Annotated in this window: 55 protein-coding genes (1 of these 55 running past the window's edge); 18 read left to right on the top strand and 37 right to left on the bottom strand. The window is 67.9% G+C overall.

All coding sequences use genetic code 11. The features are described from left to right. Positions 1–85: 85 nt before the first annotated feature. Together L632_RS0103305 and rpsD are read right to left on the bottom strand one after the other, a co-directional pair. Positions 86–691, bottom strand: coding sequence for a hypothetical protein (locus tag L632_RS0103305; RefSeq protein WP_028712630.1), 606 nt, complete (start codon positions 689–691; stop codon positions 86–88). A gap of 203 nt (positions 692–894) precedes the next feature. Next, on the bottom strand, positions 895–1,515 hold the full coding sequence (gene rpsD / locus L632_RS0103300; protein ID WP_011750529.1) for a 30S ribosomal protein S4: 621 nt from the start codon (positions 1,513–1,515) through the stop codon (positions 895–897). Between the two features lie 195 nt (positions 1,516–1,710). Between rpsD and L632_RS0103295 the strand changes: the two genes are divergently transcribed. The 5 genes from L632_RS0103295 to L632_RS0103275 all read left to right on the top strand — a co-directional run bounded on the left by L632_RS0103295 (position 1,711) and on the right by L632_RS0103275 (position 5,560). Then, the gene (locus L632_RS0103295) at positions 1,711–2,082 is read left to right on the top strand and encodes an iron-sulfur cluster assembly accessory protein (protein ID WP_028712629.1); all 372 of its coding nucleotides are present in this window, start codon (positions 1,711–1,713) and stop codon (positions 2,080–2,082) included. 101 nt (positions 2,083–2,183) lie between these two features. After that, complete coding sequence (tpiA, locus tag L632_RS0103290) at positions 2,184–2,918, top strand: triose-phosphate isomerase (protein WP_028712628.1); 735 nt, start codon at positions 2,184–2,186, stop codon at positions 2,916–2,918. Positions 2,919–3,050: 132 nt separating this feature from the next. Beyond that, positions 3,051–4,097 (top strand): methionine ABC transporter ATP-binding protein, encoded by a 1,047-nt coding sequence (locus L632_RS0103285; RefSeq protein WP_028712627.1) that lies wholly within the window; start codon positions 3,051–3,053, stop codon positions 4,095–4,097. After that, positions 4,087–4,761 (top strand): methionine ABC transporter permease, encoded by a 675-nt coding sequence (locus L632_RS0103280; RefSeq protein WP_028712626.1) that lies wholly within the window; start codon positions 4,087–4,089, stop codon positions 4,759–4,761. The genes L632_RS0103285 and L632_RS0103280 overlap by 11 nt, the downstream gene beginning before the upstream one ends. Positions 4,762–4,777: 16 nt before the next feature. Further along, positions 4,778–5,560, top strand: coding sequence for a MetQ/NlpA family ABC transporter substrate-binding protein (locus tag L632_RS0103275; RefSeq protein WP_028712625.1), 783 nt, complete (start codon positions 4,778–4,780; stop codon positions 5,558–5,560). Positions 5,561–5,669: 109 nt separating this feature from the next. Here the strand turns inward: L632_RS0103275 and L632_RS0103270 are convergent, their stop codons facing one another. Both L632_RS0103270 and L632_RS0103265 read right to left on the bottom strand, forming a co-directional pair. Then, complete coding sequence (locus L632_RS0103270) at positions 5,670–7,172, bottom strand: acetyl-CoA hydrolase/transferase family protein (protein WP_028712624.1); 1,503 nt, start codon at positions 7,170–7,172, stop codon at positions 5,670–5,672. Positions 7,173–7,298: 126 nt separating this feature from the next. Beyond that, entirely contained in the window at positions 7,299–7,724 is a 426-nt protein-coding gene (locus tag L632_RS0103265; protein WP_051416193.1) for a DoxX family protein, read from the bottom strand. A 111-nt stretch (positions 7,725–7,835) separates the two neighbouring features. Here L632_RS0103265 and L632_RS0103260 point away from each other — a divergent pair, with 111 nt between their 5' ends. Continuing rightward, positions 7,836–8,747 carry a LysR family transcriptional regulator gene (locus L632_RS0103260; RefSeq protein ID WP_028716358.1) on the top strand — a complete coding sequence of 304 codons (912 nt, stop codon included), beginning with the start codon at positions 7,836–7,838 and terminating at the stop codon, positions 8,745–8,747. On the opposite strand, the gene L632_RS0103255 is transcribed toward L632_RS0103260, so the two are convergent. The 10 genes from L632_RS0103255 to coxB all read right to left on the bottom strand — a co-directional run bounded on the left by L632_RS0103255 (position 8,710) and on the right by coxB (position 17,593). Next, positions 8,710–10,110 carry an FAD-binding oxidoreductase gene (locus tag L632_RS0103255; protein WP_028716357.1) on the bottom strand — a complete coding sequence of 467 codons (1,401 nt, stop codon included), beginning with the start codon at positions 10,108–10,110 and terminating at the stop codon, positions 8,710–8,712. The genes L632_RS0103260 and L632_RS0103255 overlap by 38 nt on opposite strands. Beyond that, positions 10,110–10,691, bottom strand: coding sequence for a GNAT family N-acetyltransferase (locus L632_RS0103250; RefSeq protein ID WP_028716356.1), 582 nt, complete (start codon positions 10,689–10,691; stop codon positions 10,110–10,112). Before L632_RS0103250 ends, L632_RS0103255 begins: the two co-directional genes overlap by 1 nt. Further along, positions 10,691–11,956, bottom strand: a complete 1,266-nt coding sequence (locus tag L632_RS0103245) for a pitrilysin family protein (protein ID WP_028712619.1) — start codon at positions 11,954–11,956, stop codon at positions 10,691–10,693. Before L632_RS0103245 ends, L632_RS0103250 begins: the two co-directional genes overlap by 1 nt. Then, on the bottom strand, positions 11,953–13,341 hold the full coding sequence (gene thrC / locus L632_RS0103240) for a threonine synthase (protein WP_028712618.1): 1,389 nt from the start codon (positions 13,339–13,341) through the stop codon (positions 11,953–11,955). Before thrC ends, L632_RS0103245 begins: the two co-directional genes overlap by 4 nt. Positions 13,342–13,350: 9 nt before the next feature. Next, positions 13,351–14,022 (bottom strand): SURF1 family protein, encoded by a 672-nt coding sequence (locus tag L632_RS0103235; protein ID WP_028712617.1) that lies wholly within the window; start codon positions 14,020–14,022, stop codon positions 13,351–13,353. 65 nt (positions 14,023–14,087) lie between these two features. Further along, positions 14,088–14,888, bottom strand: coding sequence for a cytochrome c oxidase subunit 3 (locus tag L632_RS0103230; RefSeq protein ID WP_028712616.1), 801 nt, complete (start codon positions 14,886–14,888; stop codon positions 14,088–14,090). Between the two features lie 34 nt (positions 14,889–14,922). Beyond that, positions 14,923–15,507, bottom strand: coding sequence for a cytochrome c oxidase assembly protein (locus tag L632_RS0103225; RefSeq protein ID WP_028712615.1), 585 nt, complete (start codon positions 15,505–15,507; stop codon positions 14,923–14,925). Further along, entirely contained in the window at positions 15,504–15,773 is a 270-nt protein-coding gene (locus L632_RS0103220; RefSeq protein ID WP_036697227.1) for a hypothetical protein, read from the bottom strand. The genes L632_RS0103225 and L632_RS0103220 overlap by 4 nt, the downstream gene beginning before the upstream one ends. Then, positions 15,773–16,690, bottom strand: a complete 918-nt coding sequence (gene cyoE / locus L632_RS0103215) for a heme o synthase (RefSeq protein ID WP_028712613.1) — start codon at positions 16,688–16,690, stop codon at positions 15,773–15,775. The genes L632_RS0103220 and cyoE overlap by 1 nt, the downstream gene beginning before the upstream one ends. A 9-nt stretch (positions 16,691–16,699) precedes the next feature. Continuing rightward, positions 16,700–17,593 (bottom strand): cytochrome c oxidase subunit II, encoded by an 894-nt coding sequence (gene coxB / locus L632_RS0103210; protein WP_036697134.1) that lies wholly within the window; start codon positions 17,591–17,593, stop codon positions 16,700–16,702. A gap of 164 nt (positions 17,594–17,757) precedes the next feature. Here coxB and tldD point away from each other — a divergent pair, with 164 nt between their 5' ends. From tldD to L632_RS0103195, 3 genes are all read left to right on the top strand, one after another. Further along, entirely contained in the window at positions 17,758–19,179 is a 1,422-nt protein-coding gene (gene tldD, locus L632_RS0103205; protein ID WP_028716355.1) for a metalloprotease TldD, read from the top strand. A gap of 106 nt (positions 19,180–19,285) precedes the next feature. After that, positions 19,286–20,566 carry a DNA-processing protein DprA gene (gene dprA, locus L632_RS0103200; RefSeq protein WP_028712610.1) on the top strand — a complete coding sequence of 427 codons (1,281 nt, stop codon included), beginning with the start codon at positions 19,286–19,288 and terminating at the stop codon, positions 20,564–20,566. Positions 20,567–20,697: 131 nt separating this feature from the next. After that, positions 20,698–22,935, top strand: a complete 2,238-nt coding sequence (locus L632_RS0103195) for an OmpA family protein (protein WP_028716354.1) — start codon at positions 20,698–20,700, stop codon at positions 22,933–22,935. A gap of 711 nt (positions 22,936–23,646) precedes the next feature. Here L632_RS0103195 and phoB read toward each other — a convergent pair. The 7 genes from phoB to aroC all read right to left on the bottom strand — a co-directional run bounded on the left by phoB (position 23,647) and on the right by aroC (position 30,868). Beyond that, entirely contained in the window at positions 23,647–24,336 is a 690-nt protein-coding gene (phoB, locus tag L632_RS0103190; RefSeq protein ID WP_028712608.1) for a phosphate regulon transcriptional regulator PhoB, read from the bottom strand. A gap of 3 nt (positions 24,337–24,339) precedes the next feature. Next, the gene (gene phoU, locus L632_RS0103185; RefSeq protein WP_028712607.1) at positions 24,340–25,050 is read right to left on the bottom strand and encodes a phosphate signaling complex protein PhoU; all 711 of its coding nucleotides are present in this window, start codon (positions 25,048–25,050) and stop codon (positions 24,340–24,342) included. A 17-nt stretch (positions 25,051–25,067) separates the two neighbouring features. Further along, entirely contained in the window at positions 25,068–25,865 is a 798-nt protein-coding gene (gene pstB, locus L632_RS0103180) for a phosphate ABC transporter ATP-binding protein PstB (protein ID WP_028712606.1), read from the bottom strand. 20 nt (positions 25,866–25,885) lie between these two features. Beyond that, positions 25,886–27,229 carry a phosphate ABC transporter permease PstA gene (pstA, locus tag L632_RS0103175; protein ID WP_028712605.1) on the bottom strand — a complete coding sequence of 448 codons (1,344 nt, stop codon included), beginning with the start codon at positions 27,227–27,229 and terminating at the stop codon, positions 25,886–25,888. Beyond that, on the bottom strand, positions 27,226–28,416 hold the full coding sequence (gene pstC / locus L632_RS0103170; RefSeq protein WP_028712604.1) for a phosphate ABC transporter permease subunit PstC: 1,191 nt from the start codon (positions 28,414–28,416) through the stop codon (positions 27,226–27,228). The genes pstA and pstC overlap by 4 nt, the downstream gene beginning before the upstream one ends. A gap of 61 nt (positions 28,417–28,477) precedes the next feature. Further along, the gene (locus tag L632_RS0103165; protein WP_028712603.1) at positions 28,478–29,506 is read right to left on the bottom strand and encodes a substrate-binding domain-containing protein; all 1,029 of its coding nucleotides are present in this window, start codon (positions 29,504–29,506) and stop codon (positions 28,478–28,480) included. Positions 29,507–29,767: 261 nt separating this feature from the next. Beyond that, positions 29,768–30,868 (bottom strand): chorismate synthase, encoded by a 1,101-nt coding sequence (aroC, locus tag L632_RS0103160; protein WP_028712602.1) that lies wholly within the window; start codon positions 30,866–30,868, stop codon positions 29,768–29,770. A 253-nt stretch (positions 30,869–31,121) separates the two neighbouring features. Here aroC and L632_RS22020 point away from each other — a divergent pair, with 253 nt between their 5' ends. Beyond that, positions 31,122–33,665: an S-layer family protein gene (locus tag L632_RS22020; protein WP_051416192.1), complete on the top strand. Its 2,544-nt coding sequence runs from the start codon at positions 31,122–31,124 to the stop codon at positions 33,663–33,665. 153 nt (positions 33,666–33,818) lie between these two features. Here the strand turns inward: L632_RS22020 and carB are convergent, their stop codons facing one another. The 8 genes from carB to L632_RS0103115 form a co-directional block, all read right to left on the bottom strand. Continuing rightward, positions 33,819–37,151: a carbamoyl-phosphate synthase large subunit gene (gene carB, locus L632_RS0103150; protein ID WP_028716353.1), complete on the bottom strand. Its 3,333-nt coding sequence runs from the start codon at positions 37,149–37,151 to the stop codon at positions 33,819–33,821. Positions 37,152–37,340: 189 nt separating this feature from the next. Continuing rightward, positions 37,341–37,865: a TIGR00645 family protein gene (locus L632_RS0103145; protein WP_028716352.1), complete on the bottom strand. Its 525-nt coding sequence runs from the start codon at positions 37,863–37,865 to the stop codon at positions 37,341–37,343. 126 nt (positions 37,866–37,991) lie between these two features. Next, positions 37,992–38,711, bottom strand: coding sequence for a sulfate/molybdate ABC transporter ATP-binding protein (locus L632_RS22015; protein ID WP_084648056.1), 720 nt, complete (start codon positions 38,709–38,711; stop codon positions 37,992–37,994). Positions 38,712–38,727: 16 nt separating this feature from the next. Beyond that, a complete protein-coding gene (gene cysW / locus L632_RS0103135; protein WP_028712599.1) occupies positions 38,728–39,615 on the bottom strand; it encodes a sulfate ABC transporter permease subunit CysW in 888 nt (295 codons plus the stop codon). Next, a complete protein-coding gene (gene cysT, locus L632_RS0103130) occupies positions 39,608–40,447 on the bottom strand; it encodes a sulfate ABC transporter permease subunit CysT (protein WP_028716351.1) in 840 nt (279 codons plus the stop codon). Before cysT ends, cysW begins: the two co-directional genes overlap by 8 nt. 3 nt (positions 40,448–40,450) lie before the next feature. Further along, the gene (locus L632_RS0103125; protein ID WP_028712597.1) at positions 40,451–41,593 is read right to left on the bottom strand and encodes a sulfate ABC transporter substrate-binding protein; all 1,143 of its coding nucleotides are present in this window, start codon (positions 41,591–41,593) and stop codon (positions 40,451–40,453) included. Between the two features lie 332 nt (positions 41,594–41,925). Continuing rightward, positions 41,926–42,288 (bottom strand): cell division protein ZapA, encoded by a 363-nt coding sequence (locus tag L632_RS0103120; RefSeq protein ID WP_028712596.1) that lies wholly within the window; start codon positions 42,286–42,288, stop codon positions 41,926–41,928. A 3-nt stretch (positions 42,289–42,291) separates the two neighbouring features. Further along, on the bottom strand, positions 42,292–42,915 hold the full coding sequence (locus tag L632_RS0103115; protein WP_028716350.1) for a hypothetical protein: 624 nt from the start codon (positions 42,913–42,915) through the stop codon (positions 42,292–42,294). Between the two features lie 179 nt (positions 42,916–43,094). On the opposite strand from L632_RS0103115, the gene hisB reads away from it, so the two are divergent. Both hisB and hisH read left to right on the top strand, forming a co-directional pair. After that, positions 43,095–43,682, top strand: a complete 588-nt coding sequence (hisB, locus tag L632_RS0103110) for an imidazoleglycerol-phosphate dehydratase HisB (protein WP_028716349.1) — start codon at positions 43,095–43,097, stop codon at positions 43,680–43,682. After that, positions 43,682–44,311 (top strand): imidazole glycerol phosphate synthase subunit HisH, encoded by a 630-nt coding sequence (hisH, locus tag L632_RS0103105; protein WP_028716348.1) that lies wholly within the window; start codon positions 43,682–43,684, stop codon positions 44,309–44,311. Before hisB ends, hisH begins: the two co-directional genes overlap by 1 nt. Positions 44,312–44,381: 70 nt before the next feature. Here hisH and L632_RS0103100 read toward each other — a convergent pair whose 3' ends face one another. Continuing rightward, the gene (locus L632_RS0103100) at positions 44,382–44,768 is read right to left on the bottom strand and encodes a DUF2147 domain-containing protein (protein WP_028712592.1); all 387 of its coding nucleotides are present in this window, start codon (positions 44,766–44,768) and stop codon (positions 44,382–44,384) included. Between the two features lie 171 nt (positions 44,769–44,939). Here L632_RS0103100 and hisA point away from each other — a divergent pair, with 171 nt between their 5' ends. The 4 genes from hisA to L632_RS0103080 are packed head-to-tail and all read left to right on the top strand — an operon-like array spanning position 44,940 to position 47,272. Further along, on the top strand, positions 44,940–45,656 hold the full coding sequence (gene hisA / locus L632_RS0103095; RefSeq protein WP_028712591.1) for a 1-(5-phosphoribosyl)-5-[(5-phosphoribosylamino)methylideneamino]imidazole-4-carboxamide isomerase: 717 nt from the start codon (positions 44,940–44,942) through the stop codon (positions 45,654–45,656). A 26-nt stretch (positions 45,657–45,682) separates the two neighbouring features. After that, on the top strand, positions 45,683–46,444 hold the full coding sequence (gene hisF / locus L632_RS0103090; RefSeq protein WP_028716347.1) for an imidazole glycerol phosphate synthase subunit HisF: 762 nt from the start codon (positions 45,683–45,685) through the stop codon (positions 46,442–46,444). Continuing rightward, positions 46,441–46,767 carry a phosphoribosyl-ATP diphosphatase gene (locus L632_RS0103085; protein ID WP_028716346.1) on the top strand — a complete coding sequence of 109 codons (327 nt, stop codon included), beginning with the start codon at positions 46,441–46,443 and terminating at the stop codon, positions 46,765–46,767. The genes hisF and L632_RS0103085 overlap by 4 nt, the downstream gene beginning before the upstream one ends. Positions 46,768–46,771: 4 nt before the next feature. Further along, complete coding sequence (locus L632_RS0103080; protein ID WP_028712588.1) at positions 46,772–47,272, top strand: MgtC/SapB family protein; 501 nt, start codon at positions 46,772–46,774, stop codon at positions 47,270–47,272. A gap of 55 nt (positions 47,273–47,327) precedes the next feature. On the opposite strand, the gene L632_RS0103075 is transcribed toward L632_RS0103080, so the two are convergent. From L632_RS0103075 to L632_RS0103060, 4 genes are all read right to left on the bottom strand, one after another. Continuing rightward, the gene (locus tag L632_RS0103075) at positions 47,328–48,140 is read right to left on the bottom strand and encodes a hypothetical protein (RefSeq protein WP_028712587.1); all 813 of its coding nucleotides are present in this window, start codon (positions 48,138–48,140) and stop codon (positions 47,328–47,330) included. A 51-nt stretch (positions 48,141–48,191) separates the two neighbouring features. Continuing rightward, positions 48,192–49,364, bottom strand: a complete 1,173-nt coding sequence (gene rnd, locus L632_RS0103070; protein WP_028712586.1) for a ribonuclease D — start codon at positions 49,362–49,364, stop codon at positions 48,192–48,194. Between the two features lie 128 nt (positions 49,365–49,492). Further along, positions 49,493–50,623, bottom strand: a complete 1,131-nt coding sequence (tgt, locus tag L632_RS0103065) for a tRNA guanosine(34) transglycosylase Tgt (RefSeq protein ID WP_028712585.1) — start codon at positions 50,621–50,623, stop codon at positions 49,493–49,495. A 43-nt stretch (positions 50,624–50,666) separates the two neighbouring features. Beyond that, positions 50,667–51,422 (bottom strand): GNAT family N-acetyltransferase, encoded by a 756-nt coding sequence (locus tag L632_RS0103060; RefSeq protein WP_028712584.1) that lies wholly within the window; start codon positions 51,420–51,422, stop codon positions 50,667–50,669. A gap of 98 nt (positions 51,423–51,520) precedes the next feature. Here L632_RS0103060 and msrB point away from each other — a divergent pair, with 98 nt between their 5' ends. Then, entirely contained in the window at positions 51,521–51,913 is a 393-nt protein-coding gene (gene msrB, locus L632_RS0103055; RefSeq protein ID WP_028712583.1) for a peptide-methionine (R)-S-oxide reductase MsrB, read from the top strand. Positions 51,914–51,936: 23 nt separating this feature from the next. Here the strand turns inward: msrB and L632_RS0103050 are convergent, their stop codons facing one another. After that, positions 51,937–52,392, bottom strand: coding sequence for an outer membrane protein assembly factor BamE (locus tag L632_RS0103050; protein WP_051416190.1), 456 nt, complete (start codon positions 52,390–52,392; stop codon positions 51,937–51,939). Positions 52,393–52,506: 114 nt separating this feature from the next. Between L632_RS0103050 and L632_RS0103045 the strand changes: the two genes are divergently transcribed. Next, entirely contained in the window at positions 52,507–53,034 is a 528-nt protein-coding gene (locus tag L632_RS0103045) for a DUF177 domain-containing protein (protein WP_028712581.1), read from the top strand. A 1-nt stretch (position 53,035) separates the two neighbouring features. Here L632_RS0103045 and betA read toward each other — a convergent pair whose 3' ends face one another. Continuing rightward, a complete protein-coding gene (betA, locus tag L632_RS0103040) occupies positions 53,036–54,688 on the bottom strand; it encodes a choline dehydrogenase (RefSeq protein ID WP_028712580.1) in 1,653 nt (550 codons plus the stop codon). 81 nt (positions 54,689–54,769) lie between these two features. Beyond that, positions 54,770–55,017, bottom strand: partial view of a betaine-aldehyde dehydrogenase gene (betB, locus tag L632_RS0103035; RefSeq protein WP_028712579.1) — the end only. It continues 1,198 nt past the right edge of the window; only the last 248 of its 1,446 coding nucleotides appear in the window; its start codon lies off the right edge, out of view; the stop codon is at positions 54,770–54,772.

The following is a 55,017-nucleotide window of genomic DNA, read 5'->3' as shown; positions in this document are numbered from 1 at the left end:
GGCGGCCTTTTCGCTTGTGGGGCCGCTGCGGGAGTATTTGGAAAACGGTGAAGCGCCACGGGGCAGCGAGCATGGCTGCGCGGCACTATTCCTCGGCGCAATACCACATGGTTCCGCCCACGGCGGCCGAGCCGATGACCAGCGAGCCGACCGCCACCGGAGAGGCCGCCATGCCCATGGCCGCCGCCCCCGCTGCCTCCAGCGTGCCGACCATCTGGCCCGAGCCCGCCGCCAGGATCGCGGCGCCGGGCCGCTGCGTCACCGCGTCGTAGCCCGCCACCGCCAGCGCGTTGGCATTGCGGAAGGTCGCCTGCCGCGCCGAATTCACCCGCTCGCAGAAGGTCTTGCGGCACAGGGCGTTGCCCTTGCGCGGGCCTTTCTGCGCGCCGATATAGGTGTCGTTCTGCTTGTCCCAGAGCAGGCAATAGCTGCCGTCATCACCCATGGCGTTGCGCCGCAGGATCTCGCGCAGGGTGACATAGCCGGGGCACGAGATCCGTCCCCAACCCGAAAAGTTCTTCTCGAGCCGCCCGACATTCTCGCGGAATTCGGCATCGCGGACATAGTTGATCTCGGTCTTTTCGCCGGCGATGGAGGTCTCGCAGGTCCAGAGCCGCTCGTCCCTGGCGGGCTTCTCCTGCGCCGCAACGGGCAGCGCCAGCACCACCATCAAAACCGCCACAAGCCGCATCGCATCCTCCGAGATTTGCCCGTAGAGCTCTCATTCCAGACCGCAGGCAGGCGCTGCAATCCACAGGATCGTTACCGGCCCCGGTTGTGGCCTTGGGGGCACGGCCCCGCCTTCTCTGTTTTCCAAATACCCCTGCGGCCGCGCCGCAAAGGAAAAGGCCGCCCCCGAAGGGACGACCCTGCAACCCGTCTGACCCGAAAGGATCAGTTCTTCGCGTAGAATTCGACGACCAGGTTCGGCTCCATCTGCACGGCATAGGGCACGTCGCCCAAGGCCGGGGTGCGCACGAAGGTCGCGGTCATCTTGTTGTGGTCCACTTCCAGGTAGTCCGGCACGTCGCGCTCGGCCAGGCCGACCGATTCCAGCACGATGGCCAGCTGGCGCGACCGCTCGCGGATCGAGACGACGTCGCCCTCTTTCACGCGATAGGAGGCGATGTTCACGCGCTTGCCGTTCACCTCGACATGGCCGTGGTTCACGAACTGGCGGGCGGCGAAGATGGTCGGCACGAACTTGGCGCGATAGATCACCGCGTCCAGGCGGCGCTCCAGCAGGCCGATCAGGTTCTCGCCGGTGTCGCCCTTGACGCGCTCGGCTTCCGCATAGATGCGGCGGAACTGCTTCTCGGTCAGGTCGCCGTAATAGCCCTTCAGCTTCTGCTTGGCGCGCAGCTGGGTGCCGAAATCCGACAGCTTGCCCTTGCGGCGCTGGCCGTGCTGACCGGGGCCGTATTCGCGGCGGTTGAGCGGCGACTTGGCGCGGCCCCAGATGTTCTCGCCCATGCGGCGGTCGATCTTGTACTTGGCAGCGGTGCGTTTGGTCATCGCTGATCTCCTTCTTTATGTTATGTTCTCGAAGGGCGTTGTCCTTTGGCGAAATGCCCGACAGGATTCCCCTTGCGGGGTCCACCAACACCAATGAAGCGGCGCTTATAGCCGCCCCGCGCCCGGTGTCAAGCACCCCTTGAGCGGCGGCCCCGTTGCTCCTAAATGAGAGACAGCGAACAGAAAAGGCCCGAGATGTTTTCGATCCCCGGCAAATCCCCCGTGACCATCACCCAGGCGGCCGAGCGGCAGATCGCCCGGCTGATGGCCCAGAAATCCGCCAGCGGCCTGCGCATCGGCCTGAAGAAGGGCGGCTGCGCCGGCATGGAATACACCATGGAGCTGGCCGAGACCGCCGCGCCCGGCGACGAGGTGGTCGAACAGGGCGAAGCGCGGGTGCTGATCGCCCCCACCGCGCAGATGTTCCTGTTCGGGACCGAGATCGACTATGAAACCGGCCTGCTGGAATCCGGCTTCAGGTTCCGCAACCCGAACGTCACCGACAGCTGCGGCTGCGGCGAATCGGTCAGCTTCGCGGCGCTCGAAGGGTCGCGCGCCAAGACCTGAGGGTTTTTCCGGCGCGTTAGCGCCCACATCGCCCTGCCCGTCTTGATCGCGGGAAAGCCCCGGCCTAATCCCCTGTCAGACCAAGAGAGAGGGAGAGGCTGATGGCCCCGCGCAAACTCGCCGCCGGCAACTGGAAGATGAACGGAACCCTGGCCTCGCTGGCCGAGATCGACCGGCTGCTGGCCGAACACCCGGCGCCCGGCTGCGACCTGCTGGTCTGCCCGCCCGCCACGCTGATCCATGCCATGGCAGCCAAGGGCATCGCCACCGGCGGCCAGGACTGCCATGCGAAAGCCTCGGGCGCCCATACCGGCGACATCGCTGCCGCGCAGCTCAGGGACGCCGGCGCCAGCCACGTCATCCTCGGCCATTCCGAGCGCCGCACCGATCATGCCGAAACCGACGCCCAGGTCGCCGCCAAATCCGTCGCCGCGCATGAGGCGGGGCTGGTCGCGGTGATCTGCGTCGGCGAGACCGAGGCGCAGCGCGATGCGGGCCAGACGCTGGACGTGATCGCGGCACAGCTGGCCGGCTCGGTCCCGGATGGCGCCACGGCCGCGAACACGGTGATCGCCTATGAGCCGGTCTGGGCCATCGGCACCGGCCGCACGCCCACCTCCGAGCAGATCGCCGAGGTGCATGCCCTGATGCGCGAGCGCCTCTCGGCGCGTTTCGCCGACGGGGCCGACTTCGCCCTGCTCTATGGCGGCTCGGTCAAGCCCGGCAATGCGGCCGAAATCTTCGCCATCCCGCATGTGAACGGCGCGCTGGTCGGCGGCGCCAGCCTCAAGGCGGCCGATTTCGGCCCGATCATCGCCGCGCTTTCCGCAGCGTAACGCCCACGAAAAGAACGCCATTCCATCCGGCCGGCCCGGTTTGGGATGGCATTGCCGTTTTGGCGAACGCCTGCCCCTTGCCAAGCCCGGCCCGGCAGGCATAGGTCTCGCCTGACATTCAAGGCAGGGGCGATGACAGGGCCGGCAATCTCATTCCAGGGCGTGACGCGCCGCTATCCGCAAAAGGGCGGCAGCGACGTGGTGGCGCTGCACGACATCTGGCTGGACGTGCCGCAGGGCGCGATCACCGGCATCATCGGCCGATCCGGCGCCGGCAAGTCGACGCTGCTGCGCATGGTGAACGGGCTGGAGCGCCCCAGCGCCGGCAAGGTGATCGTGAACGAGCGCGACGTGGGCGCCGCCTCGGATGCGAGCCTGCGCCGCATCCGCCGCGAGGTCGGCATGATCTTCCAGCATTTCAACCTGCTGGCCAGCCGCACCGTGGCCGAGAACATCGCCCTGCCGCTGGAGATCGCCGGAGAGGACCGCGCAAAGATCGCGCCCCGTGTCACGGAGCTGATCGAGCGCGTCGGCCTGACCGCCCAGGCCGGCCGCTACCCGGCCGAGCTTTCCGGCGGGCAGAAGCAGCGCGTCGGTATCGCCCGGGCCTTGGCCACCGGGCCGCGCGTGCTGCTGTCGGACGAGGCGACCTCGGCCCTCGACCCTGATACCACCCGGCAGGTGCTGGACCTGCTGCAAGCCATCAACCGCGAGCTTGGCCTGACCATCCTGCTCATCACCCATGAAATGGCGGTGGTGCGCGACATCTGCAGCCATGTCGCGGTGATCGAGGGCGGCCGCATCGTCGAGACGGGCGAGACCTATGCGGTGTTCTCGAAACCCGCCCATGCCACCACGCGCTCCTTCCTGACCGGGGTCACCGGCGTCGCCGTGCCGCAATTCGTCGCCGGCCAGATGCGGGACGCGCCGCAGGGCCCCGAGGCCGAGGCAGTGGTGCAGGTCACCTTCATCGGCAGCCATGCGACCGACCCGATGCTGGCGCGGCTGACCTCGGAACGCGGGGTCAGCGTCAACATCCTGGCCGGCGCCATCGAAGAGATCGGCACCCGGCCCTTCGGCAGCCTGATCGTCGCCCTGCCCGCCCAGCGGCTGGAGGAATCGCGCCGCTTCCTGGAAGAACACGGGCTTCTGACCGAGGTGCTTGGCTATGTCGGCTAACCTGATCCCGATCCTCTGGCAGGCGACGCTGCAGACGCTCTACATGGTCGCCATGTCCACGCTGCTCGGCACGCTGATCGGCGGACCGCTGGGCGTGTTCCTGGCCACCTCGCGCCGGGGCGAGCTGCTCTCGGCGCCCTGGCTGAACACCGTGCTGGGGCTGGTCGTGAACGCGGCGCGCTCGACGCCCTTCATCATCTTGGTGGTGGCGATCATCCCCTTCACGCGGCTGATCGCCGGCACCTCGATCGGCACCACCGCGGCCATCGTGCCGCTGACCATTGCGGCCGCCCCCTTCATCGCCCGCCTCATCGAGACCGCCATCCGCGAGGTCGATGCCGGCCTGATCGAAGCCGCCCGCGCCATGGGGGCGACACCCGGCCAGATCGTGCGCAAGGTGCTGATCCCCGAGGCGATGCCCGGCATCATCCTGGGCCTGACGCTCGCCGTGGTCAGCCTGATCGGCTATTCGGCCATGGTCGGCGCGGTCGGCGGCGAGGGCCTGGGCGATCTCGGCATCCGCTACGGCTACCAGCGCTTCATGCCCGAGGTGATGCTGGCCGTAGTCGTGATCCTGATCGTGCTGGTGCAACTGGTGCAATCGGCCGGCGAATGGATCGCCGCCCGTTTCGACAAGCGCGCGCCCCGCAACCGGGGCCGATAACCTGAAAGGACATCCCATGCGCAAATTCAGCCTTGCCGCCCTGACCTCGGCCCTCGCCCTCGCCGCCGGCATGGCCGCCGCCGAGGAAATCAAGGTCGGCGTCTCTCCGGGCGAACATGGCGAGATCATGGAAGAGGTCGCCAAGGTCGCCAAGGACAAGGGCCTGACCATCGACATCGTCGAATTCACCGATTACGTAGTGCCGAACCAGGCGCTGGCCGATGGCGACCTGCAGGCCAACAGCTTCCAGCACCAGCCCTATCTGGACAACCAGATCAAGGACCGCGGCTTCGCGCTGGTCAGCATCGCCAAGACCATCACCACCCCGATGGGCGTCTATTCGCAAAAGCTGAAATCGCTGGACGAGCTGCCCGAAGGCGCCAAAGTCGCGATTCCGAACGACCCGACCAATGGCGGCCGCGCGCTGCTGATCCTGCAGGACAAGGGCGTGATCACGCTGGCCGACGGCACCGGCCTCACCCCCTCGCCGCTGGACGTGACCGGGAATCCCAAGAACCTGCGCTTCCTCGAACTCGAGGCCGCGCAGCTGCCGCGCGCGCTGGCTGATGCCGACATCGCCATCATCAACACCAACTATGCGTTGGATGCCGGCCTCAACCCGAACGAGGACGCCATCGCCATGGAAAAGGCCGACAGCCCCTATGCCAACATCATCGTGGTGCGCCAGGGCGACGAGGACGCCCCCTGGGCCAAGCAACTGGTCGAGGCCTATCACGACCCGGCGGTGAAGCAGTTCATCGAGGAGAAATACCAGGGCGCCGTCATCCCGGCTTGGTGACCTTCTCGGTTTCCCAAATACCCCGGGGGAGTCGCGGCACGCGACGGGGGCAGAGCCCCCATCCCCCGCGCCACAAGGAAACGCCCCGCCGATACTGCGGGGCGTTTGCTCATTCCGGCCTCATGCTGCCGGTGCGGCGCAGCCGGTCGTGCCAGCTCAGCGCCTCCTCGATCAGATGCGGCGTATGCCCGCCCCGCGCCAGCGCCCGGTCGTGGTAATCCGCCAGCGCATCGCGCCATTCCGGGGCCACGCAGTTCTGCAGGACCACCCGCGCCCGCTCGCGCGGCGCAAGGCCGCGCAGGTCGGCCAGCCCCTGCTCTGTGACCAGGATGTCCACGTCATGCTCGGTATGGTCGACATGGCTGACCATCGGCACCACCGAGGAGATGGCCCCGGCCTTGGCCATGGACTTCGTCACGAAAACCGACAGATAGGCGTTCCTCGCGAAATCCCCCGAACCGCCGATGCCGTTCATCATCTGCGTGCCCATGACATGGGTCGAGTTCACGTTGCCGTAAAGGTCGAATTCCAGCGCCGTGTTGATGCAGATCAGCCCCAGCCGCCGCACCACCTCGGGGTGGTTCGAGATCTCCTGCGGACGCAGCACCAGCCGCGGCTTGAACTCGTGGAACCGCGCCATCACCTCGCGGTATTTCGGCGCCGAGAGCGTGATCGAGGAACCCGAGGCAAAGACCATCTTGCCCGCATCCATCAGGTCGAAGGTCGAATCCTGCAGGACTTCGGAATACATTGTCAGGTCGTGGAACGGGCTGTCGATGAACCCGTGCAGCACCGCGTTGGCGATGGTGCCGATGCCGGCCTGCAGCGGGTGCAGGTGGCCCGGCATCCGGGACTGCGCCACCTCGTGTTTCAGGAATTCGGTCAGGTGGCCGGCGATGGCGCGGGTCTCCTCGTCCGGATCCAGCACCGTCGAGGAGGAGTCGAGCTTGGTCGAGACGACGATGGCCGCGATGCGCTCGGGCGGCACCGGGATGAAGGGAAAGCCGACCCGGCTTTCCGGCGTCACCACCGGGATCGGCGTGCGGGTGGGGCGATAGGTGGGGATATAGATGTCGTGCAGCCCCTCCAGCGCCTCGGGCTGGCTCAGGTTGATCTCGACGATCACCTTCTCGGCCAGCAGCGCGAAGCTTGCCGAATTGCCGACCGAGGTGGTGGGGACGATGCCGCCGGTCTCGGTGATCGCCACCGCCTCGACGATGGCGATGTCCACCGGCGGCAGCTGGCAGGTGCGCAACTGCTCGACCGTCTCGGAGAGGTGCTGGTCGATATACATCACCTCGCCGGCGTTGATCGCACGGCGCAGCGCCGGGTCGGACATGAAGGGGATGCGGCGCGACAGCACCTGCGCCTCGGCCAGGGTCTTGTCGAGGTCGTTGCCGAGCGACGCCCCGGTCATCAGCGTCACCTTCAGCGGCTCGCGCCTGGCGCGCTCGGCCAGAGCCAGGGGCACCGCCTTGGCCTCGCCGGCGCGGGTAAAGCCCGACATGCCCAGCACCATGCCGTCGCGGATCAGGCTTGCGGCCTCTTCGGCGCTGACCACGCGCTCGCGCAGGGCCTTGTGGCGGATGCGGTGAAGGTGATCCTCGGTCATGGCAGCCTCCCTGATCTGGGCGGGATGATTAGGGCCTCTGCGCAGCAGTGACAAATCAACCCAGCCATGCACGCAAGGAAAGGCCGGCCCGAAGGCCGGCCCTGGCAAGATCGTTTCGCGCAGGGCTCAGCGGCGCCGGCCCAGCGACCAGGCCCCGTCGCCCAGCAGCGCCAGCGCCACCATGGTCACGGCCCAGAGCACCGGATACTCCCAGCCGCCGCCCGGATTGCTGAAGGTGAAGCCCGCGCCGCCATGGCCGAACCAGGCCGCGCCCAGCAGCACGGCGGCCAGCGCGAGCGCGACCTGGCGGGTAAAGATGCCGGCGATCAGCGCCAGCCCGCCCAGGATCTCGGCCAGCATGGTCAGCGGCCCCAGGATGCCCGGCAGGCCGATGGACTGGAAATAGCCGGCGGTTCCGGAAGGCGTGAAGACCAGCAGCTTGATCAGCCCGTGGACCAGGAACCAGATCCCGGTCGAGACCCGCAGGATGAAGGCGGCGATGTCGGCATTGCGCTCGGCCAGGGCCGGGGCGCTTGGGCTAAGGTCGGTCATGATGTGTTTCCTTGCAACTGTTCGCATGTCCGTTGCCCGACAGATAGCCCTTGGCGATTGTCGCGAAAATTGCCATATTCATGGAAATATTGTCGCCGATACGGGGATGGAATGGACAGGATCGACGGCATCCGCGCCTTTGTTGCCGTGGTCGATGCCGGCTCGTTCACCCGGGCGGGCGAGCGGCTGGGGATCTCGAACAAGCTGGTCAGCAAATATGTCGCGGCGCTGGAAGGGCAGCAGGGCGTCACGCTTCTGAACCGCACCACCCGCGCCCTGTCGCTGACCCCGGCGGGCGAGCGTTACCTTGCGGCGGCCCGCCGGGTGCTGGCGGCGGTCGAGGAACTGGACGCGCAGGCCCATGCCGAGGAGGGGATGCTGACCGGACGGCTGCGCATCAGCGCCCCGGTGGCCTTCGGCGAGATGTTCGCCACCACCCTGACCCGCGACTTCACCGCCGGCCATCCTGGGATCGAGATCGACCTGAACCTGACCGACCGCTATGTCGATCTGGCTGCCGAGGGCTTCGACCTGGCGCTGCGCATCGGCCAGCTGGCCGATTCCAGCCTGATCGCCCGCCGCATCGGCCAGGCCGAGGCCTGGGCGGTGGCGAGCCCCGCCTATCTGGACAGGCATCCGCGCCCCGCCCGTCCCGAGGACCTGCGCGAGCATGTGAACATCCGCGACAGCAATACGCAGAATCCCGGCCGGGCGATCTTCCTGATCGAGGGCAAGGCGGTCAGCATCCCCCTGCCCGGCCGCATCACCGTGAACAGCGCCCAGGCGGTGCGGAAACTGGTGCTGGAGGGCGAGGGCGTGGCGCTGATCCCCAGCTTCGTCGTGGCGCAGGACGTGGCCCAGGGCCGGCTGCAGCGGCTGCTGCCGGATTTCCTGCGGCCGCAGCTTGACATCCAGGCGCTCTACCTGCCGCAGCCCTTCATGCCGCCGCGGCTTTCGGCCTATCTGGACCACCTTCGGGCGCGGCTTACGCCGCTGCTGAAAGCACCGCGCCCGGATTCATGATGCCCAGCGGGTCCAGCGTGGCCTTGATCGCCCGCATGGCCGCCAGCCGCGCCGGATCGCCCCAGCGTTCCAGGTCGCCGACCTTCAGCCGCCCGACCCCGTGCTCGGCCGAGAAGGAGCCGCCGCGATCCACCACCATCTGATGCACCAGAAGCGACAGCGCCTTGCGGCGGTCGTCGTAATCCGCGCGATTGCGCCCCCGCGCCGGGAACAGGTTGTAGTGCAGGTTGCCGTCGCCCAGATGCCCGAAGCAGTTGATGCGCAGCCCCTCGCCCGCAAGCCGCGCGCCGGCGTCGCGGATGAAGCCGGCGATTTCCGACAGCGGCAGGCTGATGTCGTGGCTGGCGACGGCGCCGATGCGGCGGTTCGCCTCGGGGATATGTTCGCGCAGGTGCCAGAAACCGGCCGCCTGCGCCCCCGATTGCGCGATCACCCCGTCGGAGACCAGGCCGCGCTCCATGGCGTCGATCAGCAGCCCTTCCAGCGCCGCCTCGGGGGCCAGCCCCTCGGGCAGGCCGACCTCGATCAGCACCGACCATTCGGCGCCGGGCAGCGGCTGGCGGATCTCGGGCAGCACCTCGGCCAGGAAGGCCAGCCCCTGGCCGCCGATCAGCTCGAAGGCGGTGACGCCGCCGGCCATGCGCCCCTCGGCCAGCGACAAGAGCGTCAGCGCCGCCTCGGGCGAGGGCACCTGCAGCATGGCGGTGCCGATCCCCGGCGGTGGCACCACCAGCTTGAGGCTGGCGGCGGTGACGATGCCCAGCGTGCCCTCGGCCCCGATCAAGAGGTCGCGCAGGTCGTAGCCGGTATTGTCCTTGCGCAGCCGCTTCAGGTCGTGGACGATGGACCCGTCGGGCAGCACCGCCTCGACCCCCAGGCACAGCGCCCGCGCGGTGCCATAGCGCAGCGCGGTGACGCCGCCGGCATTGGTCGCAAGGCAGCCGCCGATGGCCGCGGTGCCCTGGCTGGCCAGCGACAGCGGGAACAGCCGCCCCGCCGCTTCCGCCGCATCGCGCACGGCCTGCAGGGTCATGCCGGCCTCGGCCACCAGCACATTCTCTTCGGGCCAGATGCCGCGCAGCGCGGTCATCCGCTCCAGCGACAGGATCAGCGGCACAGGGCCATCCGGCATGACCTGCCCCGAGACCAGGCCGGTGCCGCCGCCGCGCGGGACGATGGCGACGCGGGCCTCGGCGCAGGCACGGACCACGGCGGCGACCTCATCCGTGCTGCGCGGCGCGGCGACCAGCCCGGCCCGGCCCAGATAGCGGCCGCGCGGCTCCTCCAGATAGGCGGGCGTCACCTCGCGCAGCACGCCTTCGGGCAGGCGCGCGGCCAGCGTTTCGTCGGCGGGATTCAGCATCAGCGCACCTCGGTCTTGCCGCGCCGGTCGTGGCGCAGGTTGGCGTAAAGCACATGGTTGCGCCAGCGGCCGTTGATCTGCAGATAGCTTTGCGCCACGCCTTCATACTTGAAGCCGGAACGTTCCAGCACCCCGCGCGAGGGGGTGTTCTCGGGCAGGCAGGCGGCTTCGATGCGGCTCAGGTCCATCCCGGTGAAGGCGTGCTGCACCAGCGTGCCGATGGCCTCGCGCATATAGCCCTGCCGGGCGAAGGGCTGGCCGATCCAATAGCCGATGGTCGCCGATTGCGCCGGGCCGCGGCGGATGTTGTCCAGCGTGATCGCGCCCAAAAGCGTGCCATCGCGCCGGATCAGGAACAAGGGCAGCGCCGTGCCGTTGCGGCTGGCGCGCTGCGCCCAATAGACCCGGTTGGTGAAGCTGCGCTTGGTCAGGTGGTCGGGCGCCCAGACCGGCTCCCACGGGGTCAGGAAGGCGCGGCTTTCGATGCGCAGCGCCATCCAGGCCCCGAAATCCGCATGCGCCGGCAGGCGCAGCACCATCCGCTCGGTTTCCAGGCGCGGCGGACGGCGGCGCAAGAACATCAGGCGGCAAGCCTTTCGGCCAGCACCTCGCGCGAGGGCGCGCCCTCGACCGGCCCGTAAAGCGCCAGCGCCGGGCGGGCATGGGCGATCAGATGCTCGGCATGGGCGCGGATATCGGCGACGCTGACCGCGTCGATGCGCTCGGCCACCTCGGCGGGATCGGGCACCCGGCCCCAGATCGAGAGCGAGCGCGCCATGCGCTCGGCCTGCCCGGTCGGGCTTTCCAGCCCCATCAGCAGCCCGGCCTTGAGCTGCGCCCGCGCGCGGGCCACCTCGGCCTCGGTCATGTCCTCGGCCGACCGCTTCAGCTCGTCCACGGTCAGCGTCGCCAGGTCGGCGATCTGCTCGCCCGAGGTGCCGGCATAGATCGTCACCATGCCGGTATCGTCATGGAAGCCGCTTTGCGCGAAGATCGAATAGCACAGGCCCTTTTCCTCGCGCAGCTTCTGGAACAGGCGCGAGGACATGCCGCCCCCCACCGCCGAGGTCCAGATCTGCGCGGCGTAGAAATCCGGCGCCTGATAGCCCGGCCCCTCGAAGGCCAGCGCGAAATGCGCCTGCTCCAGCCCCTTGACGCGGCGGGCCTCGGCGCCTTGCCAGCGGGCGGGCTCGCGCGTGGTCAGCTTGCGGGCCGGCAGATGGCCGAAGATCGCCTCGACCTGGCGCAGGATGCGGTCATGGTCCACCGCGCCGGCGGCGGCGACGATCATGCGCTCGGGGCCGTAATGCTCGGTGATGAAGCCCGACAGGTCGGCGCGCTCGAAGCGGCTGACCCGCTCGGCCGGGCCTAGGATGGTGCGGCCCATGGGCTGGTCGGGATAGGCGGCCTCTTGCAGCCAGTCGAAGATCACGTCGTCGGGCGTGTCCAGCGCCTGGCCGATCTCTTGCAGGATCACGCCGCGCTCGACCTCGATCTCGCGCTGGTCGAAAACCGGATTCATCACGATGTCCGAGATGACGTCCAGGGCCAGCTCGACATCCCCCGCCAGCACCCGCGCGTAATAGGAGGTCACGTCGCGCGAGGTATAGGCGTTGATATAGCCGCCGACATTCTCGATCGACTCGACGATCTCCAGCGCGCTGCGCCGGGCGGTGCCCTTGAAGGCCATATGCTCCAGGAAATGGGCGATGCCGTTCTGCTCGGCGCGCTCGTCGCGGCAGCCGGCATTGACCCAGATGCCGATGGCGGCGGAGTGCAGGCCGGGCATGTCGCGGCTGACGACGCGCAGGCCGTTGGGCAAGGTGCTGATGCGGATCTGATTCAAGCTGTTCTCCGTTCAAGGATCAGCGATTTAATGGCCTCGGCGTCGTTTGCAATACGGGTGATGCGCTCGTCGCGGTCGAAAAGGTCGGCCATATGCGGCGGCAGAGGCGGGCGGATGCCCACGGCGGCCTCGACCGCATCGGGGAATTTCGCCGGATGCGCGGTCGAAAGCGAGATCATTGGCACGCCCGGCCGCAGATGCTCGCGCGCCACCTTCACGGCGACGGCGGTATGCGGGCAGATCACCTCGCCCGTCTCCGCGCGGATAGTGGCGATCATCGCGGTGGTTTCCTCCTCGGAGGCGCGGCCCGAGACATAGGTCTCGCGCAGCGCCTGCAGCGCGCCCTGGCTGATGGCGAAGCCGCCGGATTTCAGTTCCTCCATCAGCGCCGCCACGGCATTGCCGTCGTGGCCGTAGGCCAGCCACAGCGCGCGCTCGAAGTTCGAGCTGACCTGGATGTCCATCGAGGGGCTGATCGAGGGCGCGACCGTGCCCACCCGGTATTCGCCGCCGGTCAGCGCCCGGTGCAGGATGTCGTTCTGGTTGGTGGCCACGACCAGCCGGCCGATGGGCAGACCCATGGCCTTGGCGATGGAGCCGGCGAAGACATCGCCGAAATTCCCGGTCGGCACGGTGAAGTCCACCGCGCGGCCCGGCGCGCCCAGGCTGACGGCGGCGGTGAAGTAATAGACGATCTGCGCCAGCACCCGCGCCCAGTTGATCGAGTTCACGCCCGCAAGCCCGACGGCGTCGCGGAAGCCGTGGTCGTTGAACAGGTCCTTCAGCCGCGCCTGGCAGTCGTCGAATGTGCCGTCGACGGCCAGCGCGTGGACATTGGCCTCGGCGGGCGTGGACATCTGCCTGCGCTGCACCTCGCTGACGCGGCCATGCGGATACATGATGAACACGTCCACGTTGGGCAGGCCCTTGAACGCCTCGATGGCGGCCGAGCCGGTATCGCCCGAGGTCGCGCCCAGGATCGTGACCCGCTGCCCCGAGCGCGCCAGCGCCAGCTGGAACAGCTGGCCGATCAGCTGCATGGCGAAGTCCTTGAAGGCCAGCGTGGGGCCGTGGAACAGCTCTAGCAGGTGATGGCCGGGGGCAAGCTGGACCAGCGGCGCGCGGGCGATGTGGTCGAATGCCTGATAGGCGCGGGCGATGGCATCCCGCAGCTCGGCATCGCTGAAGCTTTCGCCGACGAAGGGGCTGGTGACGCGGCGCGCGACCTCCTCATAGGGCAGGCCCTCGAAGCGGGCGATCTCCTCGGCCGAGAACATCGGGATCGCCTCGGGCAGATACAGCCCGCCGTCCCGCGCCAGCCCGGTCATCATCGCCTGTTCGAAGTCCAGGACCGGAGCCCGCCCCCGAGTCGAAACGTAACGCATCGCGTCCCCCTAGAATTGCCGCTGCCTGATACGCCAGATCAGCGCCACTGTCATCCCTGCCCAGACCGCAGCGATCATGAACCATTGCACGGCATAGCTCAGGTGATTGTTCGGGATGCCCTCGACCGCCACCGGGATCGGCGCGACGCCCTGCGCATCGCCGCGGACCTCGGCCGCGACCACCAGGATCGGCTCGGTCCCCAGCTGCGCGGCCATGGCGGGCACGTCGCGGGCGAACCAGACATTCTCGGCCAGGTTGGGCGCGGGCGTGGCGCTGCCCTTCTCGTCGGGCCAGTGCAGGTTCCCCGCCACCTCCAGCCGCGTGGGCGGGCGCGGGTCGCGCTTATGGTCCTGGTCGACGAAGCCGCGGTCAAGCAGGATCTTGCGCCCGTCATCGGTGACGAAGCCCGAGACGACCTGATAGCCGCCGCCCGACTCGCGCGTGCCGGAGAGCACGTCGATCTCCTCGCCCGTGGTCTGGCCCGAGACCAGCACCGGCAGATATTTCATCGACGGGTCCACCGCCGCGGGCAAGGGCACGGGCCGGCCCTCGATCCGGCTCTGGATCTGGGCGATCATGCCCTCCTTCCAGTCCAGCCGCTTGAGCTGCCAGAGGCCAAGCGAGATCAGGATGGCGCAGCCCGCCACGCCGACGATCAGCGGGAACAGGTAACGGCGCATGGGCGGGCCTCCAAAGCAAACGGCGCGGGAACTCCTGCCCCGCGCCGTGGAAATGTCAGTCGGGATCAGCGGCCCCAGATATAGATCACGACGAAGAGGAACAGCCAGACCACGTCGACGAAGTGCCAGTACCAGGCGGCGGCCTCGAAGCCGACATGCTGCTGCTGGGTCATCTGGCCGCGCAGCAGGCGGATCAGGCAGACGAACAGGAAGATCGTGCCGATGATGACATGCGCGCCGTGGAAGCCGGTGGCCATGTAGAAGGTGCCGGCATAGACCGTGTCGGCCAGGCCGAAGGCGGCATGGCTGTATTCATAGGCCTGCAGGCCGGTGAAGCAGATGCCCAGGATCACCGCGACGATCAGGCCGTTGATCGTGGTCTTGCGGTCGCCCTCGTGCACGAAGGCGTGGTGGGCCCAGGTCACGGCGACGCCCGACAAGAGCAGGATCAACGTGTTGATCAGCGGCAGGTGCCAGGGGTCGAAGGTGACGATGCCTTCCGGCGGCCAGACGCCGTCCTTGATCGGGCTGTCCGGCCCCATCGGATACATGGCGTTCTTGATGAAGGCCCAGAACCAGGCGACGAAGAACATCACCTCGGACATGATGAACAGGATGAAGCCGTATTGCAGGCCGATGCGCACGACCGGGGTATGTTCGCCCGACTCGCCCTCGCGCACCACGTCCGCCCACCAGCCGAACATCACATAGAGCACGCCCACCAGACCGATCAGGAACAGCCAGGGCGCACCGCCCTTCATCCACATGACCGCCCCGGTCAGCATCACGAAGGCGCCGACCGCGCCGAGGAAGGGCCAGATCGATGGCGGCAGAATCTGATAGTCGTGGTTCTTTACATGGGCCATGGCTGCATTCCCGGCTGTTGCTGGTTCTTGTTGCTCAGTTTACGGTCGGTTCCGTCTTCCGGTCCAGCGCCGCCTGTTTCGGCGCCGGCGGATCGGTCCGGTGGAAGGTATAGGACAGGGTGATGTCGCGGATGCGGCCCGCGTCGCGGTCTTTGACCAGATCGGCATCGACGAAGAAGCTGACCGGCATCTCGACCCGCTCACCCGGTTGCAGCACCTGCTCGGTAAAGCAGAAGCATTCGATCTTGTTGAAGAAATAGCCTGCGGCATCCGGCGCCACGTTATAGCTGGCCGTGCCGGTGACGGGCTCGTCGGTATTGTTGATCGCCTCGTAGAAGGCGATGGCGTTCTCGCCGATCTTCAGTTCGATCTCGCGCTGCATCGGACGGAAGGTCCAGCCGAGATTGGGATCGACATTGGCGTCGAAGCGCACGCGGATCTTTTCGTCCAGCACGGTGTCCGAGGCCGCCTCGGCCACGTTGGTGGTGCCGCCGAAGCCGGTCACCTTGCAGAACCAGGAATAGAACGGCACCGCCGCCCAGCTGAGCGCGCCCATCAGCACCACGACGCCGGCCAGCATGGCCACGGTGCGGCCGTTCGATCTTGGCTTGTCGGTCATTGGCCTGCCTCCTGCGGCGCGCCCTGCCCGGCGGCCGGGACGCCCGGCGCCGCGACGGGCGCGGGGTTGCGCGCCGGCGGGTTCGGATCCTCGGGCAGCATCGAGGCGCGCGGGCGGTGGTCGTAGCCCTGCATCATGTCGCCCTGGGTGATCTTGACCACCGAGAGCCCGAAGACCAGCGCCACGAAGGCCAGCAGCACGACCAGAAGGCCGATGTTGCGGCTGCGCCGGCGCTTGTGCAATTCGTGTTCGACCTGGGGCAGCATCACCATCCCCCCACCCAATGCTGGATCAGCAGCGCCAGGAAATGCAGGAATGTGTAATAAAGCGACAGGCGGAAATAGCGCTTCTCGACCTTGTAGCCGTCGGCCCGGGCCTCGTCCTCGTTGCGGCGCAGGATGCGCCAGCCGCCGGCGATGAACAGCGCGTTCAGCACCACCGAGACCGCCAGGTAGAGCGGCCCGCCGACCGAGGTGAAGCCCAGCCAGATCGCGAAGGGCGCCAGCACCAGCGTATAGGCGAAGATGTGGCGGCGCGTCACCTTGCGGCCGTGGGTCACGGTCAGCATCGGCACGCCGGCCTTGGAGTAATCCTCCTTCATGAACAGCGCCAGGGCCCAGAAATGCGGCGGCGTCCAGAAGAAGATCAGCGCGAACATCAGAAGCGATTCCAGGCTGATGCCGCCGGTGGCGCAGGCCCAGCCGATCATCGGCGGGAAGGCCCCGGCCGCGCCGCCGATGACGATGTTCTGCGGCGTCGAGCGCTTCAGCCAGATCGTATAGACCACGGCATAGAAGAAGATGGTGAAGGCCAGGAACCCGGCCGCGAACCAGTTCGCCGCCAGCCCCAGCATCATCACCGACAGACCGGACAGGGCAATGCCGACCGCCAGCGCCTCCTGCGGGGCGACGCGGCCCGAAGGCACGGGACGGCCCGCGGTCCGCTTCATCACCGCGTCGATATCGGCGTCATACCACATGTTGAGGGCGCCCGAAGCGCCGCCCCCCAGCGCGATGAACAGCACCGCGCAGAAGGCGACGAAGGGGTTGACCGGCTGCGGGGCGATCCACAGCCCGACGAAGGCCGTGAACACCACCAGGGACATGACCCGCGGCTTCAGCAGCGCGACATAGTCGCCGAAGCCCGCCTCTGCGGGCCCCTCATATGCGTTGATATCGGCCACGGCCCGACCTTACTCCGCCGAAGCCAGCTGGACGGGCTTGGCCGGCAGGTAATCCGAGGCGTCGGCGGCGAATTCTTCCTTCGCGCCGGCCAGCCAGGCGTCGTATTTCTCCTGGCTGACGGCTTTGACCACGATGGGCATATAGGCGTGGTTGATGCCGCAAAGTTCCGAGCACTGGCCGAAATAGACGCCTTCCTCATCGACCGAGAACCACAGCTGCGCGATGCGGCCCGGCACGGCGTCCTGCTTGACGGCGAAGGCCGGGACGGTCCAGGCGTGGATCACGTCGGTCGCGGTCACCTGGACCAGCACCTTCTTGCCGACCGGCACCACGACCGGGTTGTCGGTGGCCAGCAGGTATTCGTCCTCGGAGTAACCGGCATCGGCCAGCGCGTCCTTCTCCAGCATCAGTGCGTCGAAGGCCACGCCGTCATTGGGATATTCATAGGACCAATACCACTGGTGGCCGATGGCCTTGATCACCAGGTCCGGGTCGTTGGGCATTTCCTGGCTGCGGAACAGGATCGGCAGCGAGAAGGCGCCGATGGCCACCAGGATCAGCACCGGAACCAGGGTCCAGATCACCTCGATCGGGGTGTTGTGGGTGAAGCGCGCCGGCACCGGATTCGCCCGGCGGTTGTAGCGGACGATGCAGATCAGCAGCAGAAGGCAGACGAAGATCGTCACGGCGGTGATGATGTAGAGCACGAAATGATCCAGCCATTGCTGGTCATGCGCCAGCGGGCTGGATGCCGGCTGGAAGCCCATGCCGCCGTTCACCGGCTTGCCGATCACGGGCAGGTCGCCCAGCACGTCCTGCGCCATGGCCGGAACGGCCGTCATCGTCGCAAGTCCAAGGCCCGTCACCGCCGCAAATCCGCGGCGCATCGTCGCAATCGCCATCTTCCCATCCCGTTGCCTACAGTGCCGCCGGCAGGCCATGGTCTTGCGGCCCGGCCGGCATCGGTGCTGCACCAGAACCATATCTTACCCCGGCGGGCAAGCCATACCTATCGACTTCCGACCAAAAAACCCCTAGGCGAGGCAGGAAGGCAAGGACAGGTTCCATGACAGACGCTTCGTTTTCGCCCTTCCGCACGCATCTCGACCAGGACCGCGCGCTGCGCATCCTGCGCGACGCCCTGTCCGGGGCCGACGACGGCGAGCTGTTCCTGGAACGCTCGCGATCCGAGGCGCTGGTCTATGACGACGGCCGCCTGCGCACCGCCAGCTACGATGCCGAGCAGGGCTTCGGCCTGCGCGCCGTGCGAGGCGAGGTCACCGGCTACGCCCATTCGACCGAGATCGACGAGGCGTCGCTGAAGACGGCCGCCGAGACCGTGCGCCTTGCGGTGGGCAGCGGCGGCGGCACGCTGGCCCTGCCCCCGGAGGGCGAGATCCGGCCGCTTTATGCCGCCATCGATCCGGCCGAGGCCGTGCCCTTCGCCGCCCGCGTGGCGCTGCTGCGGGAAATCGACGCCTTTGCGCGCGGGCTCGACCCGCGGGTGGTGCAGGTCTCGGCCAGCATCGCCACCTCGGTGCAGGAGGTGGCGATCCTGCGCCCCGAGGGCGGGCTTGCCACCGACATCCGGCCGATGGCGCGGCTGAACGTCTCGGTGATCGCGGAATCCAACGCCCGCCGCGAATCGGGAACCGCCGGCGGCGGCGGCCGCGTCGCGCTGGAGGGGCTGATCGCGCCCGAGCACTGGCAGGGGCTGGCGCGCGAGGCGCTGCGCATCGCGCTGGTCAACCTGCGCTCGGTCCCCGCGCCCGCCGGGGTGATGGACGTGGTGCTGGGCCCCGGCTGGCCCGGCATCCTGCTGCACGAGGCCGTCGGCCACGGGTTGGAAGGCGATTTCAACCGCAAGGGCCATTCGGCCTTCGCCGGGCTGATGGGCCAGCGCGTCGCGGCGCCGGGCGTGACCGTGGTGGACGACGGCACCATCCCGGACCGGCGCGGCTCGATCTCGGTCGATGACGAGGGCACGGCGCCCGGCCGCAACGTGCTGATCGAGGACGGGATTCTGGTCGGCTACATGCAGGACCGCCAGAACGCCCGGCTGATGGGAGTGGCGCCGACCGGCAACGGCCGGCGGCAGAGCTATGCCCATGCGCCGATGCCGCGCATGACCAATACCTTCATGCTGGCAGGGCCGGACGACCCGGCCTCGATCCTCGCCGGGCTCGAGGACGGGATCTATGCGGTGGGTTTCGGCGGCGGCCAGGTGGACATCACCAACGGCAAGTTCGTGTTTTCCTGCACCGAGGCCTATCGCGTCAGGAACGGCCAGGTCGGCGACCCGATCCGCGGCGCGACGCTGATCGGCGACGGCGCCACCGCCTTGCAGCAGATCCGCGCCATCGGCAACGACCTGTCTCTGGACCCGGGAATCGGCAATTGCGGCAAGCAGGGACAATGGGTCCCGGTCGGAGTCGGCCTGCCCACGCTGCGCATCGGCGGGCTGACCATCGGCGGCTCTGCCTCATAATCCGGTGTTGTCTCAAGGCGTTGAAAGAAATTTTCCCCGGCTAACCCATTCTTAACCATTGCCATGCGATGACTCGGCCTGCGGATGAGGCACAGGCAGGGACATGATGGCAAGACCGCTTTCTTTCGACCCCCACCACACCCCACTCACCCCGAAGGGGAACGGGCTCGCCGCCCTGCGCCTCATCCGCTCTCGCAAGGTCGGGCCCGCGACCTTCCACCGGCTGCTGGCCGAACATGGCAGCGCCGAAGCGGCGCTGGCCGCCCTGCCCCGGATCGCGCAAGCCGCGGGCATCGCCGATTACACCCCCTGCCCGGCGGCCGCGGCCGAGGCCGAGATCGCGGCCGGCCATCGCGCCGGCGCCCGGCTGCTGGCCTGGGACGACCCGGATTATCCCGCCCTGCTGCGCGAGGTGGCCGAGGCGCCGCCGGTCCTGTGGCTGCGCGGCGACGCTTCCGTGCTGACGCGCATGCCGGTGGCGGTGATCGGGGCGCGCAATGCCTCGTCGCTGGGCCTGCGCATGGCGCGCGGCCTGGCCTCGGGCCTGTCGCAATCGGGCGCGGTGGTCGTCGCGGGGCTGGCGCGCGGCATCGACACCGTCGCGCATGAGGCGGCGCTGGCAACCGGCACCATCGCGGTCATGGCCGGGGGCATCGACAGGATCTATCCGGCCGAAAACGCCGCGCTGGCCGAGGCGATCTGCGAAACCGGCCTGCTCGTCACCGAGCAGCCGCCGGGGACCGAGCCGGTGGCCCGGCATTTCCCGGCCCGCAACCGCATCATCTCTGGCCTCGCGCGCGCCGTGGTGGTGGTCGAGGCGGCGCATCGCTCGGGCAGCCTGATCACCGCGCGCTGCGCGCTGGACCAGGGCCGCGAGGTGATGGCGGTGCCCGGCCATCCGATGGACGCGCGGGCCGGCGGCTGCAATGCGCTGATCCGCGACGGCGCGGTGCTGGTGCGCAATTCGGCCGATGTGCTGGCCGCCCTGCAATCGAACGGCCAGGCGGCCGGGGAGGCGACTGGGGAAGCGACCGGGGCGACAGCTTCGGCGCCGGGCGCCGCCGCGGCCCCCTCGCCCGTTCCGGCGCCTGTCCCGGCCCGGACCGGGGCGCGGACCCTGCAACCGGCCGCCGTCGCGCGCCGGCTTGCCGAGCTGGGCCATGGCCTGCGCCGCAAACCGGCCGAAACCCTGCCCTGCCAGGGTGGCCCGGTGAATCTCGAAGCGCGGATCCTGTCCCGGCTCGGCCCCAGCCCGACGGACGAGAACCTGCTGATCCGCGACCTGGGCCTGCCGGCCGCCGTTCTGGCCCCCGCTCTGCTGACGCTGGAGCTTTCCGGCCGCGTCCAGCGCCTGGCCGGCGGCAAGCTGGCGCTGACCGGCGCCTGAACCCGGCGCCGGGCCGCTTTCGGAGCGCAGCGCGGAACAGCCGATCACGGGACGGTCACGGCCATGTTTGGGAACCGCGCCCCGCACCGAAGGTTGACTGGCCATCACGCGACCATCGGAAGAGGACCGACATGCGGCGCATCTACAAGACGACGACTGCGATCGTGACCTGCCTGTCCCTGATTGCCCCGCAGCTGGCGGCGGCGCAGGACCAGCAGGCGCAGGAGGAGGGTGGGCAGCTTATCCTGCCAAGGGACCAGGCCGGCCAATCCGACGACGATCAGGCGCAGGAGCCCCGTGCCGAGGAAAGCGGCGAGGCAGGGGCCGGACAAGCGCAGGAAGAACCCGAGGAGCCGCAAGCGGAGGCTGCCGGGAACGCGGCCGAGCCCGATGCGCCGGCCCAGGACGGCCCGGCCGGGCTGCCGCAGGCCGAACAGCAGGCCGAGCAACCGCAAAGCGGGGCTGACGCCGCACCCGAGGATCCGCAGGCACCATCGGCCGCGGACGCTCCGGCGGCCAAGCCCGAGGTGACGCAGGCCGAGGAGCCGCGTCCCAAGCCGCCGGTGGTCGAAGCCGATGAGCCGGCCCCGAGACCCGGGACCGGCGCGGGCGAGCAGCAGCAGGCCGCGCCTCCCGCCGCCAAGCCCGACACGCCCGAAACCGTCACCGGCGCCGATCCCTCGCCCGAGCAGCGGCCGCAGCAGGACGCACCCGCGCCGGAAGGGGCGTCTCCGGCCGGATCCGAGCCGTCCCTGGATGCCGAGGCGCTGCAGGAAGCACGCGAACCCGCGCCGGGCGAGCCGCAGACCGAGCAACCGTCCCCGCAGCAGGCGGAACCCGCCGCCCAGCCCCAGAACGGCGCGGAACAGCAGCAAGAGGCCCGCGAAGGCCAGCCAGACGCCGAGCGTCCGCAAACGCCGGACGCGCAGGAGCTCGAGCAGCGCTTCCAGGAGCAGGTCGAGGGTCAGCCCGAATCCGGCCAGACCCAGTCGGGCGAGTCTGAGCCCGATGCGCAGCGCGCGGTGGACGGCGAGCAGCCGGATGCGCAGGAGTTGGAACGCCGCTTGCAGGAACAGGCCGACCAGACCGAGCCGCAGCCCGGCCAACCCCAGCCGGGCGAAGCCCAGCCCGGCGAGCAGCAGGCCGAGGACGGCCAGCAACCCGATCAGCAGGAGCTCGAGCGCCGCTTGCAAGAGCAGGCCGACCAGGCCGAGCCGCAGTCCGGCGAAGCCGCCGAGGTGCAGGCGCCCGAGGCGCAGGTCCAGCCGAATGCCGTGGCGCAGCGCGCCGCCGAGCAGGGCGCGACCGCCGCGGCCGCCGCTTTGGCCGCCAGCGCCGAAGGGGGCGAGGGCGAAGTGAACGAAATGCAGATCACCGACGAGAACGCGCGCAGCTCGGCCGAGGAATTCGCCACCTCGGTCGCCCAGGCTTTGCAGGAACAGCAGCGCGCCGCCGAGGCCGGGTCCGAGGAAGTCCGCCGCGACGATGACGACAAGGGCAAGGACATCGCCAAGATGCTCCTGGCCGGGGCGGCGGGCTTTGCGGTCGGCCAGATGCTGTCCAACGACCGGCAGGTGGCGCTGAACACTGGCGACCGCGTGGTGGTGACCCTGCCCGACGGCAGCCAGCAGGTGATCAAGGACGACAACGCCCTGCTCTACCAGCCCGGCTCGAACGTGCGGACGGAAACCTTCGGGGACGGCTCGACCCGCACCACGGTGCTGCGCGCGGATGGCAGCCGCGTCGTCACCATCCGCGACGCGAACATGAACATCCTGCGCCGCACGCTTGTCCGCGCCGATGGCAGCGAGACGCGGCTGATCGACGACACCGCGGCGGAGCCGGTGCAGATCTCGGCCCTGCCCGCGCCGCCGCCGGTCCGCATCAACCGCGAGCGCATGGACGAGGCGGCGCTGCGCGAGGCGCTGCGGCGCGAGGCGGCGATCGACCGGCGCTTCAGCCTGGGCCAGATCCGCGACATCCCCGAGGTGCGCGCCCTGGTCGCCCCGGTGAACGTGCCCGAGATCACCTTCGACACCGGCTCCTCGGCCATCACCCCGGACCAGGCGCAGCAACTCGCGACGCTGGGCAAGGTGATCCGCGACAGCATCGACCAGAACCCGCGCGAGATCTACATGATCGAGGGCTATACCGACGCCGTCGGCTCGGATGCCGCCAATCTGGCCCTGTCCGACCGCCGCGCGGAATCGGTGGCGCTGGCGCTGACGGAATATTTCCAGGTGCCGCCGGAAAACATGGTGGTGCAGGGCTATGGCGAGCAGTTCCTGCTGGTCCCGACCGACGGGCCGGAGCGGCAGAACCGCCGTGTCGCCGTGCGCCGGATCACCGATCTGCTGGCGCAGAACTGACGGCCGGGCCTTGCGGTCCCGGGGTCGTCACGCCCGGGGCCGCGGGATGGAAGCGAGGCAAGCCGCGGGGCCCGTCCCCGCGGCTGACGGCTGTTTTCTGCACGACCCCACCAAATCGGAAGGGCACGCCACGAAGCGCCAGCCATCGGAGAGACGATGGTTTGGCGCTTCGAGCAATTCTCCTCGCCCGAGAACCGGCTCTCTCCTGCCTGCATATGCCCGGCCGAGGCAGAAGACCCTCGGCCAGGGCATGGCCGACCTCCACAAGCACCGGGGGGCAATTCGCGGTATCCCGCCAGCCGGGCGAGGCGCGCCGGAGGCTCGCCGTGCCGGCTTCTACGGCCGGAAAACGTGACGGGACGTGATCGGCCGGCAACGAACCGCCCGCGATGCGCTGAAGGTCGTGTCGTCCAAGGTGGAGATTCGCGCTTGCCATGCGGCGGATCAGCAGCCCGCCGCCCCTCTTCTGCCTAGGGAAACCCAAGGCGGTCCGCCGGCGCCCCCTCTGCGGAGGCGGGGCCCACCGCGGGTCTGCCGGTTCAGGAACGGGGCAGATCCTCGGCCCCGGGGTTTCGCGGCTCGGCGCTCCCCGGCGGGAGGGGTGAATCCGGAAGTCCCGTGCTGCGACACGGCCGCACCGGCCCCCACATGCAGGTCGGGACGCGCCGGCAAAGGGCCGGAAACGGCGGCTGTCCGGTTCCGGCCGGGCGCTCAGCCCAGCGAATAGCCGGTGCCGCGCACCGTGCGCACCGGGTTGTCGCCGCCATAGGCCATGAGCGCCTTGCGCAGCCGGCCGACATGGACGTCAATGGTGCGGGTGTCGACATAGATGTCGCGGCCCCAGACCCGGTCCAGCAATTGCTCGCGCGTCCAGACCCGGCCGGGCTTTTCCATCAGGGTCGAGAGCAGCCGGAACTCGGTCGGACCCAGATGCAGCGGCTGGCCGGCGCGGAACACCCGATGCTCGGCCGCATCCAGGATGATGTCGCCGAAGCTGAGCCGCTCGCCCATCGAGGCAGGGCGGGTGCGGCGCAGCTGGGTGCGCAGCCGCGCCATCAGCTCGACCACGGAATAGGGCTTGACCACGTAATCGTCGGCGCCGGTCTCCAGCCCGCGCACCCGGTCCACCTCCTCGGACCGCGCCGAAAGCATGATGATCGGGATCTGCCGCGTCGAGGGATCGGCCTTGACCCGGCGGCAGACCTCGATGCCCGAGACGTTGGGCAGCATCCAGTCCAGCACGATCAGGTCGGGCTGTTCCTCGGCCACCAGCAGCATCGCCTCGTCGCCGTTCTCGGCCAGCACCACGTCGAAGCCCTCGGCCTCGAGATTGTATTTCAGCACCTCGCGCTGTGCGCCTTCGTCCTCGACGACCAGAACACAGGGTTGGGTCTGTGCCATGGATCAGGCCCCCTCCATGCGCGGCACGCTTTCCCCCTTGGGACGCGGGTCCTCGGGCAGCTCGCCGGTGGCCAGATAGATCACCTGCTCGGCGATGCCGGTGGCGTGGTCGCCCATGCGCTCGATGTTCTTGGCGATGAAATGCAGGTGCATGCAGGCGGTGATGTTGCGCGGGTCCTCCATCATATGGGTCAGGAACTCGCGGAACAGCGCGTTATACATCTGGTCCACTTCCAGGTCGCGCTTGCGCACGTCGGCGGCCAGCGCCGCGTCGCGCTGGATATAGCTGTCCAGGGCGTCCTTCATCATCGCCTCGACCGTGGCGGACATGCGCCGCAGCGCCATGCCGGCGCCCTCGATGGCGGGCATCTCGGCCAGCACGTCGCTGCGCTTGGCGATGTTCTTGGCGTAATCGCCCACCCGCTCGAGGATATGCGAGATCTTGATGACCGACAGCACCATGCGCAGGTCGGTGGCCCGCGGCGCGCGCAGCGCGATCAGCCGCGCGGCCTCCTCGTTGATCTGATGCTCCAGCGCGTCGATGGCCTTGTCGCGGCGGCGGATGTCGTCGGCCAGCTCGCCGTCGCGGGTCTCCAGCGCGATGGCGGCGTCGTGGATGGCGCTTTCGACCATGCCGCCCATCTTGACCACCAGCGCCTGCACGGTTTCCAGGTCGCGGTCGAAGGCCGAGAGGATATGCCGTTCGTTGTTCATGTCTTTTCCTTTCCGGCCTAGCCGATGCGGCCCGAGATGTAGCTTTCGGTCCGCGGATCGCGCGGATTGGTGAAGATGTCGTCGGTATTGCCGTATTCCACCAGATTGCCGAGGTGGAAGAAGGCGGTCTTCTGGCTGACGCGCGCCGCCTGCTGCATGGAATGGGTCACGATCACCACCGAGAATTCGGCGCGCAACTGGTCGATCAGCTCCTCGACCTGGCTGGTGGCGATCGGGTCCAGCGCCGAACAGGGCTCGTCCATCAACAGCACCTCGGGCTGGGTCGCCACGGCGCGGGCGATGCAGAGCCGCTGCTGCTGGCCGCCGGACAGGCCGGTGCCGGGCTCCTGCAGCCGGTCCTTGACCTCGTTCCACAGCGCCGCGCCGCGCAGCGACTTCTCGACGATCTCGTCCAGCTCGGCGCGGTTGCGCGCAAGGCCGTGGATGCGCGGGCCATAGGCCACATTGTCATAGATCGATTTCGGGAAGGGGTTCGGCTTCTGGAACACCATGCCGACGCGGGCGCGCAGCTGCACCGGGTCGACCCGCCTGTCGTAGATGTCCTCGCCGTCCAGCGTGATCCGGCCCTCGACCCGGCTGTTCTCGATGGTGTCGTTCATGCGGTTCAGGCAGCGCAGGAAGGTCGATTTCCCGCAGCCCGAGGGACCGATGAAGGCGGTCACGGTCTTGTCCAGCAGGTCGACGTCCACATCCTTGATCGCCTGCTTCTCGCCGTAATAGACCTGCACATCCCGGGCCGAGATCTTGATTTCCGTCTGGTCCACGCTGCGCTCCAGAAGTCTCATGTCGTTCATATCGGGTCTCCTTCCCGGATTTACCACCGGCGCTCGAACTTGCGGCGCAGATAGATGGCGAGGAGGTTCATGCAGAGCAGGAACACCAGCAGCACGATGATCGCCCCCGAGGCGCGCTCGATGAAGGCGGGGTCGGCGCGCTGGGTCCAGTTGTAGACCTGGACCGGCAGGGCCGAGGCCGGCTCGAACAGCCCGTCCGGCGGCGCCGAGGGGACGTTGCGGACAAAGGCCACCATGCCGATCAGCAGCAGCGGCGCGGTTTCGCCAAGCGCCTGCGCCAGGCCGATGATGGTGCCGGTCAGGATGCCCGGCATGGCCAGCGGCAGGACGTGGTGGAACACCGACTGCATCTTCGAGGCCCCCACCCCCAGCGCCGCGTCGCGGATCGAGGGCGGCACCGCCTTCAGTGCCGCGCGGGTGGCGATGATGATGGTGGGCAGCGTCATCAGCGTCAGCACCAGGCCGCCGACGATGGGCGCCGATTGCGGCAGGCCGGCGAAGTTGATGAAGGCGGCCAGGCCCAGGATGCCGAAGACGATCGAGGGCACGGCGGCGAGGTTCGAGATGTTGACCTCGATGATATCGGTCCAGCGGTTCTTCGGCGCGAATTCTTCCAGGTAGATCGAGGCGGCGACGCCGATCGGCACCGCCAGCACCAGCACCACCAGCATCATGTAGAACGAGCCGAGGATGGCGATGCCGACCCCCGCCGCCTCGGGGCGCTGGTCCGAGGCGTCGGGGCTGGTCAGGAAGGACCAGTTCCACTGCGTCGCGAGCATGCCCTGCGCCTTGAGCGCATCGGCCAGCTGCAGCTGCGCCGGCGAGGTATTGGCATCGCGCGCCGCGCTCTCCATGCTGACGCGGCCCTTGTAATAGCCGTCCACCCGGCCGTTCACCAGCACCCGGGTCTCGACGGTCTGGCCGATCAGTTCGGGGTCGGCCAGCACGCGGTTGCGCAGCTGGGCCGACGCCTCCTTGGAGATCAGGCCCGAAACATCCTTGTCGGACAGGTCGGCCGCGGCGATGCCCTTGTCGGCGATGGCCTGTTGCAGCGATTGCTCCAAGATCCTGCCATAGGTCAGGGTCAGGACCTTGCGGATTTCGGCGGGGTCGCGGTTGCCGGTCTTGTCGAGCTGCGCGGCGTCCAGCGTCACCGGGATTTCCAGATAGGTCTGGCGAAAGGCCCCGATCCCGCCGGTCAGGATGGTGAAGAGCAGGATCATCAGCATGACCATCGAGATCACGATGGCGGCCAGGCCATAGGCGCGGAACCGCGCCTCGGCGGCATTGCGCTTGCGGGTCCGCGGATCGGCAGCCAGCAGCGAGGGCCGGGGCTGCGCGCCGTGAAGGGTTGCGTCGCTCATTCGTACTGCTCCCGGTATTTGCGCACGACGTAGAGGGCGACGATGTTCAGCCCCAGCGTGATGACGAAAAGGGTCAGGCCAAGCGCGAAGGCGACCAGCGTCTCGGGCGCGGCGAAGTCGTTGTCGCCGGTCAGCTGGCTGACGATCTTGACGGTGATCGTGGTCATGGCCTCGAACGGGTTCAGGTCCATGCGGGCGGCGGCGCCCGCGCCCAGCACGACGATCATCGTCTCGCCGATGGCGCGCGAGGCGGCCAGCAGCACGGCGCCGACGATGCCCGGCAGCGCCGCGGGCAGCACCACCTTGCGCACGGTTTCCGACTGCGTCGAGCCGAGGCCGAGCGCGCCATCGCGCAGGGATTGCGGCACGGCGTTGATGATGTCGTCCGAAAGCGAGCTGACGAAGGGGATCAGCATGATCCCCATGACCAGGCCCGCGGTCATCACCGACGACCCGGAATTGCCCAGCCCCAGCGGTTGGGCGAACCAGTCGCGCAGCATCGGGCCCACGGTGATCAGCGCGAAAAGGCCGTAGACGATGGTCGGGATGCCGGCGAGCACCTCGATCATCGGCTTGGCGAGGCTGCGCAGCCGGGGCGAGGCGTATTCGGACATGTAGATCGCCGCGAAGAGCCCGATCGGCACCGACACGACCAGCGCGATCAGCGAGATGTAGAGCGTGCCCCAAAGCAGCGGCAGGATGCCCAGCTGCGAGCCGCCGCCGAAGCGCGGCGACCAGGTGGCGCCGAAGAAGAACTCCTGCCAGGGATATTGCCGGAAGAAGTGCCCGGTCTCGAACAGCATCGAGAAGACGATCCCGGCGGTGGTCAGGATGGCGATGCTGGAACACAGGATCAGCAGGCCCTTGACCATGCCTTCGACGGCATTGCGGGCCCGGAAACCGGGCGCGCTGCGGACCAGCGCCAGGCCAAGCCCGGCCGCGGCCAGGATCAGCGCCAGGATCGCCACCGGCGTCGCATCCGCGGCCGGCTGCACGAAGCGCCAGATGGCGATCAGGAACAGCGCCGGCAGCGCCGTCAGCAGCGCGGCGTTCCAGCCGTGATAGCTGGGCCGCGAATGCAGCCGCCGCACGTCGCCCCCGGCCAGCGCGACGACGCGCGCGCGGGTGACAAGATAGCCCGCGCCGGCAAGGGCAAGGACGATCAGCAAGGTCCATGAGACAGGCATGTGAGCCCTCGGAACAGGGAAACGGAAGCGGCGCGGGAACCCTGTCCCCGCGCCCTGCAGGTCATTCGGCGAGGATCGCCTCTTCGGCGACGGCCGCCTGCGTCGCGGCCAGTTCCGGATCCGCGACCAGCCCGTAGGCGGCCAGCGGCCCTTCCGGCCCGGCCAGCTCGTCCGAGACGAAGAATTCCGCGAATTCCTTCAGCCCCTGGATCTCGCCGATATGCTGCTTCTTGACATAGAAGAACAGCGGCCGCGAGACCGGGTATTCGCCCGCGGCGATGGTCTCGGTCGAGGGCGTCACGCCGCCCATGGTCGCGACCTTCAGCTTGTCGGTGTTGTTTTCATAGAAGGACAGGCCGAAGACGCCGATGCCGTGCTTGGCCGACTGGATGCGGGCCAGCGTCTCGGTATAGTCGCCGTCGATATCCACCGACTTGCCGTCGGTGCGCAGGTCGAGGCAGGCCTTGGCCGCGGCATCCTCGCCCAGCTCGGCCTTGAAGACCTCGGCGGCGCCGGATTCCTCGCAGCCGGCGGCGATCACCTTTTCCTCGAAGACTTCGCGGGTGCCGTGCTTGGTGCCGGGCACGAAGGCCAGGATCTCCTGGTCCGGCAGGTCGGCGCGGATCTCGTTCCACTTGGTGGCGGTGTTGTTCACCACCTTGCCGTCCTTGACCACCTTGGCGGCCAGCGCGTTGAACCAGTCGGCGGCGGTGAAGGCGAAGTCGTTGCTGCCGATGTCGCTGGCGAAGACGATGCCGTCATAGCCGATGCGGACCTCCATGATATCGGTCACGCCGGCGGCCTTGCAGGCCTCCTTCTCGCTGTCCTTGATCGGACGGCTGGCATTGGCGATGTCGATGGTGTTCTCGCCCACGCCCTCGCAGAATTTCTTCAGCCCGGCCGACGAGCCGCCCGATTCGACGACCGGCACCGGAAAGTCGGTATTCTCGCCGAAGGCCTCGGCGACGATGGTGGCATAGGGCAGCACCGTGGACGAGCCCGAGATCTGGATCTGGTCGCGGGCGGCGGCGGCAGTGGCCGAGGCAGCGATCACGGCCAGCGCCGACACGGTGAATTTCGCGGATTTCATAGGATCACTCCTGACATTTCCATGAGGCCGTTGCGGCCTGACCGCTCTCTAGAACGGCGATGCGACGGTTATGCGAAAGGAATGTGTCAGTTGCGTAACAATCGCGGCCGCCGCAGGAGTATTTGCAAAACGGTGAAAACCGAACGAGCCATGCGTCCCCGGCTTTCTCTGTTTTCCAAATACCCCAAGGGGTGAATTGGCCCGCGCAGCGGGACAAGAGGGGAACAGCGTTCCCCTCCCCACCCGGGCCGCGCGCCGGGCCTAGCCGATGCGGCCGCGCTGGCCGCCGGTCTGCGCCCGGTCGAGCAGCAGGTGGTCCAGGATCACGCAGGCCGCCATGGCCTCGGCGATGGGCACGGCGCGGATGCCGACGCAAGGATCGTGCCGGCCCTTGGTGATCAGCTCGATCTCCTCGCCCTTCCGGTTGATGGTGCGCCGCGGCGTCAGGATGGAGCTGGTCGGCTTGACGGCGAATCGCACCAGGATGTCCTGCCCTGTCGAAATGCCGCCCAGAATCCCCCCGGCATGGTTCGAAAGGTAGCGCGGCCCGTCATTGCCCATGCGGATCTCGTCGGCGTTCCGGGTGCCGGTCAGGGCGGCGGCGGCCATGCCCTCGCCGATCTCGACGCCTTTCACGGCATTGATCGACATCATCGCGGCGGCCAGGTCGGTGTCCAGCTTGGCATAGACCGGCGCGCCCAGCCCGGCCGGGCAGCCCTGGATCAGCACCTCGACGGCGGCGCCGACGCTGTCCTGCGCCTTGCGGATGGCGTTCAGATAATCCTCCCAGGCCGGCACGGCGCCGGCATCGGGCAGGAAGAACGGGTTCCTGCCGATCTCGGCGGCGTCGAAATTCGTCCGGTCCAGATGCAGATCGCCCATCTGCACCATGTAGCCGGTGATCCGCAGCCCCGGCACCAGATCGCGCAGCACCGCCTGCGCCACGCCCCCGGCTGCGACCCGCGCCGCCGTCTCGCGCGCGCTGGACCGCCCGCCGCCGCGATAGTCGCGGATGCCGTATTTCAGATGATAGGCGATATCGGCATGGCCGGGACGGAAGGCCTCGGCGATCTCGCCGTAATCCTTGCTGCGCTGGTCGGTGTTCTCGATCATCAGCTGGATCGGGGTGCCGGTGGTCCTGCCCTCGAACACGCCCGAGAGGATGCGCACCCGGTCCGGCTCCTGCCGCTGGGTGGTGAATTTCGAACTGCCGGGCCGCCGCCGGTCCAGGAACTGCTGGATCCAGGCCTCGTCCAGCGCCACGCCGGGCGGGCAGCCGTCCACGGTGGCGCCAAGCGCCGGGCCATGGCTCTCGCCCCAGGTGGTGAAGGTGAAGACGCGACCGAAGGTATTGAAGCTCATGGTTGCCGGACCCCCTTTTATGCCTGCGATAGCGGCGCGCGGGGCAAGGGGCAATCCCCAGCCCGGCCGCGCAGCGACTCGGCGGCCCAGGCCGGCGGCCGGAGCCGGCGCCGCACATCGCGGAAAATCCGCGAAATTCCGCTTTCCTGTCAGGGGCTAAGCCGGTTTCACGCCGCCTTCACACCGTCGGGAGCAATGTCGGGATCGCGAGGCATGCCGCCCCGTCCATGACATGAGACGACAGGAGGAAGAGATGCCTACCGGAACGAATGGCAACGACACCATGATCGGCACGTCTGCCAGCGAAATCTTCGACGCCCTGGGAGGGAACGATTATGTCCTGGGCCAGGGCGGCAACGACACCATCTATGGCGGCTCCGGCAACGACTACCTGTCGGGCGGAGACGGCCACGACTACATCCATGCCGGGACGGGCGTCGATACCGTGCATGGCTGGAACGACAATGACACGATCGTTTCCAGCGGCTATGGCCAGTATTACGGCGATGCCGGGAACGATTACATCTATGCCGGGGCCGGCGGCGGCGAGACGCTGGACGGTGGCACCGGGATCGACTGGCTGAACACGGCCAGCTGGAACGGCAATTACTCGGTGAACCTTTCCACCGGGGCAACGAATTTCAGCTTCGAAAGCTTTGTGAACTTCGAGAACATCTATTCGGGCTCGGGGAACGATACGCTTTATGGCACCGATGGCGCCAACAGCATGTATGGCAATGGTGGTAACGATTACATCTACGGGTATGCCGGCAACGACTATATTTCAGGCGGCTCCGGCAACGACTATCTCCACGCCGGGACCGGAACCGATACGCTTCTGGGCGGGGATGGCAATGACACGCTCGTCTCCGGCGGGGCCGGACAGTATTTCGGCGATGCCGGGGACGATTACATCTATGCCGGGCTGGGTGTCAGCGAAACGCTGAACGGCGGCGCCGGCACCGATTGGCTGAACACGACGACCTATAGCGGGGCCTATTCGATCAACCTGGCCACGGGCGGGACGAACTTCACCGGCGAGAGCTTCGTGAATTTCGAGAATGTCTATTCCGGCTCCGGCAATGACACGCTGCTCGGCACCAGCGGCGCCAATACCATGTATGGCAATGCCGGGAACGATTCGATCTCGGGCCTGGGCGGCAATGACTATATTTCCGGCGGCGAGGGCAATGATTACCTGAACGCCGGCACCGGCACGGATACGATCTGGGGCGGGAACGGCAATGACACGCTGGTTTCCAGTGGCGCGGGCCAGTATTACGGCCAGGCGGGGAACGACTATGTCTATGCCGGGCTGGGTGTCAGCGAAACCCTTGACGGCGGCGGCGACACGGACTGGCTGAACACCGCCACCTATGCCGGGGCCTATCTCGTCAATCTGGCGACGGGGGCCACGAACTTCACCGGCGAAAGTTTCGTGAACTTCGAGAATGTCTATTCCGGCTCCGGCAATGACACGCTGCTCGGCACCAGCGGCGCCAACATCATGCATGGCAATGCCGGAAACGATTCGATTTCGGGCCTTGCGGGCAATGATTACCTGTCCGGCGGCGCCGGGAACGATTACCTGAACGCGGGCACCGGCACGGATACGGTCCGGGGCGGCGCGGATAGCGACACCATCGTCTCCAGCGGCTATGGCCAGTATTTCGGCGAGGCCGGCAATGACTATATCTATGCCGGCAATGGCGGGGGCGAGACCCTGGACGGCGGGGCCGGCGTCGACTGGCTGAACACCGCCGCCTGGAGCGGGGCCTATGCCATCAACATGGCGACCGGCGCCACGAATTACAGCGGCGAAAGCTTCGTCAATTTCGAGAACCTCTCTTCGGGTTCCGGCAACGACACGCTCTCGGGCACGGCGGCGGCGAACACGATCCAGGGCAATGGCGGCAATGACGTCATCAGCGGGCTTGGCGGCAATGACGTGCTTTACGGCGGCGCGGGCAACGACCTGCTGACCGGCGGCGCCGGAAACGATCTGATCTACGGCGGCGCCGGCAATGACACGCTGGAGGCGAGTTCGGGCACAGACACGCTTTATGGCGGCGCCGGCAACGACCGGCTGGTCTCGAGCGGCGCAGGCTTCTACGCCGGCGAGGCGGGCAACGACACCATTCTGGCCGGGCTGGGTTCGAACGAGACCCTGAACGGCGGGGCCGGCATCGACATGCTGGATGCCCGCAGCTTCACCGGGGCCTATCTCGTCAACCTGGGCAGCGGCGCGACCAATTTCGCCGGCGAAAGCTTCGTCAACTTCGAGAACGTGATGACCGCGGGCGGCAATGATTCGCTCTATGGGACGGCGGGCGCGAACCTGATGAATGCCGGGGCCGGCAACGACCTGCTCTTCGGCTACGAGGGCAATGACACGCTGCAGGGCGCCGCCGGCAGCGACACACTGATCGGCGGGATGGGCGCGGATTCGCTCAACGGCGGCGGCGGGGCCGACACCTTCCGCTTCGGCGCGCTGAACCATTCGAACGCGGCGGCGGGCATCGACGTCATCAACGGTTTCGACGGCGCGGGCCTTGCGGCCGGCGACCGGATAGACCTTTCGGGCATCGACGCGAATGCGCTGGTGGCCGGTAACCAAGCCTTTGTATTCAATGGAACAACCGCGGGAGGCGCGGGAACGGTATGGCTTACGAACAATGGCACCGAGACCTGGCTCAGGGCCAATGTCGACAATGACGCGGATGCCGAGCTGATCATCCGCATCGCCGACGGCGCGACCACGGCCGGGCAGTATGTCGCAGCTGACTTCCTGCTTTGAAGTCGAGATCCCCTGCGCCCCTCCCCCAGCGCAGGCGGCCGGCGAGGGGTGCGGTCCGCCGGGACCGCACCCCTTTTTCCTGCCGCGCGCCGGCGCAAGGACGATGGCCGCGCCCTTCCCGGCGCGGCCATTCGCATCGACGTCGCAGATGGTTCAGGCCTGCAGGCTTCTGACCCCGACCTCGCCTTCGCCGCGCGACCTGATCGCCGCCACCGCCGCGATGCTGCCTGCCGCCGTGGTGTAATAGGGGATCTTGTCGTTCAGCGCCACGGCGCGGATCTCGCGCGAATCGGCGATGGCCTGGGCGCCTTCGGTGGTGTTCAGCACCATGGCGATCTCGCCGTTCTTCAGCCGGTCGACGATGTTCGGGCGGCCTTCATAGACCTTGTTCACCAGCTCGGTCTCGACGCCGGCGCCGCGCAGGAATTCGGCGGTGCCGCGGGTGGCGACCAGCTTGAAGCCCATGGCGGTCAGCTCTCGCGCCGCCTCGGCCAGCTCGGCGGTCTTGTCGGCGTCGCGGACCGAAACGAAGACCAGGCCCTCGGAGGGCAGCTGCGTCCCCGCCCCCATCTGCGCCTTGAGGAAGGCGCGGGCGAAGGTGCGGTCCCAGCCCATCACCTCGCCGGTCGAGCGCATTTCCGGCCCCAGCAGCGTGTCGACGCCGGGGAAGCGGGCGAAGGGCAGCACCGCCTCCTTGACCGAGAACCAGGGCGTGTTCGGGTCGGCGAGCGTCAGCGGATCGGCGAAGGGCAGCGGGTCGTCTGGGCCGACGCCCGCCGGATAGGCCGGACGGGTCGGGAAGTTCGCCATCGGCTCGCCGGCCATCAGCCGGGCGGCGATCGAGGCGATGGCGCTGTCGGTGGCCTTGGCGACGAAGGGCACGGTGCGGCTGGCGCGCGGGTTCACCTCCAGCACATAGATCGCGCCGTCCTTCAGCGCGAATTGCACGTTCATCAGCCCGACGACGTTCAGCGCCTTGGCCATCGCCTCGGTCTGGGTCTTGAGTTCCGCGATGGTCTCGGCATCCAGCGTATGCGGCGGCAGCGAGCAGGCCGAGTCGCCGGAATGCACGCCGGCCTCCTCGATATGCTCCATGATGCCGGCGACATGCACGGTCTTGCCGTCGGAAAGCGCGTCCACGTCGACCTCGATGGCGCCCGAAAGGTAGCTGTCGAGCAGCACCGGGCTGTCGCCCGAGACCTGCACCGCCTCGCGGATGTAGCGGTTGAGCTGATCCATGTCGCGCACGATCTCCATCGCGCGGCCGCCAAGCACGTAGGACGGGCGGATGACCAGCGGGAAGCCGATGCGCTGCGCGATCTCGATGGCCTCGGCGTCGCTATGGGCGATGCCGTTGACGGGCTGTTTCAGGCCCAGATCGTTGAGCAGCTTCTGGAAGCGCTCGCGGTCCTCGGCCAGGTCGATGGCGTCGGGGGTGGTGCCGAGGATCGGGATGCCCTCCTCCTCCAGCGCGTTCGCCAGTTTCAAGGGCGTCTGGCCGCCGAACTGGACGATGACGCCGTGCAGCGTGCCGTTCTCCTGTTCGATGCGCAGGATTTCCAGCACATGCTCCAGGGTCAGCGGCTCGAAATACAGCCGGTCCGAGGTGTCATAGTCGGTCGAGACCGTCTCGGGGTTGCAGTTGACCATGATGGTCTCGTAGCCGGCCCTGGTCAGCGCGAAACAGGCATGGCAGCAGCAATAGTCGAACTCGATGCCCTGGCCGATGCGGTTCGGGCCGCCGCCCAGGATCACCACCTTCTTGCGGTCGCTGGGCCGGGCCTCGTTCTCGACGTCGCCCATCGCCGGGGCTTCATAGGTCGAATACATATAGGGGGTCTGCGCCTCGAACTCGGCGGCGCAGGTGTCGATGCGCTTGAAGACCGGGTGCAGGTCATGGGCGCGGCGGGCCTTGCGCACCTCGGCCTCAGGCTGGCCGGACAGCGCCGCCAGCCGGGCATCGGTAAAGCCCATCATCTTCAGCCGGCGCAGCCCGTCCAGGTCGGCCGGCAGGCCGCCCGCGCGCACCGCGTCCTCGGCCTCGACGATCTCGCGCAGGCGGGACAGGAACCAGGGATCGAAGGCGGTCGCATGCTGAATCTCGTCGTCGGAGAGCCCGTGGCGCATGGCCTGGGCGATCAGCCGCAGCCGGTCGGGGGTCTGGGCGCTGATCGCCTTGACGATGGCGGCCTTGTCGGGCGCGCCGGGGATCTCGATATCGTCAAGGCCGGTCAGGCCGTTCTCCATCGAGGCCAGCGCCTTTTGCAGCGATTCGTGGAAGCTGCGGCCAATGGCCATGACCTCGCCCACGGATTTCATCGCCGTGGTCAGCTCGGGCTTCGAGCCGGGGAACTTCTCGAAGGCGAAGCGCGGGATCTTGGTCACGACATAGTCGATGGACGGCTCGAAGCTCGCCGGCGTGACCTTGGTGATGTCGTTGTCCAGCTCGTCCAGCGTATAGCCCACCGCCAGCTTGGCGGCGATCTTGGCGATGGGGAAGCCGGTGGCCTTCGAGGCCAGCGCCGAGGAGCGCGACACGCGCGGGTTCATCTCGATCACCACCATGCGGCCGTCCTTGGGGTTGATCGCCCATTGCACGTTCGAGCCGCCGGTCTCCACCCCGATCTCGCGCAGCACGGCGATCGAGCCGTTGCGCATGCGCTGGTATTCGCGGTCGGTCAGCGTCAGCGCCGGGGCGACGGTGATCGAGTCGCCGGTATGCACCCCCATCGGATCGACGTTCTCGATCGAGCAGACGATGATGGCGTTGTCGGCGCGGTCGCGCACGACCTCCATCTCGTATTCCTTCCAGCCAAGCAGGCTCTCGTCCACCAGCACCTGCGCCACGGGCGAGGCTTCCAGCCCGGACCGCACGATGCGCTCGTAATCGTCGCGGTTATAGGCGACGCCGCCGCCGGTGCCGCCCAGGGTGAAGGCGGGGCGGATGATGGCGGGCAGGCCGATCTCCTCCAGCGCCTCCATGGCCATCGAAACCCCGGCCGCGATGTCATAGCGGCCGTTCGGATGCTTCGGCGCCGCGACGATGGTGGCGCGCGGGTTCTCCAGGCCGATGCGGTCCATGGCCTCGCGGAACAGCTTGCGGTCCTCGGCCATCTCGATGGCGGCGCGCTGCGCCCCGATCAGCTCGACGCCATAGCGGTTCAGCACGCCCATATCGGCCAGCGCTAAGGCCGTGTTCAGCCCGGTCTGCCCGCCCATGGTCGGCAAAAGCGCGTCGGGCCGTTCCTTGGCGATGATCTTTTCCACCACCTCGGGGGTGATCGGCTCGATATAGGTGGCATCGGCCATCTCGGGATCGGTCATGATCGTGGCGGGGTTCGAGTTCACCAGGATGACCCGATAGCCCTCCTCGCGCAGGGCCTTGCAGGCCTGGGCGCCGGAATAGTCGAATTCGCAGGCCTGCCCGATGACGATGGGACCGGCGCCGATGATCAGGATGGATTTGATATCGGTTCTCTTCGGCATGGCGGTCCCTCGGGCTGGCGGCTGATAAATCGTCCGGGGTTATAGCCATGGCGGGCAAAGTCGCAAGGGTCCGCACCGCCCGCCCGGCCAAAAATCCGCGGCACGCGAAAGGGGCGCCCCGCCGACGCGGCGCCCCTGCCCTTCTCTGTTTCCCAAATACCCATGCGACCGCGCCACCGGCGCGACGGCTCAGCCCTGCGCCGCCTTCGCCTTCTTCAGCGTCTTGCCGTGGTTCGAGATCCAGTCCATCGCCGCCAGCAGCACGCCCGAGACCACGAAGACCAGGTGGATCACCACCATCCAGCGGATCTGTTCGGGGGCATATTTGCTGACATCCATGAACACCTTCAGCAGATGGATGCCCGAGATCGCCACGATCGAGGCCACCAGCTTCAGCTTCAGCCCCGAGAAATCCACCTCGCCCTGCCAGTTCGGCCGGTCCTCATGCTCGCTCAGGTCCATGCGGCTGACGAAATTCTCGTAGCCCGAGAAGATCACGATCAGCAGCAGGTTGGCGGCCAGGCTCAGGTCGATCAGCGCCAGCACGCCCAGCACCGCGTCGTTCACGGTCATCACCGGCAGGATCTGCACCAGGTGCCAGAATTCCAGCGCAAAGACCCAGAGCAGGATCAGCAGGGACAGCGCCAATCCGACATAGATCGGCGCCATCATCCAGCGGCTGGCGAAAAGGCTGCGTTCAAGAAGGCGTTCCATCATGTCTCCTGCACGGGTTCCGAAAGCCCTCATCTAGGCACGCCGCAGCGCGGCGAAAAGCCCCCGCCGCAGCCATGCCGCGACGGGGGCTTCTTCGTTCCCCGAACACTCGTGAACCCGGCCGCTTCAGGCGTCGATGAACTCGCGCACGAAGGGCGTCGCCGGCCGGGCGCGGATGTCCTGCGGGCGGCCGACCTGTTCGATCCGGCCCATGGACATCACCACCACCAGGTCGGCAAGCTCCATGGCCTCGTCCTGGTCATGGGTGACGAAAACCGTGGTCAGGCCGGTGGTGTCGTGGATCTCGCGCAGCCCCTGGCGCAGCTCCTTGCGCACCCGGGCGTCGAGCGCGCCGAAGGGCTCGTCGAGCAGTAGCATGCGCGGCTCGATGGCCAGCGCACGGGCCAGGGCCACGCGCTGGCGCTGGCCGCCCGACAACTGGCTGGGGAAGCGTTTGGCGATCTGCGGCAGCTGGATCAGCTCAAGCAGCTTTGTCACCCGGCGCTCGATCTCGGCCTGCGGCGGGCGGGTGCGGCGCGGGCGGGCGCGCAGCCCATAGGCGATGTTCTCGAACACGGTCATGTGCCGGAACAGCGCATAGCTCTGGAAGACGAATCCGGCGCGGCGCTCCTGCACCGTCAGCCCGGTCGCGTCCTGCCCGTCGAAGAGCACCCGGCCCGAGGTCGGGAATTCCAGCCCGCCCAGGATGCGCAGAAGCGTGGTCTTGCCCGAGCCGGAGGGCCCCAAGAGCGCCACCAGCGCCCCCGAGGGGATGGCGAGGCTGACCGGGTGCAGCGCCGTCGTCGAACCGAAGCTCTTGGCGATTTCGTCGATTTCGATATGCATGATGGACCTCGATTGTTCAGTGCCGGCGGCCGGCGGCCAGCTGGTCGGCATGGCGCCATTCCAGCAGGGTCTTCAGCGCCAGCGTCAGCAGCCCCAGAGCCGCCAGCACCGCGGCCAGGCTGAAGGCCGCGACCGAGAGATATTCGTTGTAGAGCATCTCGATGGTGATCGGCATGGTGGCGGTCTGGCCGCGGATCTTGCCCGAGACCACGGCCACGGCGCCGAATTCCCCCATGGCGCGGGCATTGCACAGCAGCACGCCGTAAAGCAGCGCCCATTTGATGTTGGGCAGCGTCACGGTCAGGAAGGCGCGCCAGCCCGAGGCGCCCAGCGTCAGCGCCGCCTCCTCCTCGGCCCGGCCCTGTTCGATCATCACCGGGATCAGCTCGCGCGCCACGAAGGGGAAGGTGACGAAGATCGAGGCCAGCACGATCCCCGGCAGGGCGAAGATGATCGGGAAGCCGCTGGCGACCAGCCAGCCGCCGATCAGGCTGTTGGTGCCGAACAAGAGCACCAGCGCCAGACCCGCCACCACCGGCGAGATGGAAAACGGCAGGTCGATCAGCGTGATCAGGAAAGCTTTGCCGCGAAAGTCGAACTTGGTGATCGTCCAGGCGGCGGCAATGCCGAAGACGGCGTTCACCGGCACCGAGATCGCCGCGACGATCAGCGTCAGCCGGATGGCCGAGGTCGCCTCGGGCCGGGCCAGGGAGGCGAGCGCCTGCCCGGCCCCCCGCGCCAGGGCCTCGGCAAAGACGATGGCCAGCGGCGCCACGACCAGGACGGCCAGCCCGCCCAGCGCCAGCGCGATCAGCACGATGCGGGCGGCCCGGCTTTCCTCGGTCACCGGGCGCCACTTCGCGGGTCTTTCGATGGCGGGAACGTGCAGCGCGCCGTCAGACATGACCGATCCTCCTCCGGCTCCAGATCTGGATCAGGTTGATCGCCAGCAGCATGGTGAAGGAAATCAGCAGCATGGCGATGCCGATGGCCGCCGCCCCGTCATAGTCGAACTCCTCGAGCTTGATGACGATCAGCAGCGGCGCGATCTCGGTCTTCATCGGCAGGTTGCCGGCGATGAAGATGACCGAGCCGTATTCGCCGACCGCGCGCGCCAGAGACAGCGCGAAGCCGGTCAGCGCCGCGGGCAGCAGCATGGGCAGGATCACCCGGCGCAGGGTGTAGAACCGCCCCGCCCCCAGCGTGGCCGAGGCTTCCTCGACCTCCTGCTCGATCTCGGCGATCACCGGCTGCACGGTGCGGGTGACGAAGGGCAGGCCGACGAAGATCAGCGCGATCAGGATGCCCCATTGCGTATAGGCGATCTTGCCGCCCAGATCCCGGGCGATGCCGCCGAAGATGCCGTTCGGCGCGTAAAGCGCGGTCAGCGCGATGCCCGCCACCGCGGTCGGCAGGGCGAAGGGCAGATCGACCAGCGCATCGACCAGCCGGCGGCCCGGGAAGTCATAGCGCGCCAGCACCCAGGCCAGCAGCGTGCCGAAGACCAGGTTGAACAGCGCGGCAAAGAAGGCCAGCCGGAAGGACAGATACAGCGCCGCCCAGACCCGCGGCGTGTTGATGGTGGCCCAGACCGCCTCGGGCCCGTAGCTGATCCCGCGCGCCAGCAGCGCGCCGACCGGCAGGATGACGATCAGCGACAGCATGGCCAGGGTAATGCCCATGCCGAGGCCAAAGCCCGGCATGGGGGATTTCTGCAAGCGAAGCGCCAGCGCCATCGGTCATTGCCCCGAATAGATCTGGTCGAACGTGCCGCCGTCGCCGAAATGCTCGGGCTGGGCCTGTTTCCAGCCGCCGAAATCGGCGATGGTCACCAGATCCAGCTCGGGGAAGCGCGCCACGTCCTCGGGATTGGCGGCGCTGTCGTCCCAGGCGCGATAATAGTGCTTGAAGGCCAGCGCCTGCCCCTCGGGCGAATAGAGGAAGTCCAGATAGGCATCGGCCAGCGCCTTCTGCTCGTCATCGGCGATGTTCTTGTCCACGATGGCCACCGGCGGCTCGGCCAGGATCGAGACCGAGGGCACGACGATGTCGAACCGGTCCTCGCCCAGCTCGTTCAGCGCCAGATAGGCCTCGTTTTCCCAGGCCAGCAGCACGTCGCCGATCTCGCGCTGGGTGAAGGTGGTGGTCGAGCCGCGCGCGCCGCTGTCCAGCACCGGGACGTGCTTGAACAGCTCGCCCACGAAGGTCTTGGGGTCCTGGCCGTTCTTCTGCGCCCAGGCCCAGGCGGCCAGATAATTCCAGCGCGCCCCGCCGCTGGTCTTGGGGTTCGGCGTGATCACCTCGACGCCCTCCTTGACCAGATCGCCCCAGTCCTGGATGCCCTTGGGATTGCCCTCGCGCACCAGGAAGACGATGGTCGAGGTATAGGGCGAGCTGTTATGCGGCAGGCGCGACTGCCAATCCTCGGGCAGAAGACCGCGGGACGCGATCTGGTCGATATCCGAGGCCAGCGCCAGCGTCACCACCTGCGCCTTGAGCCCGTCGATCACCGAGCGCGCCTGCGCGCCCGAGCCGCCATGCGACGTCTCGATGGTCGGCGCCGCATGCCCCTCGGCCTGCCATTTCGCCGAGAAGGCGGCGTTCACCTCGCGGTAAAGCTCGCGGGTCGGGTCGTAGCTGACATTCAGCAGCGTATTGTCGGCATGAACCTGCCCGGCCAGACCCAGCCCGGCCACGGTCGCCGCCACCGCCATCACACCCCGCATCGAAAGACCCAGGCAGCGGCCCCAGAAACCGGGATTCAGCGGATAGCCGGTCATGCGCTTGGTGCCGTCCTCGACCGTGATGCGGCCGTCCAGATGGCGGCGGATCACCCGGCCATGGGCCAGTTGGCTGTCGGTCACGCGAATGGTGCGGATCATGGTGCCTTGTCCTCTTTACTCTCCCACGAGGGCTCTCCTCATGACCGTAATTACGACAGGCTTTATCGTTTATTTCAAGAGAAAAGACGCGTTAAACCATCGTTTTTAATATTGATATATTTCAATATGTTGCGCTTAAATTTCCGCTCCGTGCCGGGAATTGGTCGCCCGATCCCGTCCAAGGCGGAAGGAATCCCGGCTCCTCGCCGGCGGATTCGCCCCGGGCAGCGAACCCCGGCAAGGGAACATGCGAACAGGCAGCCCGCGCATCATCGGCGCGGCCTGTTCTTCACCGTTTCTTCAAATACTCATGGGACGGCGCGGGCGGGGGATCAGCCCGCCGTCTGGTCCTCGGCCTTCTGGGCCAGGGCCTCGGCCCGCGCCGCCAGTTCGGCCATGGCCTCGGCCAGGCTTTCGGGCACCACCGGCACCTCGACGCGCTGCGGATTGGTCTTCAGCCGCGCCAGCTCGCGTTCCAGCGAGGCGACGCGGTCCTCCAGCGCCGAGGTGCGGTCGGCCAGCATCAGCCCCGACAACAGCAGCAGCCGCGGCTCGGGCATGCGGCCGGCCTGTTCCAGGATCACCCGCGCCTCGGCATCCAGAAGGCCCGCGGCGCGTTTCAGCAGCCGCTCCTCGCCCTCCTGGCAGGCCAGCGTATAGGATTTGTGCCCGATCGTGAAATCGACTTCGGCCATGGCTCAGCCCCTTTCCCCGTCCAGATTGGCGCCTTCCCGGGCCAGGTCGCCGGCCGGTTCCTCGCTCCGCCCCGCCGACTTGGCCGGGCCGTCCTCGACCGGCGCGGCGGTTCCGGTTTCGGACGCACCTGCCGGCCCCGCCTGCGGCGGCAGGTCGATCATCCGGTCCAGCGCGTCGATGATCTCGCCCATCTGCGCGATTTCGGCAGAACGGGCGGCGCGCAGCGATTCGATCTCGGCCTCCAGCGCCCGGCGGGTCTCGTCCGGCGACTCGCCGCCGCCCTGGGCCGCGATCAGGGCGCGGTTGGCCTCGGCCAGGGCCTCGTTCGCGGCCGAGAGCCGGGCGGCTTCCTGCCCGGCATGGACCAGCCGCTGATGCGCCTCGGCCAGCCGCGCCTCGCAGTCGGCCAGCAGGGCCGCCTGGCGCTCGTGCAGCGCGGCAAGGTCTTGCGAGAGGCGCTGATTTTCGGCCTGAATCTCGCGCAGCCGCGCCTCGGCGCCTTCGGCATCGCCGGCCGGGGGTCCGGAGGCGGTGCGGCGCGCCAGGTCCGCACGGTCGAGGAATTGGTCGATGCGGTCCAGGGCCGCGATCAGCCGCTTTTCGCTGGCGTTCAGGTCGTCTCTCATCGGCCGGGATCCTTTCGGGTCGCTTGTCCTTGCGGGTCGCCCTTGTGGGTCGCTTGTCACTTTTTGGCATTGCATCGGCCATATGACAAGGATGGGTGCGGTTTCCCGCCGCATCCCGCGCTTTTCAGCCGCCGGATCGGGTCCTATAAGGCGGCGAGCCTGATGAGGAGAGACGCCAGATGCGCCGCGCAAAGATCACCCGCGACACGGCCGAGACGCAGATCGAGGTCGAGCTGGACCTGGACGGCAGCGGCCGCTACGACAACCGCACCGGCGTCGGCTTCTTCGATCACATGCTGGACCAGCTGGCGCGGCATTCGCTGATCGACCTGACGGTTCGGGCCAAAGGCGACCTGCATGTCGACGACCACCACACGGTCGAGGATACCGGCATCGCCATCGGCCAGGCCCTGGCCCGGGCGCTGGGGGACAAGAAGGGCATCCGGCGCTATGGCGCCTTCCACCTGGCGATGGACGATGCGCTGGTGCGCGCTGCGCTGGACCTGTCGGCGCGGCCTTATCTGGTCTGGAACGTGGATTTCCCGGCGCAGAAGATCGGCGGCTTCGACACCGAGTTGGTGCGGGAATTCTTCCAGGCGCTTTCGACCCATGGCGGGATCACGCTGCATGTGGACCGCCTCCACGGGCTGAACGCCCATCACATCGCCGAGGCCGCCTTCAAGGCCGTGGCCCGCGCCCTGCGCGAGGCGGTCGAGCCCGACCCGCGCATGGCGGGCGTGCTGCCCTCGACCAAGGGCGCGCTGTGATGCGGGTGGCGCTGGTCGATTACGACAGCGGCAACCTGCATTCGGCCGAGAAGGCCTTCGCGCTGATGGGGCGCGAGGCGGGGGCCGAGGTCGTGGTGACCTCCGACCCCGCGGTGGTGACCCGCGCCGAGCGCATCGTGCTGCCGGGCGACGGCGCCTTTCCGGCCTGCCGGGCGGCGCTCGACGCCGTGCCGGGCATGGTCGAGGCGCTGCGCGAGGCGGTGCTGGACCGCGCCGTGCCCTTCATGGGCATCTGCGTCGGCATGCAGATGCTGGCCGAGATCGGCCATGAATATCGCGATACCGCCGGACTGGGCTGGATCGGCGGCGAGATCGAGGCCATCGACGCCCCCGGCCTGAAGGTGCCGCATATGGGCTGGAACGACCTGACGGTGCTGCGCCCCCATCCGCTGCTGGACGGCATCGCCACCGGCGACCATGCCTATTTCGTGCATAGCTGGCAGTTCCGCGTCGCCGATCCGGCGCATCTGCTGGCCACGGCGGATTACGGCGGCCCGGTGACGGCGGTGGTCGGGATGGGCAATATCGTCGGCACCCAGTTCCATCCCGAGAAGTCGCAGGCCGTCGGGCTGCGCATCATCGGCAATTTCCTGCGCTGGCGCCCGTGAGGGCCGCCGGTGCCGGGGGCTGTCTGCCCCCGGACCCCCGAGGATATTTGGACAAGAAAGAAGCCGGGGCCTATTTTACCTGGACCCAGCGCTGCGTCTTGCAGAACACCGCGATGCAGCCCGAGACGTTCAGCGTCTTGCCGCTGAGCTGCATCTTCGACTTGTAGGTCTTGTCCGCGCCCGGGTCCCAAATCGTGCCGCCCGAGAACTTGCCGCCGCCCTCGTCGGTCATGCCGGCGACGATGTTCTTGCCGGTATGGGGCGAGCTGATTTCCTTCCCGGCCTTGTCGAAGCTCTTGATCAGCTTGCCGCAATATTTGCCGCCGCAGTCGTAGAACTGCACCATGCCGACATTGCCGTCGTCATTGGCCTGGGTCTGGAAGATGCCGCTGATGCCTTCGGCCTGGGCAGCGGCGCCGGCGAGCGCGAGCGATGCGGCAAGAGCCAGTGTTCTCATGGTGATTCCCCTCCCTTGGGGTCCTGTTGGCGGGTTGTGGTCCCGGGCGCAGGATGCGGGCGCCCGCCCCCGCCGATCAAGCCTGACGTGAGGTCGCGGCTTCGGGTGCCGGGGCCTTTCGGATCGGCGCCGGCTGTGGCAAAGGGGCGCCACGCTATCAGGAGAGATGCGATGATCCTTTATCCCGCGATCGACCTCAAGGACGGCAATTGCGTGCGCCTGCTGCGCGGCGACATGGAGGCGGCGACCGTCTTCGGCTCGGACCCCGCCGCGCAGGCCCGCGCCTTTCAGGATGCCGGGGCGGAATGGCTGCATCTGGTCGATCTGAACGGCGCATTCGCCGGCAAGCCGGTGAACGCCGCCGCGGTCGAGGCGATCCTGGCCGCCATCGAGGTGCCGGCCCAGCTGGGCGGCGGCATCCGCGACATGGCGACCATCGAGGCCTGGCTGGAGCGCGGGCTGGCGCGGGTGATCCTGGGCACGGTGGCGGTCGAGCAGCCGGCGCTGGTGCACGAGGCGGCGATGGCCTTTCCCGGCAAGATCGCCGTCGGCATCGACGCCCGCGGCGGCCGGGTGGCGACGCGCGGCTGGGCCGAGGAGACCGACGTGATGGCCGTCGACCTGGCGCATCGCTTCGAGGACGCCGGCGTCGCCGCGATCATCTATACCGATATCGACCGCGACGGCGCCATGGCCGGCCCCAACATCGCCGCGACCGAGGCGCTGGCCCGGGCGGTGAACATTCCGGTCATCGCCTCGGGCGGGGTTTCCTCGATGCAGGACCTGATGGCGCTGCGCGCGACCGGGGTCATTGCCGGCGCCATCTCGGGCCGGGCGCTTTACGACGGCGCCATCGACCTGAACGCGGCGCTGAAGGCGCTGGCCTGACGGCGCGGGGCGAGGTAACAAGGCCCATGCTCAAGACCCGTGTGATCCCCTGCCTGGATGTCGCCGATGGCCGCGTGGTCAAGGGCGTGAATTTCGTCGATCTCGTCGATGCCGGCGATCCGGTCGAGGCGGCGCGTGCCTATGACGCCGCCGGCGCGGACGAGATCTGTTTCCTCGACATCCATGCCACGCATGAGAATCGCGGCACCATGTACGACCTGGTGACGCGCACCGCCGAGGCCTGCTTCGTGCCGCTGACCGTGGGCGGCGGCGTGCGCAGCCACCAGGACGTGCGGGCGCTGCTGCTGGCCGGCGCGGACAAGGTCAGCTTCAACTCGGCCGCCGTCGCCGACCCCGACGTGATCGCCGAGGCTGCCGACCGTTTCGGCAGCCAGTGCATCGTCTGCGCCATCGACGCCAAGACCGTGGCCCCGGGGAAGTGGGAGATCTTCACCCATGGCGGCCGCAAGCCGACCGGCATCGACGCGGTGGAATTCGCCCGCACCGTCGCCGCCAAGGGCGCGGGCGAGATCCTGCTGACCAGTATGGATCGCGACGGCACCAAGTCGGGCTTCAACATTCCGCTGACCCGCGCCGTCGCCGATGCGGTGAACGTGCCGGTCATCGCCTCGGGCGGGGTCGGGATGCTGGAGCATCTGGCCGAGGGCGTGCTGGAGGGCCATGCCTCGGCGGTGCTGGCGGCCTCGATCTTCCATTTCGGCACCTTCACCGTGGCCGAGGCCAAGGCGCATCTGGCCGCCGCCGGCATTCCCGTGAGGCTGACATGAGCGGCCCCGCGCAGACCGGAATGCAGCGCCTGGCCGAGACCATCGCGGCGCGCAAGGGCGCCGATCCCGAGACCAGCTGGACCGCCAAGCTGCTGGCGAAGGGCCCCGAGAAATGCGCCGAGAAATTCGGCGAGGAAGCCGTCGAGGCGATCATCGAGGCGGTCAAGGGCGACCGCGAGCGGCTGATCTCCGAGGCTGCCGATACGCTTTACCACCTGCTGGTCATGCTGGCGGCGCGCGACGTGACGCTTTCGGACGTGGAAAATGAACTCGACCGCCGCGAGGGGCGTTCGGGGATCGAGGAAAAAGCGTCTCGAAAGTGACAACATGCTGGACATGCTGGCGGGCGAGTTCTCGCGTCCCATGAGCCTGCCCGCCAGCGTGGTCGCCCTGCGGCTGACCATGGCGGTTCTGCTGGGCGGGGTGATCGGCTGGGAGCGCGAGGTCAAGTCGCGCGCCGCCGGGCTGCGCACGCATATGCTGATCGCGCTGGCGGCGGCCTGCTTCACGCTGGTGGCGATGGAACTGGTCAATTTCACCCCGGAGAACGAGAGCCAGCAGCGCACCGACCCCTTGCGGCTGATCGAGGCGGTGACGGCGGGCGTGGCCTTCCTGGCCGCGGGCTCGATCGTCATCAACAAGGGCAATGTGCGCGGCATCACCACAGGCGCCTCGATGTGGCTGTGCGGCGCCATCGGGCTGTGCTGCGGAACCGGCGACCTGCGGCTGGCGCTGATGGCCACCGGCATGGCCATGGTGGTGCTGTATCTGATCCGGGTGGCGATCAGCCCCGCCGCCCGCGAAGTGGCCGGCGGCGACGAGGATTAGGGACAGGGCACCACCTTGACCGCGCCGCCCTGGGCGGACCTCACCCACAGTCAGGTTAGAACCACCGCCTCAACTTGGATTTGGCCGAGTCGGAAAGCGTCATCTTGATGAAGCGTTCCAAGTTGTCCGGGTCTGGATGGCCTCTAGTGGCGCTCGCTCTTTCATCCCAGGTATCAAAATCATTGATGTCCTTGGCAGCATAGACGCCAACGCCATGACGAAGCGCGATTTCCTCAATACGCACCGCTTCTGGAGAATCCCTGAAGTCCCGTCCCGCTGTGTGGTAGATCACATAGGACTTTGTTGCAGCCTCTCTGTGCGCCAAAGCCTCCAGCACGCCCTTGATCGAAATATCGTATGCCGGCTTAACCTCGAAGCTGAATACATCGAGGATCTTGTCGGGCAAGAATTCGTATTTCTTCACCCCGACCACGACAAGATCGGGACGCGACCAACTGCCGCCAGTATCACGCCGCCCCTGCAACGCAGTGATCTCGCAATGGGACTCGTACAGGCCAAGCCTCGCTGCCCAGCTTTTCTGAAGCTGCCGCAAGACAGGTTCATAAAGTTCAAGTTCACGGATATCGGTCTGAACAAGCGCGCTGGCTTCGGAAATCAGTTCACTGACCTTTTCCTGACGCGCCGCCGCCTCTGCCACGACAACCGGATTGTCATTCCCAGCAAGAATGACTGTGCCGCCGTTCCCTCGGCCTTTTTCAATCTTGCCGGCCTCGAAAAGCTGCTGGTGGATTCCCCAGTATTTCTCGTCGGCCCAGCCCAGCAATTCGCGCAGTGCCCGGTTCCCAATCCTGCCATCCGCCGCCCGGACGGCATCGAGGAAAACATCAATATCCTTTTTTCGCGCCACGGGACTTCTCCACGCTGTCCAGACCTATCTATATTTTTAGTACAACGCCCGTCACCGCGGCACCTGAACCACCTTGACCGCGCCGCCCTGGGCGGAAAGCGCGATCTCGCCCGTCGCCAGCCGCAGCGCGTCGCGGCCAAAGACCTCGGCCCGCCAGCCATGCAGCGCCGGCAGGTCGCGCGCGCCCGAGGCGATGGCGTCCAGATCGGCGGCCGAGGCGATCAGCCGCGGCGCCACGCCCGCCGCATCGGCCTTGGCTTTCAGCAATACGCGCAGAAGGTCGGCCAGCGCCGCATTGCCTGGCCGGCCCGGTTCCTCGGGCGCGGGCTTGGGCAGGTCGCGGGCCTCGACCCCCGCCTTGACCGCGGCGAGGATGCCGTTGGCGATCTCGCCCCGGCGCGCGTCGCGCAGAAGCAGCCGCGACTTGGCCAGATCGGCCTCGGTCAGCGGCTTGGTCGAGGCCAGCTCGATCAGCGCATCGTCCTTGAACACCCGGGCGCGGGGAATGTCGCGTTCCTGCGCATAGGTCTCGCGGAAGCGCGCGAGTTCGCGCACCACGGCCAGGAAGCGCGGCGAGCCGGAACGGGTGCGCACCCGCTCCCACGCCTCTTCCGGACGGGTGATGTAGGTTTCGGGATTCAGAAGCACCGCAACCTCTTCGGCCAGCCAGGGCGCCCGGCCGGTCTTGTCGAGCTGGGCCGAGAGGAATTCGTAGATCGCCCGCAGATGCGTCACGTCGGCCAGCGCATAGGCCGCCTGCGCCTCCGAGAGCGGCCGGTGCGACCAGTCGGTGAAGCGCGAGCTCTTGTCCAAGGGCTGGCGGGCGATCTTCTTGACCAGCGTCTCATAGCCGACCTGCTCGCCGAAGCCGCAGACCATGGCGGCGATCTGGGTATCGAAGAGCGGGTCGGGCATGACGCCGGCATCGTGGAAGAAGATCTCCAGATCCTGCCGCGCGGCGTGGAAGACCTTGACCGTCGCCTTGTGGCGGAACAGGTCGTAGAGCGGCTCCAGCGACAGCCCCTCGGCCAGAGGGTCGATCAGCACCGCGGCGCCGCCCGCCGCCTTGGCGGCCGAGGCCGGCGGCAGCGCCGCCTGGATCAGGCAGAGCTTGGAATAATAGGTCCGCTCGCGCAGGAATTCGGTGTCGAGCGTGACATAGGGCTGGGCCTTGGCCAGTTCACAGAATTCGGCCAGTTCGGCCGTGGTGGCGATGGTGCGGATCTCGGTCTTGCGGTCGGTCTGTGCAGTGGCTGGCATAGGGCTCTTTCAAGGGGCGGCGGGTCATCCGCCGGGCGATTCCCTCCGGCAATATCGAAGGTTCGCAGAAATTCAAGGCATTACCCGGCGTTTCACAAAGGTTCTATGTCACCCTGTGCCCGCATTGCCTCGAATTCGGTCACGAATGCGGCCAGGGTGCCGCGGGCGATGGCCTCGCGCAGCCCGGCCATCAGCTCTTGGAAGTAATGCAGGTTGTGCCAGGTCAGCAGCATGCCCGAGATCATCTCGCCGGCGCGGAAGACATGGTGCAGATAGGCGCGGGAATAGCCGGTGCAAGCCGGGCAGCTGCAGTTTTCATCCAGCGGGCGCGGGTCGTCGGCATGGCGCGCGTTCTTGACATTGACCTGGCCGCGCCGGGTCCAGGCCTGCCCGGTGCGGCCAGAGCGCGAGGGCAGCACGCAATCCATCATGTCCACGCCGCGCAGCACCGCGCCGACGATGTCGTCGGGCTTGCCGACGCCCATCAGGTAGCGCGGCTTGTCCTCGGGCAGGAAGCCGGGGGCATAGTCCAGCACGCCGAACATCGCCTCCTGCCCCTCGCCCACGGCAAGGCCGCCGATGGCGTAGCCCTCGAAGCCGATGGATTTCAGAGCCTCGGCCGATTCCTCGCGCAGCTCGCGGGTGACGCCGCCCTGCATGATGCCGAAAAGCGCGTGGCCCGGCCGGTCGCCGAAGGCGTCGCGGCTGCGCTGCGCCCAACGCATCGACATGCGCATGGATTTCGCCACCACCTCCTCGGAGGCGGGCAGGGCCGGGCATTCGTCGAAGGCCATGACGATGTCCGAGCCCAGCAGGCGCTGGATCTCCATGCTGGTCTCGGGCGACAGGAAATGCTTGGAGCCGTCGACATGGCTGGAAAAGGTCACGCCCTCTTCGGTCAGCTTGCACAGGCTGGACAGCGACATGACCTGAAAGCCGCCCGAATCGGTCAGGATCGGGCGCGGCCAGTTCATGAACCGGTGCAACCCGCCCAGCCGGGCGATGCGTTCGGCGCCGGGGCGCAGCATCAGGTGATAGGTGTTGCCCAGCAGGATGTCGGCGCCGGTGGCGCGCACCGATTCGGGCAGCATGGCCTTGACGGTGGCGGCGGTGCCGACCGGCATGAAGGCGGGGGTGCGGATCTCGCCGCGCGGCGTGTGGATCACACCGCTGCGGGCGCGGCCGTCGGTGGCCGAAACGGAGAAATGGAATCTGTCGCTCATGCCCGCGCAGATAGGCGGTTTCGCAGCCGGATGCAAAGCCGGCCTACATCCCCGCCGCGCGCAAGAGTTTCGCGCGTCCGGGGGGAATGGCGCGGATCTCCAGCCCGGTGAAGACATGCAGCGTGTCCAGCTGCCGGTCCACCACCGCATGGTCGCTGACCCAGCCCCCCATGGCGAGGTATGAGCGCAGAAGCGGCGGCATCGCCGCCATGGCGCGGCGCGGGTCGGCCTTGCGCAGCCGCAGCGCCCGGGCAAAGCGAAAGACTTGCGGCGCCTTCACCCGCGGCAGCCAGCGCTTCGGCGCCAGATGCCGCTCGCGCAGCATGGCAAAGGCGTCCTCGTAGCCATGGGTGTCGGTGCCCATGAAGCTGGAACAGCCGAACAGCATCTCGACGTCCTCCTCGTCCACATGCCGCGCCAGCGCCCCCCAGGCGAGGCGCAATATGTCCGGGTCCTGCCATTCGGGATGGATGCAGAATCGGCCGATCTCGACCATGCGGCCGCGGAAATCGCGCAAACGGGACAGGTTGTAATAGCGCGCCGAATAGCTGTCGCCGATCTCGGCCCCGCCGGACAGGGTCAGCATGCGGAAGCAGGCGACCAGCCGGCCCGAGGCACCGTCGCGAATCAGCACATGGGCGCAGCGATCGTCGTAATCGTCGGCATCCAGCGCCTCCGCTGCCTCGGCATCCCGGCCCCGGCCGCGAAAGCACAGCCAGCGCAGCCGCTGCGCCTCGCGGATCTGCCCTGCGCTCTCGGCGAAACCGATCTCGTAGCGGCCCTTGCTGAGTGACATCATGGCGCCCTGCCCGTCCGTGAACTGGCCCCGATCCGACTTGTTACCGCCCATCCTGCGCTTATCTTGTAACAGCAGCATAGCAGGATTGAAGGGCCAAGATGTCGGAACGGATCATCAAGACGGAAGCGGAATGGCGGGCGCAGCTGGACCCGGAAACCTATCGCGTCACCCGGCAGGCGGGAACCGAGCGGCCGTTCTCGCATCCGGGCTTCCCGCAGGGGCCGGGCCATTACGAATGCGTCTGCTGCGGGGCGCGGCTGTTCGACGGCGACGCCAAGTTCGAAAGCCATTGTGGCTGGCCCAGCTTTTCCCGGCCCGGGGGCAGGATCGACGAGCATCGCGACACCAGCCACGGCATGATCCGCACCGAGGTGCGCTGCCACCGCTGCGATGCGCATCTGGGCCATGTCTTTCCCGACGGGCCCCCGCCGACCGGGCTGCGCTATTGCATCAACGGCGTGGCGCTGCGCTTCGTGCCCGAGCCGGGCTGAGCGCCCGCGCCCTCCCGCGCCGGTCAGTCGCGCAACAGGTCGCTGGCCTGGACGCGGCCGACATTGCCCAGCAGCTGGCGGACCAGGCCGAGGCTGGCGACCCCGGTATCGGTCACGCGCCGCGACAGCACCACGACTCGGCCGCGCTCCAGCCCGAAATGCTCGACATTGCTGACCACGCCGTTCTCGGCAAAGCTGACGGCCACCACCTGGCGGTCGATCTCGCGCGGCTGCCGGGGCCCGTAGAACTCCCAGCGCGAGCCGACGTAATACCAGGCCGAGCCGGTCAGCAGCCCCTGGGCCGAGGGCCGGCCGATCAGCCCCTCTAGCTGGGATTGCGAGGTCTGGCCGACCACGACCTGGGCCAGCTGCTCCTGGGGCGGAACATAGCCATGGTTGCGATAGGTGGCCTGGCAGGCGGAAAGGCCAAGAGGCGCGGCCAATGCGAAACCCATGAGCTGCCGCCGGGAAATCTTCATCTTCTCTCTGTCCCCTTACGCGCCTGTTGACGCCGCGCGACCGGCTTAGCAAACTCATGCCCCGCGCTCAAGAATATCCAGACCCAGGGCAAGTCCGCCCGCGAAAGGCCACCGATGACCGATTCCAAAGCCCCGCAGACCCGGTTCCGGGTGGCCCACCTGAACCCGCGCCAGCCGACCGGTTTCGCGCTGGCCCCCGATGCCGCGGCGCGCGCGGCGCTGGCGGCCGAGCTGGGACTGAACGCCCTGCCCCGGCTGCGCTTTTCCGGCAGCATCCGCGCCGTCTCCAGCGACGCCTGGGAGGTGACGGGCACGCTTGCCGCCCGCGTCGTGCAGCCCTGCGTGGTGACGCTGGCCCCGGTCGCCACCAGCCTGCAGGAGGAGGTGCATCGCCTGTTCTCGCCCCATGCCGCCGCCCCCGAGGGCGACGAGGTCGAGATGCCCGATGACGAGCTCGAGCCGCTGGGGCAGTTCATCGATATCGAAGCGATCATGGTCGAGGCCCTGGCGCTGGCGCTGCCGCTCTATCCGCGCGCCGAAGGGGCCGCGCTGGACGCGCCCGAACCCGGGCCCGCGGCCGAGACCCGCAAGCCCTTCGCCGGGCTCGCGGACTTGTTGAAACACCCGAAGAACGAATCGTAACCTAGGCGGAACGCTGGGTTATCTGCCAGTTCGGCGAAATCTCGGGTCCCAGGTTCAGCGGCGCCAGCATCCCCTGGCCCAGGATATGATCGGCGGCCTTCTCGCCGGTCATGATCGAGGGCGCGTTCAGGTTGCCATTGGTGATGCGCGGAAAGATCGAGCTGTCGGCGACGCGCAGCCCCTCGACCCCGATCACCCGCAGCTCGGGATCGACCACCGCCATGTCGTCGTCCCGCCGGCCCATGCGCGCCGTGCCGCAGGGGTGAAAGGCCGACTCGGCATGCTCGCGGATGAAGGCGTCGATCTGATCGTCGCTCACCACATCCTCGCCGGGCTGGATCTCGTAGCCCTTGTATTCCGCAAACGCCGGCTGCTCGAAGATCTCGCGGGTCAGCCGCACGCAGGCGCGGAACTCGGCCCAGTCGTCGGGATGCGACATGTAGTTGAAGCGGATCTCGGGCGCCTGTTTCGGATCGGCCGATTTCAGCCGCACCGTGCCGCGCGACTTGGACCGCATCGGCCCGACATGGACCTGGAAGCCATGCCCCTCGGCCGCCGCCCTGCCGTCATAGCGCACGGCAAGCGGCAGGAAGTGATACTGGATGTCCGGATATTCCACCCCGGCGGCCGAACGGATGAAGCCGCAGCTCTCGAACTGGTTCGAGGCGCCCAGCCCCGTCCCCGTCGCCAGCCATTGCGCCCCGATCGAGCCTTTCCCCCACAGGTTCCAGTGCTTGTAAAGCGTGATGGGCTTGGTCGCGGTATATTGCATGTAGACCTCCAGGTGATCCTGCAGGTTCGCCCCCACCCCGGGCCGGTCCGCCCGAACCTCGATGCCATGTTCGCGCAGGTGGTCCGCCGGCCCGATCCCCGACAGCATCAGCAGCTTCGGCGTGTTGATCGAGCTGGCCGAAAGGATCACCTCATGTTTCGCCCGGAACACGTTGACACCGCGGGTATTCCTGACCTCGACGCCGACCGCGCGGCCATCCTCGAAGACCACGCGCTGCGCCAGCCCGCGCCGCAGCCGCAAGCGGCCGGTGGCCTGCGCCGGGCGCAGATAGGCATTGGCGGCCGACCAGCGCCGGCCTTCCCAGATCGTCGCCTCCATGGCGCCGAAACCCTCCTGCCGGGCGCCGTTGTAATCCTCGGTCGTCGGATAGCCGGCCTCGCGCCCGGCGCGGATGAAGGCGTTGAACAGCGGGTTCTTGCGCGAGCCGCGGGTCACATGCAGCGGCCCCTCGGTGCCGCGATAGTCGCTGACCGCGCCATGCGAGCTTTCCATGCGCTTGAAATAGGGCAGCACATCGGCATAGGCCCAGCCGTCGGCGCCGCTCTCGGCCCAGAAGTCGAAATCCCGGGCATGGCCGCGCACGAAGACCATGCCGTTGATCGAGGACGAGCCCCCGACCACCTTGCCGCGCGGCGTCACCAGCCGGCGCCCGCCCAGATGCGGCTCGGGCTCGGACGAAAACCCCCAGTCATAGCGGCGCATGTTCATCGGATAGGACAGCGCCGCCGGCATCTGGATGAAGGGCCCGACATCGCTGCCGCCATATTCGATGATGTCCACCCGCTTGCCGGCCATCACCAGCCGATAGGCCAGCGCGCAGCCGGCCGAGCCGGCGCCGACGATGACGTAATCCGGGATCATGCCCTGACCTCCTGCACCGCCCTGCGGGCTTTCTCTGTTTTCCAAATACCCATGCCCACCGCGCCACAGGCGCGGCGCCGATCAATAGGGCGCATCGACGCCTCCCATGCCGACATAGACCGATTTCAGCTGCGAATAATGCTCGATGGCCGCGGCCGAGTTCTCGCGGCCGATCCCCGACAGCTTGACGCCGCCGAAGGGCGCCTCGACCGGGGTCAGGTTATAGGCGTTGATCCAGGTGGTTCCGGCCTGCAGCGCCGCCGCCATCCGGTGGCCGCGCGCCAGGTCGCGGGTGAACACCCCCGCCGCCAGCCCATAGGGCGAGGCGT

The organism is Paracoccus sp. J39 (assembly GCF_000518925.1).
Taxonomy (GTDB): Bacteria; Pseudomonadota; Alphaproteobacteria; order Rhodobacterales; family Rhodobacteraceae; genus Paracoccus.
This window is presented reverse-complemented; position numbering and strand designations above follow the sequence as displayed.

What these genes read in the sequence shown, in the direction of transcription:
- L632_RS0103305 (WP_028712630.1), bottom strand. Translation starts at nt 691, where the DNA reads ATGCGGCTTGTGGCGGTTTTGATGGTGGTGCTGGCGCTGCCCGTTGCG.
- rpsD (WP_011750529.1), bottom strand. Translation starts at nt 1,515, where the DNA reads ATGACCAAACGCACCGCTGCCAAGTACAAGATCGACCGCCGCATGGGC.
- L632_RS0103295 (WP_028712629.1), top strand. Translation starts at nt 1,711, where the DNA reads ATGTTTTCGATCCCCGGCAAATCCCCCGTGACCATCACCCAGGCGGCC.
- tpiA (WP_028712628.1), top strand. Translation starts at nt 2,184, where the DNA reads ATGGCCCCGCGCAAACTCGCCGCCGGCAACTGGAAGATGAACGGAACC.
- L632_RS0103285 (WP_028712627.1), top strand. Translation starts at nt 3,051, where the DNA reads ATGACAGGGCCGGCAATCTCATTCCAGGGCGTGACGCGCCGCTATCCG.
- L632_RS0103280 (WP_028712626.1), top strand. Translation starts at nt 4,087, where the DNA reads ATGTCGGCTAACCTGATCCCGATCCTCTGGCAGGCGACGCTGCAGACG.
- L632_RS0103275 (WP_028712625.1), top strand. Translation starts at nt 4,778, where the DNA reads ATGCGCAAATTCAGCCTTGCCGCCCTGACCTCGGCCCTCGCCCTCGCC.
- L632_RS0103270 (WP_028712624.1), bottom strand. Translation starts at nt 7,172, where the DNA reads ATGACCGAGGATCACCTTCACCGCATCCGCCACAAGGCCCTGCGCGAG.
- L632_RS0103265 (WP_051416193.1), bottom strand. Translation starts at nt 7,724, where the DNA reads ATGACCGACCTTAGCCCAAGCGCCCCGGCCCTGGCCGAGCGCAATGCC.
- L632_RS0103260 (WP_028716358.1), top strand. Translation starts at nt 7,836, where the DNA reads ATGGACAGGATCGACGGCATCCGCGCCTTTGTTGCCGTGGTCGATGCC.
- L632_RS0103255 (WP_028716357.1), bottom strand. Translation starts at nt 10,110, where the DNA reads ATGCTGAATCCCGCCGACGAAACGCTGGCCGCGCGCCTGCCCGAAGGC.
- L632_RS0103250 (WP_028716356.1), bottom strand. Translation starts at nt 10,691, where the DNA reads ATGTTCTTGCGCCGCCGTCCGCCGCGCCTGGAAACCGAGCGGATGGTG.
- thrC (WP_028712618.1), bottom strand. Translation starts at nt 13,341, where the DNA reads ATGCGTTACGTTTCGACTCGGGGGCGGGCTCCGGTCCTGGACTTCGAA.
- L632_RS0103235 (WP_028712617.1), bottom strand. Translation starts at nt 14,022, where the DNA reads ATGCGCCGTTACCTGTTCCCGCTGATCGTCGGCGTGGCGGGCTGCGCC.
- L632_RS0103230 (WP_028712616.1), bottom strand. Translation starts at nt 14,888, where the DNA reads ATGGCCCATGTAAAGAACCACGACTATCAGATTCTGCCGCCATCGATC.
- L632_RS0103225 (WP_028712615.1), bottom strand. Translation starts at nt 15,507, where the DNA reads ATGACCGACAAGCCAAGATCGAACGGCCGCACCGTGGCCATGCTGGCC.
- L632_RS0103220 (WP_036697227.1), bottom strand. Translation starts at nt 15,773, where the DNA reads ATGCTGCCCCAGGTCGAACACGAATTGCACAAGCGCCGGCGCAGCCGC.
- coxB (WP_036697134.1), bottom strand. Translation starts at nt 17,593, where the DNA reads ATGGCGATTGCGACGATGCGCCGCGGATTTGCGGCGGTGACGGGCCTT.
- tldD (WP_028716355.1), top strand. Translation starts at nt 17,758, where the DNA reads ATGACAGACGCTTCGTTTTCGCCCTTCCGCACGCATCTCGACCAGGAC.
- dprA (WP_028712610.1), top strand. Translation starts at nt 19,286, where the DNA reads ATGGCAAGACCGCTTTCTTTCGACCCCCACCACACCCCACTCACCCCG.
- L632_RS0103195 (WP_028716354.1), top strand. Translation starts at nt 20,698, where the DNA reads ATGCGGCGCATCTACAAGACGACGACTGCGATCGTGACCTGCCTGTCC.
- phoB (WP_028712608.1), bottom strand. Translation starts at nt 24,336, where the DNA reads ATGGCACAGACCCAACCCTGTGTTCTGGTCGTCGAGGACGAAGGCGCA.
- phoU (WP_028712607.1), bottom strand. Translation starts at nt 25,050, where the DNA reads ATGAACAACGAACGGCATATCCTCTCGGCCTTCGACCGCGACCTGGAA.
- pstB (WP_028712606.1), bottom strand. Translation starts at nt 25,865, where the DNA reads ATGAACGACATGAGACTTCTGGAGCGCAGCGTGGACCAGACGGAAATC.
- pstA (WP_028712605.1), bottom strand. Translation starts at nt 27,229, where the DNA reads ATGAGCGACGCAACCCTTCACGGCGCGCAGCCCCGGCCCTCGCTGCTG.
- pstC (WP_028712604.1), bottom strand. Translation starts at nt 28,416, where the DNA reads ATGCCTGTCTCATGGACCTTGCTGATCGTCCTTGCCCTTGCCGGCGCG.
- L632_RS0103165 (WP_028712603.1), bottom strand. Translation starts at nt 29,506, where the DNA reads ATGAAATCCGCGAAATTCACCGTGTCGGCGCTGGCCGTGATCGCTGCC.
- aroC (WP_028712602.1), bottom strand. Translation starts at nt 30,868, where the DNA reads ATGAGCTTCAATACCTTCGGTCGCGTCTTCACCTTCACCACCTGGGGC.
- L632_RS22020 (WP_051416192.1), top strand. Translation starts at nt 31,122, where the DNA reads ATGCCTACCGGAACGAATGGCAACGACACCATGATCGGCACGTCTGCC.
- carB (WP_028716353.1), bottom strand. Translation starts at nt 37,151, where the DNA reads ATGCCGAAGAGAACCGATATCAAATCCATCCTGATCATCGGCGCCGGT.
- L632_RS0103145 (WP_028716352.1), bottom strand. Translation starts at nt 37,865, where the DNA reads ATGGAACGCCTTCTTGAACGCAGCCTTTTCGCCAGCCGCTGGATGATG.
- L632_RS22015 (WP_084648056.1), bottom strand. Translation starts at nt 38,711, where the DNA reads ATGCATATCGAAATCGACGAAATCGCCAAGAGCTTCGGTTCGACGACG.
- cysW (WP_028712599.1), bottom strand. Translation starts at nt 39,615, where the DNA reads ATGTCTGACGGCGCGCTGCACGTTCCCGCCATCGAAAGACCCGCGAAG.
- cysT (WP_028716351.1), bottom strand. Translation starts at nt 40,447, where the DNA reads ATGGCGCTGGCGCTTCGCTTGCAGAAATCCCCCATGCCGGGCTTTGGC.
- L632_RS0103125 (WP_028712597.1), bottom strand. Translation starts at nt 41,593, where the DNA reads ATGATCCGCACCATTCGCGTGACCGACAGCCAACTGGCCCATGGCCGG.
- L632_RS0103120 (WP_028712596.1), bottom strand. Translation starts at nt 42,288, where the DNA reads ATGGCCGAAGTCGATTTCACGATCGGGCACAAATCCTATACGCTGGCC.
- L632_RS0103115 (WP_028716350.1), bottom strand. Translation starts at nt 42,915, where the DNA reads ATGAGAGACGACCTGAACGCCAGCGAAAAGCGGCTGATCGCGGCCCTG.
- hisB (WP_028716349.1), top strand. Translation starts at nt 43,095, where the DNA reads ATGCGCCGCGCAAAGATCACCCGCGACACGGCCGAGACGCAGATCGAG.
- hisH (WP_028716348.1), top strand. Translation starts at nt 43,682, where the DNA reads ATGCGGGTGGCGCTGGTCGATTACGACAGCGGCAACCTGCATTCGGCC.
- L632_RS0103100 (WP_028712592.1), bottom strand. Translation starts at nt 44,768, where the DNA reads ATGAGAACACTGGCTCTTGCCGCATCGCTCGCGCTCGCCGGCGCCGCT.
- hisA (WP_028712591.1), top strand. Translation starts at nt 44,940, where the DNA reads ATGATCCTTTATCCCGCGATCGACCTCAAGGACGGCAATTGCGTGCGC.
- hisF (WP_028716347.1), top strand. Translation starts at nt 45,683, where the DNA reads ATGCTCAAGACCCGTGTGATCCCCTGCCTGGATGTCGCCGATGGCCGC.
- L632_RS0103085 (WP_028716346.1), top strand. Translation starts at nt 46,441, where the DNA reads ATGAGCGGCCCCGCGCAGACCGGAATGCAGCGCCTGGCCGAGACCATC.
- L632_RS0103080 (WP_028712588.1), top strand. Translation starts at nt 46,772, where the DNA reads ATGCTGGACATGCTGGCGGGCGAGTTCTCGCGTCCCATGAGCCTGCCC.
- tgt (WP_028712585.1), bottom strand. Translation starts at nt 50,623, where the DNA reads ATGAGCGACAGATTCCATTTCTCCGTTTCGGCCACCGACGGCCGCGCC.
- L632_RS0103060 (WP_028712584.1), bottom strand. Translation starts at nt 51,422, where the DNA reads ATGATGTCACTCAGCAAGGGCCGCTACGAGATCGGTTTCGCCGAGAGC.
- msrB (WP_028712583.1), top strand. Translation starts at nt 51,521, where the DNA reads ATGTCGGAACGGATCATCAAGACGGAAGCGGAATGGCGGGCGCAGCTG.
- L632_RS0103050 (WP_051416190.1), bottom strand. Translation starts at nt 52,392, where the DNA reads ATGAAGATTTCCCGGCGGCAGCTCATGGGTTTCGCATTGGCCGCGCCT.
- L632_RS0103045 (WP_028712581.1), top strand. Translation starts at nt 52,507, where the DNA reads ATGACCGATTCCAAAGCCCCGCAGACCCGGTTCCGGGTGGCCCACCTG.
- betA (WP_028712580.1), bottom strand. Translation starts at nt 54,688, where the DNA reads ATGATCCCGGATTACGTCATCGTCGGCGCCGGCTCGGCCGGCTGCGCG.